At 39.2% G+C, this 54,538-nt stretch carries 60 protein-coding genes, 3 tRNA genes and 1 riboswitch; of the genes, 6 read left to right on the top strand and 57 right to left on the bottom strand.

All coding sequences use genetic code 11. From position 1 onward, the window contains the following. From rpsK to rpsL, 30 genes are all read right to left on the bottom strand, one after another. Positions 1-205 (bottom strand): 30S ribosomal protein S11 (rpsK, locus tag BN52_RS02865; protein ID WP_040473331.1); only part of this gene is annotated, 205 nt, incomplete at its 3' end. A gap of 21 nt (positions 206-226) precedes the next feature. Then, on the bottom strand, positions 227-577 hold the full coding sequence (gene rpsM / locus BN52_RS02860) for a 30S ribosomal protein S13 (RefSeq protein WP_008472667.1): 351 nt from the start codon (positions 575-577) through the stop codon (positions 227-229). Positions 578-600: 23 nt separating this feature from the next. Beyond that, on the bottom strand, positions 601-717 hold the full coding sequence (gene rpmJ, locus BN52_RS02855) for a 50S ribosomal protein L36 (RefSeq protein ID WP_002878160.1): 117 nt from the start codon (positions 715-717) through the stop codon (positions 601-603). Between the two features lie 14 nt (positions 718-731). Then, entirely contained in the window at positions 732-953 is a 222-nt protein-coding gene (infA, locus tag BN52_RS02850) for a translation initiation factor IF-1 (protein WP_002878178.1), read from the bottom strand. A gap of 72 nt (positions 954-1,025) precedes the next feature. After that, positions 1,026-1,682 carry an adenylate kinase gene (locus BN52_RS02845; protein WP_008472666.1) on the bottom strand — a complete coding sequence of 219 codons (657 nt, stop codon included), beginning with the start codon at positions 1,680-1,682 and terminating at the stop codon, positions 1,026-1,028. Positions 1,683-1,691: 9 nt separating this feature from the next. Beyond that, positions 1,692-2,987: a preprotein translocase subunit SecY gene (gene secY, locus BN52_RS02840; RefSeq protein ID WP_008472665.1), complete on the bottom strand. Its 1,296-nt coding sequence runs from the start codon at positions 2,985-2,987 to the stop codon at positions 1,692-1,694. Next, entirely contained in the window at positions 2,987-3,427 is a 441-nt protein-coding gene (rplO, locus tag BN52_RS02835; RefSeq protein WP_008472664.1) for a 50S ribosomal protein L15, read from the bottom strand. Before rplO ends, secY begins: the two co-directional genes overlap by 1 nt. 22 nt (positions 3,428-3,449) lie before the next feature. Next, positions 3,450-3,635: a 50S ribosomal protein L30 gene (gene rpmD, locus BN52_RS02830; protein WP_008472663.1), complete on the bottom strand. Its 186-nt coding sequence runs from the start codon at positions 3,633-3,635 to the stop codon at positions 3,450-3,452. 11 nt (positions 3,636-3,646) lie between these two features. Then, the gene (rpsE, locus tag BN52_RS02825) at positions 3,647-4,156 is read right to left on the bottom strand and encodes a 30S ribosomal protein S5 (protein ID WP_008472662.1); all 510 of its coding nucleotides are present in this window, start codon (positions 4,154-4,156) and stop codon (positions 3,647-3,649) included. 17 nt (positions 4,157-4,173) lie between these two features. Next, on the bottom strand, positions 4,174-4,533 hold the full coding sequence (gene rplR, locus BN52_RS02820) for a 50S ribosomal protein L18 (RefSeq protein ID WP_008472660.1): 360 nt from the start codon (positions 4,531-4,533) through the stop codon (positions 4,174-4,176). 25 nt (positions 4,534-4,558) lie between these two features. After that, positions 4,559-5,089 carry a 50S ribosomal protein L6 gene (gene rplF / locus BN52_RS02815; RefSeq protein ID WP_008472659.1) on the bottom strand — a complete coding sequence of 177 codons (531 nt, stop codon included), beginning with the start codon at positions 5,087-5,089 and terminating at the stop codon, positions 4,559-4,561. Between the two features lie 24 nt (positions 5,090-5,113). Beyond that, entirely contained in the window at positions 5,114-5,512 is a 399-nt protein-coding gene (rpsH, locus tag BN52_RS02810; protein WP_008472658.1) for a 30S ribosomal protein S8, read from the bottom strand. Between the two features lie 23 nt (positions 5,513-5,535). Next, positions 5,536-5,721: a type Z 30S ribosomal protein S14 gene (locus BN52_RS02805; RefSeq protein ID WP_008472657.1), complete on the bottom strand. Its 186-nt coding sequence runs from the start codon at positions 5,719-5,721 to the stop codon at positions 5,536-5,538. Between the two features lie 12 nt (positions 5,722-5,733). Beyond that, the gene (gene rplE, locus BN52_RS02800) at positions 5,734-6,276 is read right to left on the bottom strand and encodes a 50S ribosomal protein L5 (protein WP_008472656.1); all 543 of its coding nucleotides are present in this window, start codon (positions 6,274-6,276) and stop codon (positions 5,734-5,736) included. A 14-nt stretch (positions 6,277-6,290) separates the two neighbouring features. Further along, on the bottom strand, positions 6,291-6,524 hold the full coding sequence (rplX, locus tag BN52_RS02795) for a 50S ribosomal protein L24 (protein ID WP_008472655.1): 234 nt from the start codon (positions 6,522-6,524) through the stop codon (positions 6,291-6,293). A gap of 19 nt (positions 6,525-6,543) precedes the next feature. Next, the gene (rplN, locus tag BN52_RS02790) at positions 6,544-6,912 is read right to left on the bottom strand and encodes a 50S ribosomal protein L14 (protein ID WP_008472653.1); all 369 of its coding nucleotides are present in this window, start codon (positions 6,910-6,912) and stop codon (positions 6,544-6,546) included. Between the two features lie 33 nt (positions 6,913-6,945). Next, positions 6,946-7,212, bottom strand: a complete 267-nt coding sequence (rpsQ, locus tag BN52_RS02785; protein WP_008472652.1) for a 30S ribosomal protein S17 — start codon at positions 7,210-7,212, stop codon at positions 6,946-6,948. A gap of 18 nt (positions 7,213-7,230) precedes the next feature. Next, positions 7,231-7,428 (bottom strand): 50S ribosomal protein L29, encoded by a 198-nt coding sequence (gene rpmC, locus BN52_RS02780; protein ID WP_008472651.1) that lies wholly within the window; start codon positions 7,426-7,428, stop codon positions 7,231-7,233. Continuing rightward, positions 7,418-7,858 (bottom strand): 50S ribosomal protein L16, encoded by a 441-nt coding sequence (gene rplP, locus BN52_RS02775; protein WP_008472650.1) that lies wholly within the window; start codon positions 7,856-7,858, stop codon positions 7,418-7,420. Before rplP ends, rpmC begins: the two co-directional genes overlap by 11 nt. Continuing rightward, a complete protein-coding gene (rpsC, locus tag BN52_RS02770; RefSeq protein ID WP_008472647.1) occupies positions 7,858-8,529 on the bottom strand; it encodes a 30S ribosomal protein S3 in 672 nt (223 codons plus the stop codon). The genes rplP and rpsC overlap by 1 nt, the downstream gene beginning before the upstream one ends. A gap of 13 nt (positions 8,530-8,542) precedes the next feature. Further along, complete coding sequence (gene rplV, locus BN52_RS02765; protein ID WP_008472646.1) at positions 8,543-8,896, bottom strand: 50S ribosomal protein L22; 354 nt, start codon at positions 8,894-8,896, stop codon at positions 8,543-8,545. A 21-nt stretch (positions 8,897-8,917) separates the two neighbouring features. After that, the gene (gene rpsS / locus BN52_RS02760) at positions 8,918-9,196 is read right to left on the bottom strand and encodes a 30S ribosomal protein S19 (RefSeq protein ID WP_008472645.1); all 279 of its coding nucleotides are present in this window, start codon (positions 9,194-9,196) and stop codon (positions 8,918-8,920) included. 18 nt (positions 9,197-9,214) lie between these two features. Continuing rightward, a complete protein-coding gene (gene rplB, locus BN52_RS02755) occupies positions 9,215-10,051 on the bottom strand; it encodes a 50S ribosomal protein L2 (protein ID WP_008472644.1) in 837 nt (278 codons plus the stop codon). 15 nt (positions 10,052-10,066) lie between these two features. Beyond that, positions 10,067-10,375 carry a 50S ribosomal protein L23 gene (gene rplW / locus BN52_RS02750; RefSeq protein ID WP_008472643.1) on the bottom strand — a complete coding sequence of 103 codons (309 nt, stop codon included), beginning with the start codon at positions 10,373-10,375 and terminating at the stop codon, positions 10,067-10,069. Further along, positions 10,375-10,992 (bottom strand): 50S ribosomal protein L4, encoded by a 618-nt coding sequence (rplD, locus tag BN52_RS02745; RefSeq protein ID WP_008472642.1) that lies wholly within the window; start codon positions 10,990-10,992, stop codon positions 10,375-10,377. Before rplD ends, rplW begins: the two co-directional genes overlap by 1 nt. Before the next feature lie 14 nt (positions 10,993-11,006). Then, positions 11,007-11,645, bottom strand: coding sequence for a 50S ribosomal protein L3 (rplC, locus tag BN52_RS02740; protein WP_008472641.1), 639 nt, complete (start codon positions 11,643-11,645; stop codon positions 11,007-11,009). Between the two features lie 25 nt (positions 11,646-11,670). Continuing rightward, on the bottom strand, positions 11,671-11,979 hold the full coding sequence (gene rpsJ / locus BN52_RS02735; protein ID WP_008472640.1) for a 30S ribosomal protein S10: 309 nt from the start codon (positions 11,977-11,979) through the stop codon (positions 11,671-11,673). Between the two features lie 351 nt (positions 11,980-12,330). Then, positions 12,331-14,424 carry an elongation factor G gene (gene fusA, locus BN52_RS02730; RefSeq protein ID WP_008472638.1) on the bottom strand — a complete coding sequence of 698 codons (2,094 nt, stop codon included), beginning with the start codon at positions 14,422-14,424 and terminating at the stop codon, positions 12,331-12,333. A 38-nt stretch (positions 14,425-14,462) separates the two neighbouring features. Then, positions 14,463-14,933 carry a 30S ribosomal protein S7 gene (rpsG, locus tag BN52_RS02725; protein ID WP_008472636.1) on the bottom strand — a complete coding sequence of 157 codons (471 nt, stop codon included), beginning with the start codon at positions 14,931-14,933 and terminating at the stop codon, positions 14,463-14,465. Positions 14,934-14,947: 14 nt separating this feature from the next. Continuing rightward, positions 14,948-15,355, bottom strand: coding sequence for a 30S ribosomal protein S12 (gene rpsL, locus BN52_RS02720; RefSeq protein WP_008472635.1), 408 nt, complete (start codon positions 15,353-15,355; stop codon positions 14,948-14,950). A 187-nt stretch (positions 15,356-15,542) separates the two neighbouring features. On the opposite strand from rpsL, the gene BN52_RS02715 reads away from it, so the two are divergent. Continuing rightward, a complete protein-coding gene (locus BN52_RS02715) occupies positions 15,543-16,238 on the top strand; it encodes a prepilin peptidase (protein ID WP_008472634.1) in 696 nt (231 codons plus the stop codon). Positions 16,239-16,304: 66 nt separating this feature from the next. Here the strand turns inward: BN52_RS02715 and rpoC are convergent, their stop codons facing one another. The 19 genes from rpoC to pth form a co-directional block, all read right to left on the bottom strand. Then, a complete protein-coding gene (gene rpoC / locus BN52_RS02710) occupies positions 16,305-19,958 on the bottom strand; it encodes a DNA-directed RNA polymerase subunit beta' (RefSeq protein ID WP_008472633.1) in 3,654 nt (1,217 codons plus the stop codon). A 15-nt stretch (positions 19,959-19,973) separates the two neighbouring features. Further along, positions 19,974-23,612 (bottom strand): DNA-directed RNA polymerase subunit beta, encoded by a 3,639-nt coding sequence (gene rpoB, locus BN52_RS02705; RefSeq protein ID WP_198324384.1) that lies wholly within the window; start codon positions 23,610-23,612, stop codon positions 19,974-19,976. A gap of 204 nt (positions 23,613-23,816) precedes the next feature. Beyond that, positions 23,817-26,300 carry an ATP-dependent Clp protease ATP-binding subunit gene (locus BN52_RS02700; RefSeq protein WP_008472631.1) on the bottom strand — a complete coding sequence of 828 codons (2,484 nt, stop codon included), beginning with the start codon at positions 26,298-26,300 and terminating at the stop codon, positions 23,817-23,819. Positions 26,301-26,315: 15 nt separating this feature from the next. Further along, positions 26,316-26,780, bottom strand: coding sequence for a GAF domain-containing protein (locus tag BN52_RS02695; protein WP_008472630.1), 465 nt, complete (start codon positions 26,778-26,780; stop codon positions 26,316-26,318). A gap of 123 nt (positions 26,781-26,903) precedes the next feature. Then, a tRNA-Pro gene (locus BN52_RS02690) sits at positions 26,904-26,977 on the bottom strand. Positions 26,978-27,017: 40 nt separating this feature from the next. After that, positions 27,018-27,089: transfer RNA gene (locus tag BN52_RS02685), tRNA-Gly, on the bottom strand. Between the two features lie 77 nt (positions 27,090-27,166). Continuing rightward, positions 27,167-27,238 (bottom strand) — tRNA-Gly (locus tag BN52_RS02680). A gap of 68 nt (positions 27,239-27,306) precedes the next feature. Continuing rightward, complete coding sequence (locus BN52_RS02675; protein ID WP_008472628.1) at positions 27,307-27,633, bottom strand: bacteriocin immunity family protein; 327 nt, start codon at positions 27,631-27,633, stop codon at positions 27,307-27,309. A gap of 95 nt (positions 27,634-27,728) precedes the next feature. Then, positions 27,729-28,235 (bottom strand): hypothetical protein, encoded by a 507-nt coding sequence (locus tag BN52_RS02670; RefSeq protein ID WP_008472627.1) that lies wholly within the window; start codon positions 28,233-28,235, stop codon positions 27,729-27,731. A gap of 58 nt (positions 28,236-28,293) precedes the next feature. Further along, positions 28,294-29,796: a lysine--tRNA ligase gene (lysS, locus tag BN52_RS02665; protein WP_008472625.1), complete on the bottom strand. Its 1,503-nt coding sequence runs from the start codon at positions 29,794-29,796 to the stop codon at positions 28,294-28,296. A 15-nt stretch (positions 29,797-29,811) separates the two neighbouring features. Next, positions 29,812-30,834, bottom strand: a complete 1,023-nt coding sequence (dusB, locus tag BN52_RS02660) for a tRNA dihydrouridine synthase DusB (RefSeq protein ID WP_008472624.1) — start codon at positions 30,832-30,834, stop codon at positions 29,812-29,814. Between the two features lie 67 nt (positions 30,835-30,901). Continuing rightward, positions 30,902-31,789 carry an Hsp33 family molecular chaperone HslO gene (hslO, locus tag BN52_RS02655; protein ID WP_008472623.1) on the bottom strand — a complete coding sequence of 296 codons (888 nt, stop codon included), beginning with the start codon at positions 31,787-31,789 and terminating at the stop codon, positions 30,902-30,904. A gap of 45 nt (positions 31,790-31,834) precedes the next feature. After that, positions 31,835-33,943, bottom strand: a complete 2,109-nt coding sequence (gene ftsH / locus BN52_RS02650; protein ID WP_008472622.1) for an ATP-dependent zinc metalloprotease FtsH — start codon at positions 33,941-33,943, stop codon at positions 31,835-31,837. Between the two features lie 74 nt (positions 33,944-34,017). Further along, complete coding sequence (gene tilS / locus BN52_RS02645) at positions 34,018-35,277, bottom strand: tRNA lysidine(34) synthetase TilS (protein WP_008472621.1); 1,260 nt, start codon at positions 35,275-35,277, stop codon at positions 34,018-34,020. Positions 35,278-35,335: 58 nt separating this feature from the next. Next, positions 35,336-35,698, bottom strand: a complete 363-nt coding sequence (locus BN52_RS02640) for a S1 RNA-binding domain-containing protein (RefSeq protein ID WP_008472620.1) — start codon at positions 35,696-35,698, stop codon at positions 35,336-35,338. Further along, positions 35,698-36,084, bottom strand: a complete 387-nt coding sequence (locus tag BN52_RS02635; protein ID WP_008472619.1) for an FtsB family cell division protein — start codon at positions 36,082-36,084, stop codon at positions 35,698-35,700. Before BN52_RS02635 ends, BN52_RS02640 begins: the two co-directional genes overlap by 1 nt. A 59-nt stretch (positions 36,085-36,143) precedes the next feature. Then, entirely contained in the window at positions 36,144-36,386 is a 243-nt protein-coding gene (locus BN52_RS02630; RefSeq protein WP_008472617.1) for an RNA-binding S4 domain-containing protein, read from the bottom strand. Between the two features lie 7 nt (positions 36,387-36,393). Then, the gene (gene mfd, locus BN52_RS02625; RefSeq protein ID WP_008472616.1) at positions 36,394-39,885 is read right to left on the bottom strand and encodes a transcription-repair coupling factor; all 3,492 of its coding nucleotides are present in this window, start codon (positions 39,883-39,885) and stop codon (positions 36,394-36,396) included. Between the two features lies 1 nt (position 39,886). After that, a complete protein-coding gene (pth, locus tag BN52_RS02620; RefSeq protein WP_008472615.1) occupies positions 39,887-40,444 on the bottom strand; it encodes an aminoacyl-tRNA hydrolase in 558 nt (185 codons plus the stop codon). A 201-nt stretch (positions 40,445-40,645) separates the two neighbouring features. Between pth and cbpA the strand changes: the two genes are divergently transcribed. Further along, positions 40,646-41,359: a cyclic di-AMP binding protein CbpA gene (gene cbpA / locus BN52_RS02615; protein ID WP_008472614.1), complete on the top strand. Its 714-nt coding sequence runs from the start codon at positions 40,646-40,648 to the stop codon at positions 41,357-41,359. A 51-nt stretch (positions 41,360-41,410) separates the two neighbouring features. On the opposite strand, the gene alr is transcribed toward cbpA, so the two are convergent. From alr to BN52_RS02585, 6 genes are all read right to left on the bottom strand, one after another. Next, positions 41,411-42,541, bottom strand: a complete 1,131-nt coding sequence (alr, locus tag BN52_RS02610; RefSeq protein WP_008472613.1) for an alanine racemase — start codon at positions 42,539-42,541, stop codon at positions 41,411-41,413. After that, positions 42,538-42,897 (bottom strand): holo-ACP synthase, encoded by a 360-nt coding sequence (gene acpS, locus BN52_RS02605; RefSeq protein ID WP_008472612.1) that lies wholly within the window; start codon positions 42,895-42,897, stop codon positions 42,538-42,540. Before acpS ends, alr begins: the two co-directional genes overlap by 4 nt. A gap of 87 nt (positions 42,898-42,984) precedes the next feature. Then, the gene (gene cshA / locus BN52_RS02600) at positions 42,985-44,466 is read right to left on the bottom strand and encodes a degradosome RNA helicase CshA (RefSeq protein WP_008472611.1); all 1,482 of its coding nucleotides are present in this window, start codon (positions 44,464-44,466) and stop codon (positions 42,985-42,987) included. Positions 44,467-44,478: 12 nt separating this feature from the next. Further along, positions 44,479-45,846: a UDP-N-acetylmuramoyl-tripeptide--D-alanyl-D-alanine ligase gene (locus tag BN52_RS02595; protein ID WP_008472610.1), complete on the bottom strand. Its 1,368-nt coding sequence runs from the start codon at positions 45,844-45,846 to the stop codon at positions 44,479-44,481. A 123-nt stretch (positions 45,847-45,969) separates the two neighbouring features. Beyond that, complete coding sequence (locus BN52_RS02590) at positions 45,970-46,215, bottom strand: type B 50S ribosomal protein L31 (RefSeq protein WP_008472608.1); 246 nt, start codon at positions 46,213-46,215, stop codon at positions 45,970-45,972. 101 nt (positions 46,216-46,316) lie between these two features. Next, positions 46,317-47,933 (bottom strand): glycoside hydrolase family 13 protein, encoded by a 1,617-nt coding sequence (locus tag BN52_RS02585; protein ID WP_008472606.1) that lies wholly within the window; start codon positions 47,931-47,933, stop codon positions 46,317-46,319. A 274-nt stretch (positions 47,934-48,207) separates the two neighbouring features. On the opposite strand from BN52_RS02585, the gene BN52_RS02580 reads away from it, so the two are divergent. Then, complete coding sequence (locus BN52_RS02580; RefSeq protein WP_008472605.1) at positions 48,208-49,107, top strand: Rgg/GadR/MutR family transcriptional regulator; 900 nt, start codon at positions 48,208-48,210, stop codon at positions 49,105-49,107. Positions 49,108-49,315: 208 nt separating this feature from the next. Continuing rightward, complete coding sequence (locus BN52_RS02575) at positions 49,316-49,915, top strand: hypothetical protein (protein WP_008472604.1); 600 nt, start codon at positions 49,316-49,318, stop codon at positions 49,913-49,915. 379 nt (positions 49,916-50,294) lie between these two features. Here the strand turns inward: BN52_RS02575 and BN52_RS02570 are convergent, their stop codons facing one another. Then, the gene (locus BN52_RS02570; protein ID WP_008472603.1) at positions 50,295-51,878 is read right to left on the bottom strand and encodes an APC family permease; all 1,584 of its coding nucleotides are present in this window, start codon (positions 51,876-51,878) and stop codon (positions 50,295-50,297) included. Between the two features lie 122 nt (positions 51,879-52,000). On the opposite strand from BN52_RS02570, the gene BN52_RS10065 reads away from it, so the two are divergent. Continuing rightward, the gene (locus BN52_RS10065; RefSeq protein WP_008472602.1) at positions 52,001-52,186 is read left to right on the top strand and encodes a hypothetical protein; all 186 of its coding nucleotides are present in this window, start codon (positions 52,001-52,003) and stop codon (positions 52,184-52,186) included. Between the two features lie 63 nt (positions 52,187-52,249). Here BN52_RS10065 and guaA read toward each other — a convergent pair whose 3' ends face one another. Next, positions 52,250-53,833 (bottom strand): glutamine-hydrolyzing GMP synthase, encoded by a 1,584-nt coding sequence (gene guaA, locus BN52_RS02565; protein WP_236698443.1) that lies wholly within the window; start codon positions 53,831-53,833, stop codon positions 52,250-52,252. A gap of 105 nt (positions 53,834-53,938) precedes the next feature. Beyond that, a riboswitch (purine riboswitch) is annotated at positions 53,939-54,036 on the top strand. Between the two features lie 74 nt (positions 54,037-54,110). Here guaA and BN52_RS02560 point away from each other — a divergent pair. Next, positions 54,111-54,538 (top strand): xanthine phosphoribosyltransferase (locus BN52_RS02560; protein ID WP_040473330.1); only part of this gene is annotated, 428 nt, incomplete at its 3' end.

Here is a 54,538-nt window from a genome sequence, read left to right as displayed (position 1 = left end):
CTGCTGCTTCAGCTGCCATTTGAGCTGCAAATGGAGTAGACTTACGGCTACCTTTAAAACCCAATGCACCAGCTGAAGACCAAGCAATCGCATTACCTTGAACGTCAGTAATCATGACTAAAGTATTATTAAACGTAGAATGAATATGAGCAACGCCGCTTTCGACATGCTTCTTCACACGACGCTTACGTGCTGTTTTAGGCATCAATAAACCTCCTTAAATTAATTAACGACTTCTCTTGCTACCCTTACGAGTACGAGCATTGTTCTTAGTATTTTGACCACGAACAGGAAGTCCACGACGGTGACGGATTCCGCGGTATGAACCAATATCAACCAAACGCTTGATATTCATACTTACTTGACGGCGCAAATCACCTTCAACACGGTACTTGTCTACTTCACTACGAAGCTTTTCTTGGTCTTCAGGAGTCAAATCTCTTGAACGAATATCTTCAGAAACACCTGCATCCGCACAGATCTTCTTAGCAGTAGGTTCTCCAATACCGTAAATGTATGTTAAAGCGACAACAACTCGCTTATCTCTTGGTAAGTCAACACCAGCAATACGTGCCATAAATTGCACCTCCTATTTCTTTACTAACCTTGACGTTGCTTGTGCTTTGGATTTGCAGGGCAAATAACCATAACACGGCCATGTCTCTTAATAACCTTACAATGTTCACACATTGGTTTAACAGATGGTCTAACCTTCATGTTTACCTCCGTTATTATTTAATAAAACGATACGTAATTCTACCTTTTGTCAAATCATATGGAGAAAGTTCCACAGTCACGCGGTCTCCAGGTAAGATTCTAATGTAGTGCATTCTAATCTTACCAGAAACATGAGCTAAAATAGTGGCACCATTTTCCAATTCGACCTTAAACATAGCATTAGGTAAGGTATCAACTACCTTACCTTCTACTTCAATGACATCATCTTTTGCCAAAGTCGTTCCTCCGCAATTAAACAGTCATACTTTGAAATTATAACACGGAATTTTAAATATACAAGTAATCAATTACTTGATCTTGCTTAATACCGCATCAATATCTTTGAATACTTCTTCTGGAGTTTGTTCACCATTAATTACTGTCAACAATCCTCTTTCTTTATAGAAGTCTTTCAATGGAGCATTCATCTTTTCGTTAACTTCAAGACGATTCTTAACTACTTCAGGTTTGTCGTCTTCTCTTTGGTAAAAGTCGTGCCCACCACATCTATCACAAGTACCTTCAACTTTAGGCTTCTTGGATATTCTGTTGTAAGTAGCACCACAATTTTTACACATGTAACGTGCAGAAAGTCGATCAACCAAAGTAGATTCATCTACTTCTAAAGCAATTACGCTTGATAATGGTTTGTTTAAACGCTTAGTAATATCAACCAAAAGTTCTGCTTGATAAGTAGTTCTTGGAAATCCGTCTAAAATGTAACCTTCTTTAATATCAGGTTGAGATAAACGTTCTTCTACTAATTTAGCAGTAACTTCATCTGGAACTAAGTTTCCTTTGTCGATATATGACTTAGCTTCAAGTCCTACTTTTGTTTCATTGTTAATAGCTTCTCTAAACATATCCCCAGTTGAAATATGAGTTAAATGATACTTATCAACAATTTTTTCTGATGCAGTACCTTTGCCTGCGCCTGGCAAACCTAAAAGAATTAAGTTAATCATTTTCTTTCCTTATCTGATGAATCCAACATATTCTCGTTTCATCAATAAACCATTGATTTGACGAGATAACTCTAAGACAACTCCGATAACAATCAATAAACTGGTTCCTCCAAGACCAATGGAACTTGGAAGATCCCAAAAGTTGGTAGCTAATTGTGGTAGTAAAGCAACCAAACCCAAGAATACTGAACCAACAGTCGAAAGTCTAATTAATAATTTTGAAACATAGTCCTGTGTATCTTTACCTGGCCAAACACTAGGTATGTATGCACCCTGTTTTTGTAAGTTTTCTGCTAGCTTTTCAGGATTTACCTGTACAAATGCATAGAAGAAAGTAAATAAAATAATTAAAAGGGTGTAAATTATAACACCAGGAGTAGTTTGCATACTGAAGATATTGGTTAATACTTTAAACCATTCCTTGTCGCCTTGAGTTCTCTGAAAGAGCATTAAAACGGTTGCTGGTGTAATAATAAACGAACTAGCAAAGATAACCGGAATAACTCCAGAAACATTGACTTTTAATGGTAGAAAACTTTCAGATCCACTAATCGTTGCCCTTCTAGTATATTGAATAGGGATATGACGATTAGCTTGTTCAACCCAAGTTACAAGTTGCACAACTATTAAGATTGCAACGATAACCGCAACAAAGAATAAGATTCCTTTCCAACGATCTGCTGCACTATTATTAATAATTTCTTCTTTGTATATCTGCCACATTCCTGCAGGGAATCTTGCGATAATTCCTGCAAAAATTATAACCGACACACCATTACCCAAACCTTTATCAGTGATTTCATCACCTAACCAGTTAAGTAACATCGTACCACCGGTCATGATGATAGCTATTTCTATATAAGTTTGAGGTGTTTGATTCTTAACCAAGCCCATTTGTGTTAAAGCATTGAAACCTAAGGTAATACCAATACTTTGTACAAATGCAACAGCTAATGTGAGCCATCTAGTTACAGTATTCGTCTTTCGACGACCCACTTCACCTTGTTTACCCCACTCGACCAAAGTAGGAACAATATCCATTTGAAGAAGTTGGATAACAATTTGAGCTGTGATGTAAGGTGAAACACCTAATGAAAAAATTGAATAGTTATCAAGCCCACCACCAGTAACGGTATCTAGCATGGGAACAAGTCCAGTTTGTGCAACTTGACTGATCGCCTTTGCATTAACTCCAGGAACCGTAATATTTGATCCAATTCGATAAAGCAAAAGGATAAATAAAGTAAACCAGATTTTATTTCTAATTTCTTTATCCTTAAAGGCGTTCCTCAAGGTTGAAAACATTAGATCACCTCAACAGTTCCGCCAGCAGCCTCTACAGCTTCTTTAGCAGATGCTGAAACTTTGTTAACCTTAACAGTTAACTTAACTTTTAATTCACCCTTACCTAAAAGCTTAACGCCAGATAATTCTTTCTTAATTAAGCCATTTTCTTTAAGAGTAGCAGCAGTAACTTCACTACCATCAGCAAACTTGTTTAAGTCAGCTAAGTTAACAATTGCGTATTCCTTACGGTTAATGTTCTTAAAACCACGCTTAGGCATAGTTCTGAACAGTGGCATTTGTCCACCTTCGAAACCTGGACGAGTGTGTCCACCTTGACGTGCTAATTGACCCTTTTGTCCACGGCCAGAAGTTTTACCGTAACCACTTGAGGTACCACGACCTACACGTTTTCTAGAACGACGTGATCCTTCAGCAGCATGTAATTCATGAAGCTTCATTAAATTAGACACCTCCTCAAAATTATTTATTAATCTCTTCAACAGAGATCAAGTGAGCAATCTTCAACAATGCACCACGAGTAGCAGCATTATCTGGAAGAACAACACTACTATTAATTCTACCTAAACCAAGAGCCTTAACGATCTTCTTTTGGTTAGGTAGACGGTGAGCAACACTTCTAATTAAAGTAACTTTTAAATCAGTCATTTAAAATCTCCCTAATCTAAGCTCTTGATTTGACGTAACTTATTAACTTCTTCACTAGTTCTAAGCTTCTTCAAACCGTCCATAGTTGCACGAACTACGTTAATTGGAGTGTTTGAACCAAGTGATTTTGAAGTAACATCTGCGATACCAGCCATATCCATAACGATACGTACAGCACCACCAGCTGCAACTCCAGAACCAGCTTCAGCAGGCTTCAATAAGATGTTACCTGAACCGTAGTGACCAATTACTTCATGAGGAATAGTAGTTCCAACCTTAGGTACATTGATCATGTTCTTCTTACCGTCTTCAACAGCCTTACGGATTGCTTCTGGGACTTCTTGAGCCTTACCAGTACCGAAACCTACACGGCCTTTCTTGTCACCTACGACAACAAGGGCAGCAAATCTCATCCGACGTCCACCTTTTACAACCTTAGTAATACGGTTGACAGCGACTAATTGATCTTCGATATCGTCCTTGTTTCTACGATTATTACGAGAATCGTTGCGGTTTGCCATCTGTTAATTCTCCTTTCCTAGAATTCTAATCCGTTTTCACGAGCAGCATCTGCTAATGCTGAAACACGGCCGTGGTATAAGTAACCACTTCTATCAAAAACAACAGTTGTAATGTTCTTTGCCTTTGCTGCTTCAGCAATAGCCTTACCAACAGCTTGAGCTTGTTCTACTTTGGTTGCATCTTGAGATACTGCTTTATCCAAAGTTGAGGCACTTGCAAGCGTTACACCCGCTACGTCATCAATTAATTGAGCGTAGATGTTTTTGTTTGAACGGAAAATACTTAAGCGTGGGCGGTCAGCGGTACCAGAAATCTTACCACGAATTCTCTTATGACGCTTTAAACGTAATTTGTTTTTATCTGGTTTCGAAATCACAATTTCACCTCAAAAAAATTAACTATTACTTACCAGTCTTACCTTCCTTGCGACGTACAAATTCGTCAGTGTAACGAATACCCTTACCCTTGTATGGTTCAGGTGCACGTACGGCACGGATTTCAGCTGCAAATTGACCAACGTCTTGCTTTGAAATACCTTCAACTTCTACATCAGTAGCTGAAGTAGCTTTAACTGTTACACCTTCTGGAGCAGTTAAAACAACTGGGTGTGAGTAACCAACATTCAAAGTAAGTTTGTTACCTTGAGCTTGTGCACGGTAACCAACACCGATTAATTTCAAAGTCTTCTTGTAGCCATTAACTACACCTTCGATCATGTTAGCCAAGTTAGCTCTTGAAGTTCCGTGAAGAGCCTTGTCGCTTTCACTTGAACGAGAGAAGTTAATTTGACCATCTTTTTGTTCAAAAGTAATCTTTGGATCAAAATGTCTAGTTAATTCACCCTTAGGACCTTTAACAGTGATGTTGTCGCCTTCTTTAGTAACAGTGACACTGTCAGGTACTTCAATAGTCTTTAAACCAATACGGCTCATTGAGTTATCTCCTTTCTGTCAATATTACCAAACGTAGGCAATAACTTCGCCACCAATACCCTTTTGTCTGGCTTCTTTATCAGTAATAACACCAGCAGAAGTAGAAACGATGGCAACGCCAAGTCCATTAAGAACTTTTGGAAGATCTTCAGCACTTACGTAGTTTCTAAGACCTGGCTTAGAAATTCTCTTTAAGCCTGAGATTACACGTTCTCCATTTGGACCGAATTTCAAGAAAACCTTGATTACGCCTTGCTTGTTGTCTTCAGCAACTTCGTAGTCACGAATAAAGCCTTCGCGTTTAAGGATTTCTGAAATTGACTTCTTAATATTTGATGCAGGAATTTCAACTGAACTATGCTTTGCAATATTTGCATTTCTAATTCTAGTTAAGTAGTCTGCAATTGGATCTGTCATGACCATTATGCTATCCTCCTAACCGTATTTTACCAACTAGCCTTTTTAAGACCAGGAATTTGACCTTTGTGTGCTAAATCTTTTAAGCAAATGCGGCACAAACCGAACTTACGGTAAACGGAGTGTGGACGACCACATCTCTCACAACGTGTGTATTCACGTGAAGAGAACTTAGCAGGACGACGATTCTTGATTTTTAATGATGTTTTAGCCATTAATGTCCTCCATTACTTTGTAAATGGCATACCAAATTGACCTAAAAGTTCACGAGCTTCTTCATCAGTATTGGCAGTAGTTACAATAACGATATCTAAACCTCTTGTACGGTTAACCTTGTCGAAATCAATTTCTGGGAAGATCAATTGTTCCTTGATTCCCAAAGTATAGTTACCGCGTCCATCAAATGAACGGCTTGAAACACCGCGGAAGTCACGAACACGAGGAAGTGAAACGTTAATTAACTTGTATAAGAAGTCGTACATTCTATCACCTCTAAGAGTAACCTTAGCACCGATAGCCATACCTTCACGTAAACGGAAGTTAGCGATTGACTTCTTAGCCTTAGTGATTAAAGGTTTTTGACCTGAAATTAAAGTTAATTCTTCAACAGCTTCATCCAAGTTCTTAGCGTTGGAAACAGCGTCACCAACACCCATATTCAAAACGATCTTTTCAATCTTAGGAACTTGCATTACTGATTCGTAGCCAAACTTTTCTGAAAGAGCAGGCATAACCTTTTCTTTGTATTCTTGAGCTAAATAACTTGCCATGTGTGTCCTCCCTTCTAGTTCTTATCTGCCTTTGAGATTACTTTAACGTTTGATGCGTGGATTGAACCTTCAACTTCAATCACACCACCATTTGCGTTAGTTTGAGAAGGCTTTTGGTGTTTCTTGATCATGTTAAGACCCTTAACAACTACACGGTTCTTCTTAACATTTACTGATAAAACAGTACCTTCTTTACCCTTTTCTTTTCCGGCAATAACTTTTACCTTGTCACCAGTTTTAACAAACATCAGTGCACCTCACTATCAATTATAAGACTTCAGGAGCAAGAGAAACGATCTTCATAAAGTCGTTCTCACGTAACTCACGTGCAACTGGCCCAAAGATACGAGTACCACGTGGGCTCTTATCTGCATTGATTATAACGCCTGCATTTTCATCGAACTTGATGTATGAACCATCTTGACGACGAGCACCTGATTTTGTTCTGACAATAACTGCTTTAACAACGTCGCCTTTTTTGACAACGCCACCTGGTGTTGCTTGTTTAACAGTAGCTACTACAATGTCACCAATGTTACCAGTTTTACGCTTTGAACCGCCTAAAACTCTAATAACCAAAAGTTCTCTTGCGCCAGAGTTATCAGCAACTTTTAAACGAGATTCGTTTTGAATCACTGTATAATCCTCCCCTCGATAAATCCGTTATAACTAAACAGATCTCTTAACAATCTTAACTAAACGGAAACGCTTTGTACGAGATAATGGACGGGTTTCCATGATACGAACAGTATCGCCAACTTTAGCTTCATTATTTTCGTCTTGTGCGTAAAACTTCTTTGAGTACTTAAAACGCTTGTTGTAAACAGGGTGGTTCTTGTAAGTATCAACTACTACAGTAATAGTCTTGTCCATCTTGTCAGAAACAACACGTCCTTGATATACGTGACGACGATTTCTTTCGATTGATTCGCTCAAGTTAATAACTCCCTTCCACTAATTCTCTTCTAATGCTTTTTCGCTAAGGATTGTTTTAATTCTAGCGATGTTCTTACGAACCTTGCTTAAGCGAGCGGTATTTTCTAATTGACCCGTTGCTTGTTGGAAACGCAAGTTAAAGAGTTCTTCTTTGTATTGCTTTTCCTTTTCTAACATTTGATCAGTGGTTAATGCTCTGATATCTTTAGCCTTCATTAGAATTGCCACCTACTTCCGAACTTCTTGATACAAACTTAGTCTTGATTGGCAACTTAGTTGAAGCAAGTCTCAAAGCTTCACGAGCAACTTCTTCTGAAACGCCACCAATTTCAAACATAATCTTTTCTCTTTTTACTACAGCTACCCAACCTGCTGGTGCACCTTTACCTGAACCCATACGTACACCAACACCTTTAGCAGTGTATGACTTTTGTGGGAAAATTCTAATCCAAACCTTACCGCCACGCTTCATGTAACGTGTCATAGCAACACGGGCAGCTTCGATTTGTCTATTAGAAATCCAGTGTGATTCGAGGGCTTGTAATCCAAATTCGCCAAAGGCAATGGTCTTACCACCTTTAGCAGCACCACGCATCTTACCACGGAATTCACGACGGTGTTTTACTCGCTTTGGTACTAAAGGCATTACTTGTTTCCTCCTCTCGCTGGTTTAGCAGGCTTATTCTTACGAGTTGGTAAGATTTCGCCACGGTTAATCCAAACTTGTACACCAATTTCACCGTAAGTAGTGAAGGCGTTAAGCCAAGTGTAATCAATGTCGGCTCTCAAAGTTTGCAATGGAACACGTCCTTCAGTATGCCATTCTCTTCTTGCCATGTCGGCACCGTTCAAACGGCCTGAAACTTGAACTTTAATTCCCTTTGCGCCTGCACGCATTGATCTTTGTGATGCTTGACGCATAGCACGTCTAAATGCTACACGAGCTTCAAGTTGACGAGCAATACTGTCAGCTACCAATTGTGCATCAAGATCTGGCTTCTTAATTTCAACAATATTAATGTGAACTTGCTTGTCAGTTAAAGCAGTTAATTCTTTTCTTAAAGCTTCAACTTCTGCTCCACCCTTACCAATAACCATACCTGGCTTTGAAGTGTGAATAGAAATGTTTACTCTATTTGCAGCACGTTCAATTTCAACAGTAGATACAGAGGCATCCTTCAATTTTTCTGAAATGAACTTTCTTACACGAAGGTCTTCATTTAATGTTTCTTTATATCCTCTGTCAGCATACCATTTTGATTCCCAGCCACGGATAACACCGAGACGAAAACCATTAGGGTTGATCTTTTGACCCATTAATATACCTCCCTTAATCGTTCTTTTCTGAAACAACTACAACTACGTGACTGGTTCTCTTGTTAATTGGAGAAGCAACGCCCTTTGCGCGAGGACGGAATCTCTTCAAAGTTGCACCTTCGTTTACGTAAGCTTCTGAAACGTAAAGATTTGCACTTTCAAGATCGTAGTTGTGTTCTGCGTTAGCAATTGCTGAACGTAAAACTTTTTCAACGATTGGGGAAGCAGCTCTAGGCGTAAATTGTAAGATTGCTAATGCTTCTGCAACACTCTTGCCACGGATTAAGTCAATAACCAAACGTGCTTTTCTTGGAGCGATGCGAACAGTTCTTGCTTCAGCTTTAGCTGAACTAATTTGTTCTGCCATTTAGTTTGTTTCTCCTTCCTCTTACTTACCAGTAGCCTTGTCGTCAGCTTTGTGTCCACGGAAAGTTCTAGTTGGTACAAATTCACCTAACTTGTGACCTACCATGTCTTCAGTAACATAAACTGGAACATGCTTTCTACCATCGTAAACAGCTATTGTCAAACCAACAAAAGAAGGGAAAATAGTTGAACGACGTGACCAAGTCTTAATAACTTGCTTTTTGTCTGCATCTTGTTGTGCATCAACCTTCTTTAGTAATGAAGCATCAGCAAAAGGACCTTTTTTAATACTACGGCTCATTAATTAACCCTCCTTCTATTACTTGCTACCCTTGCGGTGACGAATAATTAACTTCTCGCTAGCCTTCTTGACATTTCTAGTCTTAATACCACGAGCCTTCTTACCCCAAGGAGTCATAGGTTGCTTACGTCCAACAGGTGCCTTACCTTCACCACCACCATGTGGGTGATCGTTAGGGTTCATTACGGAACCACGTGATTGTGGACGCTTGCCTAACCAACGTTTTCTTCCAGCTTTACCTAATTGGATTAATGAGTGTTGTTCATTACCAACAGTACCGATAGTAGCACGGCAAGCTGACAAAATCTTACGAACTTCACCACTTTGCAATCTTACTAATGCGTAATCACCATCAAATCCAAGAACTTGAGCTGATGCACCAGCACTTCTTACAAGTTGGCCACCCTTACCAGGCTTCAATTCAATGTTATGAATTTCAGTACCTGTAGGAATGTTCTTCAATGGTAATGCGTTACCTGGCTTAATATCAACGTTTTCACCAGATTCAACTACAGTACCTACTTCCAAACCCTTAGGAGCAAGGATGTATGCCTTAACACCATCAGTGTAGTGAAGTAATGCGATGTTAGCAGTTCTGTTTGGATCGTATTCGATTGCCTTTACAACTGCCTTTACATCATCTTTATTACGCTTAAAGTCGATGATACGGTACTTTTGTTTGTGACCACCACCGCGATGTCTAATAGTAATATGACCGTATGAATTACGACCTGCAGTATGTGATTGAGATTCAAGCAAAGTGCGTTCTGGCTTGGTCTTAGTAATTTCTGCAAAGTCTGAAGAAGTCATATTACGGCGACCATTTGTGGTTGGCTTGTAAACTTTAATAGCCAATTGACTGACCTCCTATTACTTATTGTCTTCTGAATTTTCTTGGTTATCGAAAATCTTGATGTCATTTGAATCGTTAGTCAAAGTAACGATTGCTTTTCTACGACGAGCAGTCTTACCGAAGTAGCGACCTACTCGCTTGTCCTTGCCGCGAACATTCATAATGTTTACGCTCTTAACCTTAACATCAAAAATTTCTTCAACGGCTTCACGAACTTGAGTCTTGGTTGCGGTCAAAAGCACGTCGAAAGTGTACTTCTTATCGTCCATTAAGTTCGTAGACTTTTCAGTAATGACTGGTCTTAAAACGATATCACGTGCGTCCATTAAGCCAAAACCTCCTCAATCTTCTTAACAGCATCTTGAGTCAAGATTAATTTTTGGTAGTTAACTGCATCTTCAACATTCAAACCGTTAACTGGGACAACCTTAACCTTAGTCAAGTTTCTAGCTGAAAGTTGTACGTTCTTGTCGTCAGAAACAACTAATACCTTACCTTCAACATTTAAACCGTTTAACAAAGCAACAAATTCCTTAGTCTTAGGAGCTGCCATAGTTAATTGATCTAATACAATTAAATCTTCATCAGCCAACTTTTGAGAAAGAACTGACTTGATAGCCAAACGGCGTTGCTTTCTTGGCATTGAGTATGCGTATGAACGAGGAGTTGGTCCGAATACGATACCACCACCACGCCATTGTGGAGCTCTGATTGAACCTTGACGAGCACGACCAGTACCCTTTTGTCTCCAAGGCTTCTTACCACCGCCACGAACAGCAGATCTATTCTTAACTTTTGAAGTACCTTGACGCTTACCAGCTCTTTGTCTGATGATTGCATCAAAGACTACGCTTTCGTTAGGTTCAATACCAAAGACTTTGTCATTTAAAGTAATTTCGCCAGAGCCTTTACCATTTTGATCCATAACCTTTAAATTAGCCATTCTAGTCCTCCTTCCTACTTATCAGCGTTTGCAGCCTTAGCAGCTGACTTAACAACGATTAATGAGTTCTTAGCACCAGGAACGTTACCTTTAATCATCAATACGTTCTTGTCTGCAACAACTTTTTCAATTACTAGGTTTTCAATAGTAACAGTCTTTACACCCATGTGACCTGGCAACTTCTTACCCTTTGGCACACGGTTGATGATTGAGCCCATTGAACCAGGAATTCTGTGGTATCTTGAACCGTGAGTTTCTGGTCCTCTTGATTGACCCCAACGCTTAATGTTACCTTGGTATCCATGACCTCTTGTAGTACCAGTAACGTCTACGACGTCACCTTCCTTAAATGTATCCACAGTAACTTCTGAGCCTACTTCATAGTCCTTAAGCTCAACACCGCGGATTTCCCGAATGAAGCGCTTAGGCGAAGTCTTAGCTTTTTCAGCATGACCTTTTTCTGGTTTGTTGCTCAATACTTCACGCTTGTCTTGGTAACCCAATTGAACTGCTTCGTAACCATCTGATTCAACAGTCTTAACTTGCATAACAACGTTAGGAGTTGCTTCAACAACAGTTACTGGAACAAGGATACCATCTTTAGTGAAGATTTGAGTCATACCAACTTTTCTTCCTAAGATTCCTTTGGTCATGTTTACACCTCTTTCTATCTAAAAATTATAATTTGATTTCGATGTCTACGCCACTTGGTAGATCAAGCTTCATTAATGAATCAACAGTCTTAGGTGTTGGATTCAAAATATCGATCAAGCGCTTGTGAGTACGCATTTCGAATTGTTCACGTGAGTCCTTGTCCTTGTGTGGTGAACGAAGAACAGTAAACAAAGTTCTTTCAGTAGGAAGTGGAACTGGACCTGAAATTTCTGCACCAGTTCTCTTCGCACTAGCTACGATCTTAGCAGCTGATTCATCGAGAATACCATGTTCGTATGACTTAAGTCTGATACGAATTGATTGACTTGCCATTAAATTACCTCCTTAGCGTCTTCTTTAAAAAGATGACTAGCTCAACAAAAATTACCGACGCACCACTGTGGCAATGCAGCCTGGTGTGCCGCAACCTTTTGCGTCAAAGCTTAACAACATTTTACTGTGCGAGAGCATAATACGCCCAAATGCACAAAGACTATTGTACTTGGTCCGAGTAGAAATATCAAGTGTTTCACTCGCTGTTTCTCAATTTTTTTATGGAAATCGTTTTCTGTTTTCTTCTATATTAAATTGCTAAACTCAACAAAAATTTCTTTTATCATTTTTAATTTCTGAAAACAAAAAAATAAGCTTGGATTAACCAAACTTACTTTTTCTTATCAAAGATTAGTTAGCTTCGCCGCCACGTTTCTTGATAATTTCTTCTTGAATTGACTTAGGAGTTGGTGCGTAGTGGTCAAATACCATAGTGAAAGTACCACGACCTTGAGTTGATGAACGCAAAGTAGTTGCGTAACCAAACATTTCAGCAAGTGGAACCATAGCATTTAATACCTTAGCGCCTGAACGATCTTCCATTCCTTCCATGTTACCACGACGAGCAGTAACTGAACCCATTACATCACCTAAGTATTCTTCAGGAGTAATTACTTGAACTTTCATGATAGGTTCAAGAATTACTGCACCAGCCTTAGGAGCAGCGTTTCTCAAAGCAAGAGAAGCAGCAACCTTGAAGGCAGCTTCTGATGAGTCGACTTCGTGGTATGAACCATCGTAAAGCTTAGCCTTAACGTCGATCAATGGGTAACCAGCAAGAACACCGTTTTGCATAGCTTCTTGAAGACCTGCATCAACTGATGGGATAAATTCACGAGGAACTACACCACCGACAATAGCATCTTCAAATTCGTAGCCTTTACCTTCTTCATTTGGAGTAAATTCAATCCAAACGTCACCATATTGACCTTTACCACCGGATTGACGAACAAACTTACCTTGTGCCTTAGCTTCCTTGGTGAAGGTTTCACGATAAGCAACTTGTGGTTGACCAATTTCAGCTTCAACGTTAAATTCACGCTTCATTCTTTCAACCATGATATCGAGGTGAAGTTCACCCATTCCGGCAATCAAAGTTTGACCAGTTTCAGGGTTAGTTTCTGCCTTGAAAGTTGGGTCTTCTTCAGTAAGCTTTTGCAAAGCAACGTCCATCTTATCACGGTCAGCCTTTGATTTAGGTTCAACAGAAACTTGAATAACTGGATCTGGAACTTGAAGACTTTCCAAAATAAGTGGATGATCAGGATCAGTTAATGAGTCACCAGTAGTAGTGTTCTTCAAACCGATCGCACCAGCGATATCACCTGAGAATACTTCAGGGATTTCAGTTCTTGAGTTGGCGTGCATTTGCAACAAACGACCAACACGTTCACGACTATTCTTTGATGCGTTCAATACGTATGAACCTGATTGTAATGAACCGGTGTAGACACGGATGAAAGTCAAACGACCTACAAATGGGTCAGTTGCGATCTTGAATGCCAAAGCTGCAAATGGCTTGTTATCATCGGCAAGCAATTCAACTTCATCACCAGTTTTTGGTTCGTGAGCAACATAAGGCTTAACGTCCAATGGTGATGGCAAGTAATCAACAACACCATCAAGCATCATTTGAACACCCTTGTTCTTGAATGCTGAACCAGCAAATACTGGGAAGAACTTAAGTTGAAGAGTAGCCTTACGGATTGCCTTCTTCAAGTCTTCGTTGCTGATTTCATCACCATTAAGGTATTTTTCCATGATGTCGTCATCAACATCAGCAACTGCTTCAATTAATTCAGCACGACGCTTTTCAGCTTCTTCTTTGTATTCATCAGGAACTGGAACAGTATCCCACTTAGCACCTAACTTATCTTCATCGTAGATGTCAGCAACCATGTTGATTAAGTCGATAACACCTTCAAATTGATCTTCAGCACCGATTGGCATTTGAACTGCATGAGCATTCGCATTCAATCTTTCATGCAAAGTCTTTACTGAGAAGTCAAAGTCAGCACCGATCTTATCCATCTTGTTAACAAAAACAATTCTTGGAACGCCGTAAGTTTCAGCTTGACGCCAAACGTTTTCAGTTTGAGGTTCAACACCTGATTGGGCATCCAAAACAGTAACGGCACCATCAAGAACACGAAGTGAACGTTCTACTTCGATAGTGAAGTCAACGTGTCCTGGGGTATCAATAATGTTGATTCTGTAGTCATTCCATTGTGCAGTAGTAGCTGCAGAAGTAATAGTGATACCACGTTCCTTTTCTTCTTCCATCCAGTCCATTTGTGAATCACCTTCGTGAGTTTCACCAATCTTGTGGATCTTACCAGTGTAGTAAAGGATACGTTCAGTAGTGGTAGTTTTACCCGCATCGATGTGGGCCATGATACCAATGTTACGTGTTTTTTCTAATGGAAATTCACGCTTGTTAGCCATAAATAAATTCTCTCCTTAAAATAAAACGGGTAACTAAATTAGAAGCGGTAGTGTGCAAATGCACGGTTTGCTTCAGCCATACGGTGAACATCTTCACGCTTCTTAACAGCTGAACCAGTGTTGTTTGATGCATCGATAATTTCGTTTGCTAAACGTTCATCCATAGTGTGTTCGTTACGTAAACGTGCATATGATACCAACCATCTTAATCCCAAAGTAGTTCTTCTGTCTGGACGAACTTCAACTGGGATTTGGTAGTTAGAACCACCGATACGACGAGCTCTAACTTCCAAAACTGGCATAACATTGTTCATTGCTTCTTCAAAGACTTCAAGTGGTTCCTTACCAGTCTTGTCCTTAACAATGTTGAAAGCATCGTAAAGAATTGAAGATGCCTTTGCTCTCTTACCATCAATCATCAAGTGGTTGATTAACTTAGTAACAAGTTTTGAGTTGTAAACTGGATCTGCTAAAACGTCTCTCTTAGTTACATGACCTTTTCTAGGCATTATTTAAATCCTCCTTAAGCTTTCTTTGTACCGTACTTAGAACGGCCTTGCTTTCTGCCGTCAACACCAGCAGTATCAAGGGCACCACGAATAATATGGTAACGTACACCAGGAAGGTCTTTTACACGTCCACCACGAATCAAAACAACAGAGTGTTCTTGAAGGTTGTGGCCTTCACCTGGAATGTAGGCAGTAACTTCGATTAAGTTTGAAAGACGCACACGAGCGTACTTACGTAAAGCTGAGTTAGGTTTCCTAGGTGTCATAGTACCTACACGAGTTGCAACTCCACGCATTTGTGGTGCAGGGTTAAGCACTAATTCCTTCTTCATACTGTTATAACCGTAGTTCAAAGCTGGTGACTTTGATTTAGTTGTCTTTGAATGACGGCCTTTTCTTACCAATTGATTTATGGTTGGCATTAAATTTTCCTCCTAAAATTAACTATTTTGTTCACACACCCGGGAGTTTCTTTTTAAACTCACAGATATCTTGTTCAAAACATACAATGGTTATTTTACACGCTTTTTTGATGAAAGCAAATATTTTTTTCGAAATAAAATAGATTTTTACTTTTTTTGCGTATTTATATTAATGGAGGTATTTTTTATGATTTATTATTTTACAAACTTTTTAATCGGTACTTGTTTGGGTTCGCATGCAAATTTAGTATTCGATCGTCTTAGCCATGAGAATTTCAATATTCTTTTTGGTCGTTCATATTGCGATTACTGTTTACATCCCCTAAGCATTATCGATGAAATTCCAATTCTTTCATATGTGTGTCTTAGAGGTAAATGTCGTTTTTGCAAAAAAGCAATCTCTAAAAAAATGATTATAACTGAATTGATAGGCGGGCTTAGTTTCTTCAGTTTTAATTTTAGCGATTTAACTACAATTTTGGTTGTTATTTGGCTTTTCTACTTATATGTGATTGCACTTTTTGATTATTCATTTCAAGAATTCCCTACATATTTACTGTCTATTCCGACTCTATCAGCTAGTTTTTTTCTTTGGTACTCAAAACCAACCCTTTCAGCTCTAGATTGGATTAATCTAATCGTGATTCTACTCGTTTTTATATCTGGCATCTTACGTGCTAAATTAGGCAGTGGAGATTTATTGATATATTTATTGCTTTGCTGTTTTTATAAACCCGAGGCGGCAAATACTATCATCTTAATAGCTTGCTTATTAGCACTAATGCATTTTCTTTTACAAAAATCAATTAAGATTAGTCTTGCTTTTATCCCTTATATATTCGCTGGGACCGTGCTCTACCACCTTTTCTTCAATTTGAACTAACAAAAAGACGATAAATCCGTTTTAATAGTGGATTTATCGTCTTTCTTTCTCTAACAGTTATTAAATTTATTTAGCAGCTTTTTCGCTATTCATACCCTTTTCGATATCAGCGATCGAATATACTGAATTAGCTTTTTCAACATCTGCTTTTGGTTCCATATTACGGTAAACTGGCATACCAGTACCAGCAGGAATAATCTTACCGATAATAACGTTTTCCTTAAGTCCAAGCAATGGATCGTTCTTACCTCTGATTGATGCATCAGTAAGTACACGAGTAGTTTCTTGGAATGAAGCGGCTGACAAGAAACTGTTAGTTTCCAAAGCAGCCTTGGTAATACCTAAGATAACACTTTGTGCAGTTGCTGGGATTCCACCAGAAATAATCACTTGCTTGTTGCGGTCTCTAAATTGACCGATATCCATAACTTCACCTGGTAAGATGTCAGTTTCACCTGGATCAAGTACTCTAACCTTTTGCAACATTTGACGAGTCAATACTTCAACGTGCTTATCTGAAATATCAACACCCTGCATTCTATATGCTTTTTGAACTTCAGCTAGAATGTACTTTTCAGTAGTCAAAGTATCAGTTACTTGGATCAATTCCTTAGGATCAATTGAACCCAAAGTCAACTTATCACCACGACGTACAGTATCGCCTTCAGCTACTGCTACTGAAGCAGTGTAGGCAACGCTATAAGTTCTAGCATCGATCTTACCTTTTACAGTAATTTCTCTAGTGTGATCAGCTGGGTTTTCTTGAATTGAATCAACAACACCATCAACTTCAGAAATTGTCGCACGACCCTTAGGATTACGTGCTTCAAACAATTCTTGAACACGAGGAAGACCCTGAGTAATATCTTCTGCACCGGCAACCCCACCGTTGTGGAAAGTTCTCAAAGTAAGCTGGGTACCTGGTTCACCGATTGATTGAGCAGCAACAGTACCAACTGCTTCACCCACTTCAACTTCTTCACCAGTAGCAAGGTTCATACCATAACACTTGCGGCATACACCGTGAGGAGTATCACAGGTGAGGATTGATCTAATGTTAACGTGAGTTACACCTGCATCAACAATCTTGTGGGCAAGATTTTCGTCCATCATAACGTTCTTGCCTACAATAGCTTTACCAGTTTGTGGATCCTTAACAGTTTCATTAGTGAAACGACCAACTAAACGATCAAATAATGGTTCAATTAATTCGTCGCCTTCCATAATTGCGTGAACTGTGATACCACGATCAGTACCACAATCATCTTCACGGATGATAACGTCTTGAGCAACATCAACCAAACGACGGGTTAAGTATCCTGATTGAGCAGTCTTCAAAGCCGTATCCGTCATACCCTTACGAGCACCGTGAGTGGACATGAACAATTCCAATACTGACAAACCTTCTTTAAAGTTTGAAGTAACTGGGATTTCGAACAAACCACCGTTAGGAGTAGCCATCAAGCCACGCATACCAGCAAGCTGAGTAAAGTTTGAAATGTTACCACGGGCACCAGAGTCGGCCATGATTGTGATTGGGTTTCTTGGGTCATAGATTTGGGCAATTTCATTTTGAACTTCATCTTTACATGCGTTCCAAATGCTAATTACACGATCATGACGTTCTTGCTCAGTAATCAAACCACGTCTAAATTGCTTAGAGACAATATCAACTTGTTTGTGAGCCTTATCTACCTTTTCATCCTTATCGGCAATTTCAGGAACATCAGTCATACCAATAGTAATACCAGAAGTAGTTGAACTAGTGTAGCCCAATTTCTTCAAGTCATCAAGATATTCTGAAGTTCTTTGAACCTTGTAGTACTTGTAAACCGTAGCAATTGAGTCTGATAAGAAACTACCCTTAAATGGTGTAGCAATCAAATCGTCTGCAACTGTATCAATCTTTTCTTGAATGTTTTCGCCATCTTCCAAGAAGTACTTAACGTCCAATGGGTTATTTAAATTTTCTTCAGTTGGTTCATTAATGTAGAAGTAATCAGCTGGGAAAATTTGGTTAAAGACTAACTTACCGTATGTAGTAATGAAAATCTTATGTTCATAACCCTTTGGCCATGGCTTTTCAGGCATAGAATCAGCTGCCATACCAATAATAGTGTGGTAGTGAATATCGCCATTTTCATAAGCAACAGTTGCTTCAGCAGGTGAAGTAAATACCATACCTTCACCTTCTCTGCCCTTTTCAGCTTGAGTCAACCAGTAGTTACCCAAAACGACATCCTGTGATGGAGTAACGATTGGCTTACCATCCTTAGGAGCCAAGATGTGGTGAGCTGCCAACATCAATAATCTAGATTCAGCAACTGCTTCATCTGACAAAGGAACGTGAATGGCCATCTGGTCACCATCGAAGTCAGCGTTGTAAGCTTCACATGTCAATGGGTGCAATCTAATCGACTTACCTGGTACCAATACTGGTTCAAAGGCTTGAATACTCAAACGGTGAAGCGTAGGTGCCCGGTTAAGTAAAACTGGACGTTCCTTAATAACATCTTCCAATACATCCCAGATGTCATCATCTTCACGATCAATCTTACGCTTAGCGTTCTTGATGTTTGAAGCAATACCACGCTTTACTAATTCATGCATTACAAATGGCTTGAACAATTCAAGTGCCATTGGACGAGGGACACCACATTGGTAAAGCTTCAATTTAGGTGAAACATCGATAACTGAACGACCTGAGTAGTCAACACGCTTACCAAGCAAGTTTTGACGGAATCTACCTTGCTTACCTTTAAGCATGTGTGATAGCGATTTAAGTGGACGGTTACCTGGTCCTACAACTGGACGGCCACGACGACCATTATCAATCAATGCATCAACAGCTTCTTGAAGCATTCTCTTTTCGTTTTGAACGATGATGTTAGGAGCATTCAAGTCCAATAAACGCTTCAAACGGTTGTTACGGTTGATAACACGACGATACAAATCGTTCAAATCTGAGGTAGCAAAACGACCTCCTTCCAATTGAACCATTGGACGTAAGTCTGGTGGAATAACTGGAACAGCATCCATAACCATCCATTCAGGCTTATTACCCGAATTCTTGAAGGCATCAAGAATATCTAATCTTCTAATTGCACGAGTACGCTTTTGTCCAGTAGCTGATTGAAGTTCTTGCTTCAAAGCTTTAACTTCTTTATCCAAGTCAACTTGTCTTAACAAGTCGCGAATAGCTTCCGCACCCATTTTAGCAACAAAGCGATTACCGTACTTTTCTTTTTGTTCACGATATTCAGCTTCAGTCAAAAGTTGTTTTGGTTCAAGGTCTGTATCACCTGGATCAATAACAATGTAGGCTGCAAAGTAAATAACTTCTTCCAAAAGTCTTGGTGAAATGTCCAACACCAAACCCATACGAGAAGGAATACCTTTGAAGTACCAAATATGAGTTACAGGGGCAGCTAATTCAATGTGACCCATTCTTTCTCTTCTAACCTTAGCAGAAGTTACTTCGACACCACAACGGTCACAAACGATACCACGGTATCTCACACCCTTGTATTTACCACAGGTACAAGACCAATCTTTGGTTGGTCCGAAAATACGTTCATCGAACAAACCATCTTTTTCTGGTTTTAAAGTACGATAATTGATTGTTTCAGGTTTCTTAACCTCACCGTAAGACCAACTTCTGATCTTATTTGGTGAAGCAATCCCAATTTGCATACTTTCAAACTTATTTACGTCGATCAAGAGTTTAACCTCCTACTACTTAGAAACCTTGTCATCAGATTCATCTACAGGGGCCTCATTGGCTGAAACCGGTGCTTCCTCTGATGTTTCTGCGGTCTCTTTGGCTAACTGCTTCTTTTGTTGTTCTTCTGCTAACTTAGACAAAGTATCGATATTCAAGTGTTCATTTGAATCATCATCCATATCACGCAATTCAATTTCATGGTGATCCATATCAAGCACACGAATATCCAATCCAAGTGATTGCAATTCCTTAACAAGAACTCTAAATGATTCAGGAACACCTGGCTTAGGAATCTTTTCACCCTTAACAATAGCTTCATAAGCTCTTACACGACCAACAATATCATCTGACTTGTAAGTCAAGATTTCTTGCAAAGTATAAGCAGCACCATAAGCTTCAAGGGCCCAAACTTCCATTTCACCAAAACGCTGTCCACCAAACTGTGCTTTACCACCCAGAGGTTGTTGAGTAACCAATGAGTAAGGCCCAATTGAACGAGCGTGGATCTTATCATCAACCATGTGAGTAAGCTTCAAGTAGTGCATGACACCAACTGAAACACGATTATGGAATGGTTCACCTGTACGACCATCGTAAATAACAGTCTTACCATCTTTGTCAACACCAGCTTGACGAATAGTGTCCCAAACTTCATCTTCATCGGCACCATCAAATACTGGAGTAGCAACGTGAATACCCAATTGACGAGCTGCAGCACCTAAGTGCAATTCAAGCAACTGCCCAATGTTCATACGTGAAGGCACGCCCATTGGGTTTAAGCAGATATCTACTGGAGTCCCATCTGGCAAGTATGGCATATCTTCTTCTGGCATTACGGCAGCAACAGTACCCTTGTTTCCGTGACGACCAGACATCTTGTCACCAACTTGAATCTTTCTCTTTTGTGCAATGTAAACACGAACCATGGTGTTTACACCAGGAGCTAATTCATCGCCAGCTTCACGAGTATAAACCTTAACATCTTGGACGATTCCGCCACCACCATGTGGTACATGGAGTGAAGTATCACGTACTTCACGTGCCTTTTCACCAAAGATAGCATGCAATAAGCGTTCTTCAGCTGATAATTCAGTCACACCCTTAGGTGTTACCTTACCAACCAAAATATCACCATCGTGAACTTCAGCACCGATTCTTACAATACCATCAGCATCAAGGTCTTTAAGGGCATCTTCACCAACATTAGGCAATTCACGAGTAATTTCTTCAGGTCCTAACTTAGTATCACGAGCCTCAGATTCATAATCTTCAATACTGATTGAAGTGTAAACATCGTCCTTAACCAAACGCTCAGAAAGCATGATGGCATCTTCATAGTTGTACATGTTCCAAGTCATGAAAGCAATAAGTGGGTTTTGACCAAGAGCCAATTCACCACGGTCCATAGTTGGTCCGTTAGCAATAACATCCCCAACTTCAACCTTATCACCTTGCTTAACGTTTGGAGTTTGATTATATGACTTAGAGTTGTTGGAACGACGATACTTTTCAAGAACATACTTGTCTAAAGTAGCATCTTCACGACGAATTCTAATTTCGTTACCGTCAACATATTCAACAACACCGGCAGCCTTAGCTAACAAAGCATCACCAGAATCATGGGCAGCACGGTATTCCATACCAGTACCAACCAATGAACCATGTGGATTAATCAATGGCGCTGCCTGACGTTGCTGGTTGGCACCCATCAAAGCACGGTTTGAGTCATCGTTTTCAAGGAATGGGATACATGCTGAAGCAACAGAAACAACTTGCTTAGGAATAACGTCCATGTAGTCGATCTTGTCTGGTGTTACTTCGACGTTGTCTTCCTTGAATCTTGCTAAAATCAAGTCATCCTTGAAAGAACCATCTGGATTCAAACGAGTGTTGGCACCAGCGATAATGTAGTTATCTTCAACATCAGCAGTCAAATAGTCGATCTTGTCGGTAACCTTGTGAGTCTTCCAAGATACTCTACGATATGGAGTTTCAATGAAACCGTACTTGTTAATAACTGCGTATGACGCAAGCGAGTTGATCAAACCAATGTTTGGTCCTTCAGGAGTTTCAATTGGGCACAAACGGCCATAGTGAGTATAGTGAACGTCACGAACTTCATATCCTGCACGGTCACGAGTCAAACCACCAGGTCCTAAGGCTGACATACGACGTTTATGGGTCAATTCACCCAATGGGTTGTGTTGATCCATGAACTGTGAAAGCTGTGATGAACCGAAGAATTCTTTAATACTTGCGACAATTGGACGAATGTTAATCAATTGTTGTGGAGTAACCGTATTTGGATCTTGAATTGACATTCTTTCACGAACAACACGTTCCATTCTTGCCAAACCGATTCTAAATTGGTTTTGCAACAATTCACCAACACGACGAATACGACGGTTACCTAAGTGATCGATATCATCAGTAGTACCTAATTGATCTTGCAAAGCAAAGAAGTAGTTGATAGAAGCTAAAACATCAGCTGGAGTCAAGTGCTTAACGTCCATGTCAATGTGACCGTTTGAGATCAACTTAACTTCTCTTTCAGGATCTACTTTTGAGTAAACTTTGATTTCTTGAACAGTAATTGGGTCAGGTAAAACACCTTCGTTAGATGATTCATAAGTTACCATCTTGAAATCATCACGATCAAGGTAAGTTTCCAAAGTATCCATTACTTCATGAGTAACAACTGTACCCTTCTTAGCAATGATTTCACCAGTATCAGGATCTGCCAAAGTTTCAGCTAAAGTTTGACCGTATAAACGGTTCTTAAGTGAAAGCTTCTTGTTAATCTTGTAACGTCCAACAGGTGCTAAATCATAGCGACGTGGATCAAAGAAACGTGCATATAGCAATGAGCGTGAAGAATCAGTCGTCTTTGGTTCACCTGGACGTAAACGTTCGTAGATATCCTTCAAAGCTTCGGCTACACGTGAATCAGCTGGGTTCTTGTGAACATCTTTTTCAAGCGTAAATTGAAGACTATCGTTCTTACCGAACATATCTAAGATTTCAGCATCTGAGCCAAGACCCATCGCTCTAACTAAAACTGTCAAAGGCAACTTACGAGTACGGTCAACGCGAACGTAAGCTACATTCTTAGCATCAGTTTCATATTCAAGCCAAGCACCACGGTTTGGAATTACAGTCGTACCAAAGATTTGACGACCATTCTTGTCATAATCACCTGAGTAGTAGACACCAGGAGATCTAACTAATTGAGAAACAATGACTCTTTCTGCACCGTTGATAATAAATGATCCAGATTCAGTCATCAATGGCAAATCGCCAAAGAAAACATCTTGAGTCTTAATTTCGTTAGTTTCTTGATTGGTCAACTTCAAAGTAACGTGCATTGGTGCAGCATAAGTTGCATCATGATCACGAGCTTCGTCAACAGTATATTTCGCCTTTTGCAACTTGTAACCCAAGTATTCTAATGAAAGTTTACCTGAGAAGTCATTAATTGGCATAATATCGTCAAAAACTTCTTTGATACCTTTATCAAGGAACCATTGGTATGATTGTGTTTGTACATCGGTCAAGTTTGGTAGATTCAAAACTTCCTTGATTTTTGAAAAACTACGTCTTGTACGATGTTTACCATAATTAACTACGTGTCCGTTTAACAAGGAAAACATCCTTTCTGTTAGAGAAAGCAAATATTACATTTATTTTACAAATTTTAAAAACTGAATTTTTGAGCATAAAAAAGACAAAAATGGCAATTGCCACTTTTGTCTTTATTATTCTGTTGGACAATAGATCAACAGAATTCTGAAATTCAGCCTTTTAAATCACTCGATATTTTACAATAATTTTGCTTGTCCGTCAAATGTCAAGCATTAATTTGCAATTAATTCCGCTGCCACTCGATCAAATTTCAATTGACCATGACTCGCACCAATTTTCAGTTCATCACCTGATTGCAATTCGCCATTGATTAACATCGAAGCAATCTTATCTTCAACATCATTTTGAATTGCTCTTCTCAAAGGTCGTGCCCCATTTTCTGGATCATAGCCATCTTGAGCGATCTTATCTAACGCAGCCCGTGAGATCTTCAAGGCAATATTTTTTTCTGCCAATCTACTTACTAATCGTTTAGTCAACAAAGCAACAATTGCACGCAATTCATCTTTACTCAATTGATCGAAAATAATCGTCTCATCAATTCGATTAATAAATTCAGGTCTAAAGAATTGCTTGAGTGCAGTCTTAACTCGATCTTCACGCAATTGCGCTTGACTAGTTTCGCCGGCTGTAAAACCGACAGCTTTAGTTTCAAATAAACTGCGTGAACCTAAATTTGAAGTCATGATGATAATTGTATTGCGGAAATCAACCTTGCGACCTTTAGAATCTGTTAAAAATCCTTCATCTAAAACTTGTAACAAGAGATTGAAAACATCCGGATGGGCTTTTTCTACTTCATCAAGTAAAACAACTGAATATGGGTGACGACGAACTTGTTCGGACAGTTGTCCACCTTCTTCGTAGCCAACATAACCAGGAGCTGATCCGATTAATTTACTATTCGCAATTGAATCCATGTATTCGGACATATCAATTCTGATCATGTTGTCTTCTGAACCAAAAATTGCAGCAGCTACGGCTTTAGCCAACTCAGTTTTACCGACACCTGTTGGGCCAAGGAATAAAAATGAGCCAATCGGTCTACGCTCATCCTTAATGCCACTGCGACTACGTCTAATTGCCTTAGCAACAGCTTCTACTGCTTTGGCTTGACCAATTACTCGTTCATGTAAAATTGTTTCTAATTTTGCTAGACGTTTAGTTTCGCTAGTTTTCATTTGCGTAACCGGAACGCCAGACCAAGAAGATACCACTTGGGCAATATCTTCCGGAGTTACAACGACTTTACTACTGCTTTGATTAGCAAGCTGCGTAACTAGCGTATCTCTTTGCGCCTTTAAACTATTTTGACGATCTTGCAACCTAGCTGCTTCAACAAAGTTTTGGTTAGCAGCAGCTTCATTCTTTTGCTCAATCACTTTTTTCAATTGTTCATCAAATTGACTCAATCTTGGATTATTGCCAGCATGATGAGCAATTTTAACAGCTGCACTTGCTTCATCAATCAAATCTATAGCCTTATCAGGTAAAAAGCGGTTAGCAATATATCTAGTCGATAAATCGATGGCTGCCTTTAAACTATCATCAGCAATAGTTACGTGATGATAATTTTCATATTTGCGCCGTAAACCTTGCAAAATAGCTAAAGTTGCTTCTGGGGAAGGTTCATTCAAGCGTACCTGTTGGAAACGACGAGATAGAGCTTGATCTTTTTCAACATACTTTTGATATTCATCAAAAGTTGTTGCCCCAATCATTTGCAAATCGCCACGAGCAAGCGCTGGCTTCAAGATATTAGAGGCATCAATTGCACCTTCTGCTCCACCAGCTCCGATTAAAGTATGTAATTCATCAACAAATAAGATTACATTGCCATCTTTTGCGATTTCCTTCAGCATTTTGCGCATCCGGTCTTCAAATTCACCACGATACTTGGTTCCTGCCACCAAATTTGCAATATTTAAGGCCATGACGCGCTTTTTACGTAAATCTTCAGGAACCTGTTTATTCATAATAGCCGTAGCAATTGCTTCCGCCACGGCAGTTTTTCCAACCCCCGGTTCACCAATAAGCATCGGATTATTCTTGGTACGACGAGATAAAATCTGAATAACTCGTTTTATTTCTGCATCCCTACCAATAACCGGATCAATTTCACCATTGATAACTCGTTGATTTAAGTTGGTAGCTGCACGATCAAGAACCGGCGTTGCTGAGCTACTCTTTTGTTCTCGATTATTACCCATATTGTAGCTCTCTGGATTGCTATCGTAATCCCAACCTTGATTGCTACTACCAAAATTGGTGATAGTATCTTCTAAATCGGCCCGCAGTTGATCTAAGTCAACACCAAAATTGTTTAATATCTTGGCAGACAAAATTTGTGGACTAGCTATTAATCCCAGCAATAAATGTTCTGTCTTAATTTCATCACTACCGTATTGTCCTGCCATTCTACGAGCAAAATCTAATACCATGTTCAAACGTGGCGAAATTTCAATATAACTGCTCTTAGCTGATGAACCATAACCAGTGTAACGTTCAATCTCTTCTTTGACAGCTACAGGAGTCAAGCCCCATGAGCGCAAGATTTTACCAGCCACACCATCTGATTCGATTATCATGGCTAATAGTACGTGTTCAGTTCCAATCAAACGATGCTGAAAATACTCCGCTTGTTCACGAGCAATTTCAAGAACCTGATTTGCGCTATTGCTGTATGAAATTTCCATGCTAATTTCCCACCCCTAATTTTGTTTAGCAAATAATACTTCAGTCAAAGCTTCTAAATATTTTTGATCTAATGGTTCAAAGTTATTCAACTTAGGCGAATCAATATCCAATACACCCCATAGTTTATTTTTATTAAAAATAGGTACCACAATCTCTGAATTTGAGTCACTGTCACAAGCAATATGGCCTGCAAATTGATGAACATCCGGTACCAATTGCGTCTCTTGGGTTTGCGCTGCGGTACCACATACGCCCTTACCTAGAGCAATATGAACACAAGCCGGTTTGCCTTGAAAAGGACCTAAAATCAATTCGTTGTTTTCAAATCGATATACCCCTGCAAAATTGACATCGTTCATTTCATTAAAAAGAAGTGCTGATATATTAGCCATATTAGCAATCCAATCATCTTCTCCATCAATCAATGCAGCTGCTTGTTCAAGCAATAATCGATATTCTTCTTCAGTTTTTGCTGCCATCTTCATCAGTCCTTTCCGTAGTTTGATCTATTATATCAGACCACCAGTTCATACGCTAATAAGGTGTTTCAAAACAAAATAAGTCTCCGGTATCTTAATACACCACAGACTTATCTTAGTTGATCGGGAAAACGGGATTTGAACCCACGACCCCTACGTCCCGAACGTAGTGCTCTACCAAACTGAGCTATTTCCCGCTAACAAAAAAACTCACCATTAGGCGAGTTTCAATCATTAAGCGGAAGACGGGATTCGAACCCGCGACCCCAACCATGGCAAGGTTGTGTTCTACCACTGAACTACTTCCGCAACACGAATATTATTATAGCAAATCACTTATAGATTGCAAGCTTTTTTAAAAGCTTAGGATCAAAAACTCAATCCTAAGCGGAAGACGGGATTCGAACCCGCGACCCCAACCATGGCAAGGTTGTGTTCTACCACTGAACTACTTCCGCAACACAAAAAATATTATAGCAAACATTCCCGATATTGCAAATACTTTTTGTAATTTTTTGCGATTAAATTAATGACCCCCAACAAGCATTGTGCCAAAGACCATCCCAATACCTGAACCAGTGGTTGAAGATTGGTTGGCTGCCTTAGTAATATTGTTAAAAATCAACTTAGTTGTAGGTGATAATTGACCTTTAATTGCATATGGTTCAAGTCCTATTCGAATATCGCGCATAACCTTTCCAAGATACGCACCTGATTCAATGTCTCTCTTTGCATCTAGCACAACTTGTCTTTCATCATCTGGCATATCTTCGTAAATTGCGTCGATTAGTTGCGTAAGTAGAAGAGTTCTACCATCATCATCTTGATTTTCATTTTTATGTTCAAAAAACATTTCGTTAACCTCCATAAGCCTCTAGCTTATCCCTTTCGACTTGTTGAGGATATTATAGTTCTTATTACAAAAATATTTCAATTGTTTTACATTCATCATTGCCTTTTCTTAACAAAACAAGATACCTCACAAAGAGACATCTTGTTATCTTGACTATCTAATTTCATTGAATAAGAAACTAAAGCACTAATTGTTCCAATAATCACTAACATCCCCTGACACGCAAAAATCATACTGCTAATAACGAGCGTGCTATTTATAGCTACGTACTTTGACAGTAGCAATGTCGCAATCCATACTACAATTGAGGCAACAATGAAAATATTTATCACTCTATAAGAAGCCATTGTTTGAGCAAATTTTTCAGAAGAGATTTTCTTATTCTGATAGCTAACTTTTGTAAAACTGTGTTTCGATGCAATTGCTACTAGAAGCTGCAATATGCTTATCGCTAATATTTCTATCAATTCGGCCATAATAACTCTATGATCAGGCAAAAATAAGGTAATCAAGATCGAAATAATGACTACTAGCCAGAATAATATATCTATCCTTTTGGATGCTAGACACTTAATGTATTCTTCTCTACTTAAAATCTTCATTTTTAAGTCTCACTCTCACCCAATAAAAAATCCCCTGCAAGCGCAAGGGATCTTTAAACTATTCGTTATCGAAGTTCTCAGGACGCATTGTTGGGAACAACAAAACATCTCTAATTGCTGGAGCATCGGTCAATAACATTACCAAACGGTCAATTCCGATACCCAAACCACCTGTAGGAGGCATACCGTATTCCATTGCACGAAGGTAATCTTCATCAATCATGTCAGCTTCATCATTGCCAGCTTCACGTTCTGCCATTTGTGCTTCAAAACGTTCACGTTGATCATCAGGATCATTCAATTCTGAGAAGGCATTACCGTATTCTGAACCCATAATGAAGATTTCAAAACGGTCAGTAAAACGAGGATCATCTGCATTCTTCTTAGCAAGTGGTGAAACTTCTACTGGGTGACCGTAAACAAAAGTAGGGTCAACAATCGTGTGTTCACAGAATTCTTCGAAAAAGGCATTAATTACGTGTCCTACCTTCCAGAATGATTCACAGTGAATGCCGTGTTCTTCTGCAATCTTCTTAGCTTCATCATCAGTCATTGGCTTCCAGAAGTCAACTCCGGTCTTTTCCTTAATCAAGTCAACCATATGTACACGACGGTATGGCTTACCTAAATCGATTTCGGTACCTTGGTAAACAACCTTGGCATCATCAGAAACTACCTTAGCAGCAGCTTTAATAATACCTTCTGCTTCATCCATTACATCGTGGAAGTCCCAGTATGCTGCATAAGTTTCAAGCTCAGTAAATTCTGGGTTGTGACGAGTGTCTAAGCCTTCGTTTCTGAAAACTCGACCAATTTCGTAAACACGTTCCATGTCACCAACAATCAAACGCTTCAAAGGCAATTCCAAAGCGATTCTCATGTACAAATTAATGTCCAAAGCATTGTGGTGGGTAATAAATGGACGAGCTTCAGCACCACCAGGGATGTTATGAAGCACTGGGGTTTCAACTTCTAAGAAGTCACGCTTGTTCAAGTAATCGCGAATAGCTTGAATAATTTGCGTACGGTGAACGAAACGCATGTAGCTTTCACGGTTAGTAATCAAGTCAAGGTAACGTTGACGATAAATCTGTTCAACATTCTTCAAACCGTGGTACTTATCTGGCAATGGACGAAGTGCCTTTGATAAGAAAGTAACGTGTTGGGCACGAATCGTCAATTCACCAGTATCAGTCTTCATAACTTCGCCTTCGATTCCCAAGAAGTCACCAATATCAGATTTCTTGAAAATCTTGTAGTTGTCTTCACCGACGATATCCTTACGTACATAGATTTGAATCTTTCCCGTACGGTCATAGATATCAGCGAAACCAACCTTACCCTTACCACGCTTAGCAAGCATTCTACCTGCTATTCTAGTTTTAGGCATATCTTCATTTAATTCGTCTTTGTCTTCGCCCAAGTACTTTTCGTCTAAAGTACTTGCAAGATCTAAGCGATCATACTTTCTAACACCAAATGGTTCAATGCCATCTTCACGTAACTCGTCCATCTTTTGACGACGAGCAATTAATTGGTCATTTAATTCATTCTTTGCCAATTTATTTTTCCTCCATTATTCGTTCACTGTACGTCTTTGTGCGCGTTTTGCCTGATGCTTTTCGTATTCGTCGACAAAATCATCAAGTAAATCAAATACTTCTTGACGTGTCCAGACTTCATTTATTTTAGCACGAGTCCGCGCTGAGCGGGGAATTCCCTTCAAATAATACGCAGCTTGTTGTCTAAATTCAGGAACAGCAATCTTTTCGCCTTTCAATTCAACTAAGCCATCAAGTTGATGCTTAGCAGTTTCCACGCGCTCTCTTACTGTTTGTGGTGGCAGCTTTTCACCAGTTTCAAGATAATGTACCATATCTTTTAATTCCCAAGGGTTACCTAAGGCTGCTCTACCAACCATCACTGCAGTAGCTCCAATTTCATCTAAAGCCTTTTTGGCTAATTCAGGAGTAGTAATGTCCCCGTTAGCAACAAATGGAATATCCAAAGCTTGAGCAACGTCATGCAAGGTTTCCCAATCTGCTTGACCTTGATACATCTGTTTACGAGTTCGACCATGCATTGCCAACATCGAAGCACCCGCTTCTTGAGCTGCTAAGGCATTTTCAACTGCAAAAATATGTTTGGTATCCCAACCTAGACGCATCTTAACAGTAACTGGCTTAGAAACATTTTGGACTACTTTATGTACCATCTGATAAATCTTATTAGCATCAAGCAACCACTTTGAACCAGCATCAGTCTTGGTAACTTTAGGAACCGGACATCCCATATTGATATCAATAATATCGGCATCAGTATGTTGATCGATGTATTGAGCAGCTTGCAACAAAGTATCTTCCGTACCACCAAAAATTTGAATACTCATTGGGTGTTCACTTGGATCCACTTGCATCATACTCATGGTCTTTTTATTGCGGTAAATAATACCATGGTCTGAAATCATCTCGCAAACTACCAAACCAGCACCAAATTCCTTGCAGACTACTCTAAAAGCTGAGTTTGATACCCCAGCCATCGGCGCCACAACAACTCGATTAGGAATGGTGATTTCGCGAATTTTCCAACTATTATCCACTAAATCATCCTTTCAAATACCTAAACATTGTAACAAAAAAGCTTTGTTTGACCAAATAATAGCCCAACTAATTGCTTTCTTCATCTTTCTTGCTCAAAATTTGTGTCAATTCTGCTTCTGAATATTTGTATTTATTGCCACAAAAACTACACTTCAATTCAGCTCCATGATCTTCTTCAATCATGTCATGCAATTGCTTACGATCTAAAGTTTGCAAAATATCCGCATACTTCTCTTTGGAGCAGTCACACTTAAAGGCTACCGGATCTTGCTCAAGAATCTTGCAGTCATCGCCTAAAATTTGCTTAGCTAAATCTTCAGGCATCATTCCATCCAACAAGGCACTAGATAAAACCGGCAATTTATTAATGCGCTCAATTGTCTTATCAATTAATTGGTCACTTGCTCCTGGTAAAGCTTGAAGCATAAAACCGCCAGCTGCTCCAATTGTATTATTGGGGTTAACAAAAACTGATAAGCCAACTGCTGATGGAATCTGTTCTGACTTAGTCAAATAGTAGGCAAAATCCTCAGCGATCTCACCAGACACAATTGGTACTTCTCCTGTATAAGGTTCCTTTAAGCCTAAGTCTTTGGTAACTTCTAACCAGCCTTGACCAACTGCCTTTTTCACATCGATATGACCATTAGCTTTAGGTGGAAGCGCAATATGTGGATTTTTCAAATAACCCTTAACGGTATAATCAGCCTTAGCAGTTACAATCGTAGCTCCTACTGGGCCATTACCTAACAATCTAACCGTTAATTCTTCGCCTTCAGTTAAACCAGCAGCTGCTAACAAAAGCCCACCAATCAAGGTTCTACCAAGTACTGCTGATGATGCCGACCAAGTATCATGACGTTTTTGCGCCTCACCTACAAGATCTTTAGCTGTCACTGTCAATAACCGTAAGTTTTTGCTTTTATCAATTGCTTTTACTAAATAATCGTTCATTGTTCTCATCCCATAAAAATAGAGCCTTAACGGCCCTATTTTGTTCTATTTCTCTGAATCTTGATCCTGATCGGAAGTTTTTTCAGTAGTTGATTCTGAAGGAGTATTCAAAGCTTCATCAGTTTCACCATTAGATTGGCTTGCTTCTTCATCTTTCTTTTCTGCCTTCAAAATTTCCTTCTTTTCAGCAGCGGCTTTAGCTTCTTCATAAGTCGAAGCCTTTGACTCGCTAGGATATTCATCCTCATCCTTTTCAGGCATCTTACCAGTTTGGTATAAGGCTAAAATTTGCTTTTCGTTCAAAGTTTCGTACTTGAGCAAAGCTTCAGCAATAATTTGGTGCTTTTCCTTGTTTTCTTTAACAATTTCAAGCGCCTTAGCATGAGCTTCGTCCAAAATTTTCTTAACTTCTTCATCGATCTTTGCGGCAGTTGCTTCACTATATGGCTTCATTCCGTAAGGGTTAACTTCACCCTCTTTTTCTAATTCAACCATTCCTAAAGCATCACTCATACCATAGTTTACTACCATACTATGAGCAATTTGTGTAGCTTGTTCAAAGTCGTTTGAAGCACCAGTTGAACGATCACCAATGGTAGCTTCTTCACCAGCACGTCCACCCATCAAACCAACGATTTGTTCGAATAATTGGTTCTTAGTCAAAATAAATTGGTCATCACGAGGCAACATGATGTTGTATCCACCGGCACGTCCGCGAGGAACAATCGTAACTTTTCTAACTGTTCTTGAATCGCTTAAGACCAAACCACAGATTGAGTGTCCCGCTTCATGGAAAGCAACCCGACGACGTTCTTTTTCAGAAATTAACCGATCAGTCTTAGCTGGTCCAGCAATTACCCGATCTTGAGCTTCATCAATATCTGAAGCAGTAATTTCATTGCCATTACGACGAGCAGCAACCAAAGCAGCTTCGTTTAACACGTTAGCCAAGTCTGCACCAACGAAACCAGGAGTTTGACGAGCTACTTCCTTCAAATCAACATCGCTTGCAAGTGGCTTGTTACGAGCATGAACCTTCAAAATAGCTTCACGACCACGAACGTCAGGACGACCAACCAATACTTTACGGTCGAATCTTCCTGGACGAAGCAAAGCTGGATCCAAAACATCTGAACGGTTAGTTGCAGCAATCACAATAACGCCTTCATCGCCTTGGAATCCATCCATTTCAACCAATAATTGGTTCAAGGTTTGCTCACGTTCATCGTTACCACCGCCCATGCCATTACCACGGCGACGTCCGATCGCATCAATTTCATCGATAAAGATGATACTTGGTGCATTCTTCTTAGCATTGTTAAACAAGTCACGTACACGACTAGCACCAACACCGACGAACATTTCAACAAAGTCAGAACCTGAGATTGAGTAAAACGGTACGTTGGCTTCACCTGCAACGGCACGTGCAAGCAAAGTCTTACCAGTTCCCGGAGGACCCTCAAGTAATACACCAGATGGGATTCTCGCACCTAACTTAGTATATTTCGATGGATTCTTTAAAAATTCAACTACTTCGACTAATTCTTGTTTTTCTTCTTCTTCACCGGCAACATCTGAGAACCGTGTCTTGTTCTTAGCTGGATCTTCTGGCTTAACGTGTGAACGACCAAAGTTCATAATTCCGCCGTTGCCACGACCGCCAGCACCACCTTGGTTCATCATCATCCATAGCATCACAATGAACAAAATAGTTGGCACGATCATTACAATCGTAGAAATCCAATTGCCTGATTGCGATTCACCTTGTGTCGTCATTCGGGCATTAGTCTTTTGGGCTAAATCTTGCACCGTGGAGACACTAGAATCATTTTGCAACATGGTAGTTGAAAACCGCTTTACTTCGCGACTTGAGCTACCATTGAAGAAATCAAAGCTGTTACTTCCTTGGCTCTTAGTCTTTTGGGCTTCTTTATAACTACCAGAAACAATGTACACACCATTTGCAGGCTGAACACTAAAGTTGCTAACTTTGCCTTGGCGCAAGTCCTTGACAAATTCTGAATAACTAATATTCTCGCTGCCACCAGAACTACTATTGCCACCGAGTGCCCAGTTGATGCCCCATAAAAGCAGAAGGAACACAACTATATAGAAAAGGCCATTTGATAATAGCCGATTCCGGTTATTTTTCATATAAAACCTCCGCAAAGTCCTTATAAGATATACGCTTAAAAGTTTAACACAAATACGCGTTTAGCTCTAACATTTTATAAGGATTTTGAATAAATATAATACTTTCTTGCATTTTCAGCAATTTGCTGATTTTGATAAACCTGCTCTACAAATACTACAGTACCATCTAAAGTCATAATCGTTAAGCATAAATGGCGTAATTCTAAAGGAATTGCATTTTGCGCAAACATCTTTTTAGCCTTCGCATGATGGCCATCTTTCAAAAGCAATTTCGTTCCCCTAGGCAAACTGCCAAACTTGAATTTAGCTTCAGTACTACAAAATTCTCCTACCTTCATCAATGACAACCGCTTTTCAGAAACAATAAAATCTTGACCACGGAATCGAATTGCTTGCTCCAACTCTAGTAACTTGGGCGTTGACGCTGGAGGAAGCTTTCCAGGAAGCAAATATTCATAGCCTTGATAATCTTTTAGCAGGTACCCTTTTAACGCTGTTCCTAACCTAAGATGTTGCTGACGCCACAGCTGCTGTTGCCAATAATAATTACGCTCCAAAGATGTCATCTTATCAAGCGCTGATACAGGAGCACGGTAAGCTGTTTGTAAAAATCGTTCTGCAGGAGCTATTTGTGCCATCTGCCTTTGTGCTAAAGACGTTAATAGCTCCATTTGCTGGTTAAAACGCAAGGTATTTTCAGTTAAATCAGCTTGTTCTTGTTTCAAGATAGGAACTACATGATGACGCAAACGATTACGTAAAGTATCATCTTCTGCATTAGTTTGATCTTCAATATATGATAGACCAGCTTGATGATCATAGGCCAAAAGATGATCTTTCGTATAGCTCAGCAATGGTCGTAAAATCTTAACTCCTTGCATTTCACCAACCATTTGTAAACTGTTCATTTCCTCAGGATTACCTGAACGCAAGAGTTTCAATAAGATATTCTCTAACAAATCATCATTGTGATGTGCTGTTAGCAAGTAGCTAGCCCCAACTTTCTTGGCCACTTTAGTCAAAAAATCATAACGCGCTTGCCTTGCAGCCGCTTCAATTCCTACTTTGGGATGTAATGACACCGGCCACTTACCATTGATCAATGGCAAATTATATTGCTGACAATATGCTTCTAATAATCGCACCTCATCACCTGAATCAGGTCGCAATTGATGATCAAAATGCGCTACTACCAATTCAAAATCATGGTGTTTTCGATAATTACGCAACAAATCCAATAAAGCAATAGAATCCGGTCCACCACTAGTGGCAACGACTAGTGTCTTCCCCGCTACTGCTATCTTTTGTTGTTCAAAAAATGTCTCAATCTGCATGATCAGTCTTTCTTGTCTAGCTAATAAAAAAATCGATCAAAAGATCGATTCTATCTCATTACGAAAATCTATCTAAGGCTTGAGTTAATTTGGCAATTTCTTGATGACTATCACTCAAAGTAGTCGTCATTACCTTAGCAAAATCCGTCTTGGAAACATTAGAAACTTGGTTAGTTGGATCTAACAAATCAGGATCATTTAAACGTGCAAGCGATAAAGCGATCCGTCCTTTTGCTACTTTAGTTACGACTACTCGCAATTCATCCCCAACACGATAGCGATTGCGTTCTCTTGACCAGTTTCCACTCCAATCACTGTGGTGAATTAATCCTGACCGATGTCCAGGTAAAGTTAAAAAGAGTCCAATGTCTCCAACATTGTTAATGATTCCTGTAACGCGTTGTCCAACTTGATACTTCATTACTTACCTTTTTCCTCGGGTACATTATAAATTTTTTCATTTGGCCTAGAATAATAAAATTTGTATCGAATCAATTTAGCAACATAATCTGGATCCTTTAGATCAGCATATTTGGTATTCAGCTTTTGCTTTTCTTCTTTCAATTTATTTAAGGTCTTCTTTGAAGCCACAACCTGTTCATTGATCTGATTGTTTTGAACTACTTTGATCGAAATCTGAATTCCTAAAATTAAGAAGACAATGGCAAAGAAAGCCATGATTCGAATGCGACGATTATGATGTTTCCGCTTCTCGATTTTCTTCTGTCTCAAGCGAAGCTGTTGTTCTTCATCGAATCTTCTAGGCGCGCCATATTCATTTTGTCTAACAACTTTCAACTTGCTCATCGTTCTATTCCTTACATTATCTACTATGCTGTTAAGTTTATTATATCAGCGGGAATAGTTTAATCAATTAATTCATACAAATCACTGGCTTCGGCTTTTTTAGTTGTTTCGCGCAAGTCTAAAACTTTAGCCTTAACTTGGCGACTACCATAACCAACTTCAATAATATCATCAATCTTAACGTCATAACTTGACTTTACTACTCGACCATTAACTTGAATTCGGCCTTGATCAGCCATTTCTTTAGCAACGGTTCTTCTTTTAACTAGTCGTGAAATCTTTAAAAATTTATCGATTCTCATCTTCAACCTACCTTTGAATAATTTCGCTGACCCCTTGCAAAAAAGTGGTCAATTCTTTAAATAATAATCTCTGCTTCATTTCTGTGGGCACGTCCAACATCACTACCAACTTATGTTGGGGATTTACATTGATTCGTGCTTTAAGACCAACATGTTCTAACGCTTTAAAAATATTAGGTCCTTCTAATTCACGACTCGCAGTCGTGGTGAAAACTACTTTCAGCTTATTCTGCAGTCGTGCCACTTGCTCTGCTTGCGCATAATCAGCTTCTAGTTTCAGTCCAGCTACTGCAATCAGATTTTCGATAGCTGCCGGATAATCACCGAAGCGATCGATCAATTCGTCCTCAATCTTACGCAGTTCTGCTTCACCTGTAACAGCTTTGATTCGTTTATAAAACTCAATCTTTTCTTCTTGATCAGCAATATATTCGTCAGGAATATAGGTCTCTAAGCCCAATTCCATTTCAGCATTAACTTGGCGCGTCATTTTCTTACCCTTGCGAGCTTTAATGGCATCACTAAGCATCTGTGAATATAAATCATAGCCAACGCTATCAATAAAGCCATGTTGCTGAGCACCTAACATATTACCAGCACCCCGAATTGAAAGATCGCGCATGGCAATCTTAAAACCCGATCCCAATTCAGTAAAATCACGAATAGCTGCTAGCCGCTTTTCGCCTACTTCAGTTAAGACTTTGTTTGGTCGATACAAGAAGTAAGCATAGGCCAAACGAGCACTACGTCCAATACGCCCACGCAATTGATACAGCTGACTTAAGCCATAATGATCGGCATCCTCAATAATCATTGTATTGACATTAGGCATATCGATTCCCGTTTCAATAATTGTCGTTGTCACCAAAATATCGAATTCGCGATTTAAAAAGCGATAAAGGATATCCTCAAGCTGATTCTGAGACATCTGTCCATGAGCACTAGCGATTTTAGCAGTTGGCAACAATTTATGCAAACGCTCAACAACTTCATCAATATCGCCAACTCGATTATGCAGGTAAAAAATCTGTCCATCACGTTGCATCTCGCGCAAACATGCATCCCTTATAACGCTCGGCGTCTCTTCCATAACATAGGTTTGAATCGGATACCGATTCTTCGGTGGCGTTTCCATCACCGATAAATCTCTTACCCCAACCATCGACATGTGCAAAGTTCTTGGAATTGGCGTTGCAGTTAAAGTCAAAACATCGATATTAGCTTTCAATTGCTTTAGCCGCTCTTTATGCTTAACGCCAAACCGTTGTTCCTCATCAATAATCAACAAGCCTAAATCCTTGAACTCGACATCCTGTGACAAAATGCGGTGGGTACCAACTACCATATCAATTTTGCCAGCCTTTAAGCCCGCAACGATTTTTTTAGCCTCACTGGTTGTCTGAAAACGGGATAACATCGCAATGTTAACAGGAAAATCATGGAAGCGATCTTGCATAGTTTCATAGTGTTGTTGAGCTAAAATCGTCGTTGGCACAAGAAAAGCTACTTGCTTACCAGCTTCGACTGCTTTAAATGCTGCTCGTAAAGCGACTTCCGTTTTACCAAAGCCAACATCACCAACCACTAATCGGTCCATTGGCTTAGCCTTTTCCATATCGGCTTTGATTTCTTTAACTGACCGCAATTGATCAGCAGTTTCAACGTAAGGAAAAGCTTCCTCAAACTGATGCTGCAATTCATCATCTGGACCAAAGGCAAAGCCTTGTTCAGCTTCGCGCTTAGCATAAAGTTCAATCAAATCGTCGGCAATGTCCTCGACTTTAGACTGTACCCGCCGTTTAACCTTAGTCCATTCGCTACCGCCTAATTTATTAATATGTGGAGTTTTACCTTCAGAACCAACATATTTCTGTACCATTCGCAAGTGATCGGCAGGAACGAATAGTTGGTCGCCATGTTGGTAAGTAATCGTAATATAGTCACGTTTAACACCATTATTCTCTAAAGTCTGGATCCCCTCAAAACGACCAATACCATGGTTAACGTGAACTACATAATCCCCAGGCTTTAATTCAGTGTAATTGCGCAAACGCTGAGCATTTTCGAGCGTTTTTACTCGTTGCCGGCGTTGTGGACGCTGATTGAACAATTCTCGTTCTGTTAAATAGACCAGCTTAACATTGGGCAGGACAAAGCCTTGATCAAAATTGCCTACTAATAGCTGAACCCGTTTTTCTAATAATTCCGTCTCAGTTACACGAATAGCATCAATATCGAATTCAGTCAAAGTATGACTAATTTGCTCAGCTCTTTTTGGACTATCAGCCTGCAAAATTACAGTCTGGCCTTGATTAAGATATGATTCAAGTTCAGCCTTTACCAATGGCATTTGGCTAAAAAATTGTTCTGGTTCGCGGGTATTCCAATTGTACATTTGACCTAGGCGAACCCGTCCCAAACTTCGCTGAAAAGCTGAATAGTAGATACAATGATGGGTATCCTTGCTCAGAGCAGTAGTAAAATCTTGACGTAAAGTCTGTCCTGGCAACATTGCACTAATTTTTTGCTCATCAAGAATAAAGGCTTGGTTTTGCTTATCAACATTTTCCACAGCTTGTCTGATCAATGGCAAATCATCAATCATTAACAGACCAGATGAAGCCAAATATGCTAATAAATCACTACTTTCAGGCAAAAGATAATCTACCAAAAAAGCATGATTATCAGGAATGGCTCCTGTAGTCAACAAGTCGATCGTAGCTGTAAAGTGCTGTTTAGCCTCTTTGACATTTTCAACCTTGGTGATTGCTTCCGTTAGCTGCTTAGCAGCTAGCTGCAATTGGTCTCGCTGATATACTCGATCAAGTGCTGGACCAATCGTAGCTTCATCAAGTACTGTTTGACTCAACTGACTTGCCAAATCGAATTCTTTGACTATATCGATTTTATCGCCAAAAAATTCAATTCGCAATGGATTTTCTCGATCGAGAGGATAAACATCTAAAATATCCCCGCGAATGGCAAACTCGCCTGGTCTAGCTACTAGAGCCTCCTTGCGATAGCCTAAACCTACTAGCCACTGATTTAATTCTTGGAGATCGTATTCCTTCTCACTTGTAAACTGCCGTCTAGTCTGAGCAAAAACTTCTGGCTTGGTCAGTTTATATTGCAACCCCTGAGGGGTAGTAATCACGATCCCTGCTTTACCACTAAGCAAGAAGTTCAAGCTTTGAATACGCGAACTCAATTCATCAGGAGAAGCAACGGCAGTTTGCGTTGCCAAAGTTGCATCAACGGGAAAAATGTGCACCATTGACTCACCCAATAAATTGCTCAAAGAGTTATACAGATTTTGCGCTTTATGTTCGTTTTCCTCTACTAAAATCAGCGGACACTGCTTTTGCTCAATTATCTCTTTTAACAGCAGACTAAAAGCACCGGCATTAGCGCCAGTGATTAGCGAGTTTTTATATTGAGTAGTTTGAGTAATAAAATTTGTTAGTTCTTGATCCTGTTGCAAAAAATCTGTTAGCTGCATTTTAGTTATACTTATTCATTAAATATTGACTATCGTGACCAGCAACGAAATCATCGATAATTTCGCAGCTAGTCGCAAACGCTTCATCCATCAAAGCCTGTTGTTCAGTCGTAAACGGGCTCAAAACCCATGAAACAACGCTGGTTTTTTCTGGATGACGAATTCCAATTTTTAAGCGATTAAACTTTTCCGTTCCAAGGTCACGGATAATACTCTTAATGCCATTATGACCACCAGACTTACCATTAGCTCTAATTCTGATCTTGCCGATCGGCATATCCATGTCATCATGAATTACCAATACATCTTGAGGTTCAACTTTGAAAAAATTGGCAACCTGTGCAATCGAGCGTCCTGATTCGTTCATAAAGGTTTGCGGTTCTAACAAAATAATATCTTCGCCAGCAACTTTAACTTTAGTCCATAGGCCCTCGAACTTATCCTTATCTAAGCTGAGTCCCTTCTTAGCTAAATAAGTATCGATGGCCATAAAGCCAGTATTATGTTTAGTTCGATCATACTTTTTTCCTGGATTACCTAACCCTGCAATTATTTTCATAAAAAATCTCCTCGTAATTAGCTCAATTTATCATAACACAAACTTCTAAAGATCATCGAAATCTAATTTGTGTTATACTTTTTTTAAATTTCAGATCTTGTTACAATATAGATGATTACTAGATCAATTTAATTTATATTTAATTTGTAAGTACATTATGCTATAATTACTTGAAATATTTTCTGCGATGGAGGTAAGCTTATGCTCATCAAATCATTAGTCCGCAAAAAGGACTATCTAACTACTGTTAATGAAAAAGCTACGCTTGAAGAAGCTCTGCAAATTCTTGAAGATTCCGGCTACCGTTGTGTGCCTATTCTCGATGATACTGGCACAATTTTCCGTGGCAACATTTACAAGATGCACATCTACCGTCATAAGTCACAAGGTGGCGACATGAGTCTTCCTGTAACTTACTTGCTTAAGAATGCTACCAAGACGATCAAGGTTAATTCACCATTTTTCAAAGTCTTCTTCAACATTAAGGACTTGCCTTACATTTCGGTTCTTGACGAAGACAACAAGTTCTACGGGATTTTAACGCACTCACGTTTGTTAGACATGCTTTCAGATGCTTGGAACATTAGAAACGGTTCTTACGTTTTGACAGTTTTATCAGATAACTCACGTGGTAACTTGGTAAAAATGTCCAAGACTATTTCCAAGTACACTAATATGGCAAGCGTAATGACTTTGGATGCAGCTGCCGGTGAATTGACTGGTGACTTTGTTCGTAGAACTCTCTTCACGCTTCCTGCAGGCGTTACTGAAGAAACTTTACGGACTGTTGTCGATCGCTTGCAAAAGAAAGGCTATGTGGTAGCCGAAATTGAAGACTTGCAAGCAGGTATTAACATTATGAGCGACGAAAATCCTGGCGTCTTCACTAACCGTGCTTCAGAAGAAGCTGAATAAAATAAAAACTCAAGCTGGTGATACCAAGTATATCATTCAGCTTGAGTTTTTTTATTTACGATAATATTCTCTTGGCAGACGATCACTTAACAAACATGCCACTTCATAGTGGATCGTGTCGACGTAATCGGCTGCTTTTTTTATACTGTTAGGTGCTGTCGGATCAGCAGAAATTAGTTCTACCTTAGTGCCAATTGGCATTTTTTCAGGCAATTCGACCATAAATTGATCCATACAAATTCGGCCTACGATTGGACAATAAACGTCCCCAACTTTAACCTTAAAGCCTTGGAATTTTCTAATCCAGCCATCAGCATAGCCAACAGGAACAGTACCAATGACAGTGTCTTGTTCAGCTACAAAAGTTGAACCATAGCCTACACCATCGCCCTGATGTATTGTCTTCACATGCGTCAACTCGCTTTCAAGCGATAGCGCTGGCTTAAGCGCAAAAGCAGGTTCTAAATCTGCACTTGCAGGATTAGATGAAGGATTAAGGCCATAGATGCCAATACCAAAGCGTACTAAATCGCTGTGGACCGCCTTATTGAAAATGCTTGCTGCAGTATTATCTACATGAATCCATTTTGGCTTTACCAGTAGCAATTGCTTCATATGTTCAAACTTAGCAACTTGACGTTGGAAGTAGCTGTCATCAGCACTATCAGCTGAAGCAAAATGAGCAAACATCCCTTCTATTTCAAAACTATGACTAGTTTGCAAGAATTTATTAGCTGCTACGAATTCCTCATCTTCACTAAAACCAATTCTTCCCATTCCAGAATCGATTCCTAAATGGATCTTTAATTTCAAATTGGTTTTTTTAAGTGCTTTTTCTGCCTCTTGAAACCATTCCAAATTAGGTACGGTTAAAGAGATATTGTTAGCTGCAGCAACTGGGGCATATTCTGGTGAAACCACACCTAGAACTAAAATTGGTTCAACTATATCAGCTCTGCGAAGTTCTAAACCTTCATCTAAAATTGCAACACAAAAGCCACTGGCCCCGGCTGCCAAAGCTGTTTTTGCTACAGGTACCGCCCCATGACCATAAGCATTAGCCTTAACTACGGCAAAAAGCTTTTGACCTGCTTGCAAATGAGCCACTTCATGTTCAATATTTTCTTGTATCGCTGCCAAGTTAACCTTAACCACAGCAGGACGATGTATTCCTGAAATCATTCAGTTTCCTCCAATACTACCAAGGTAATAATTTCATGGTTATCGTGAGTAATGCTAGGAAAAATCTTACCCGCAAATTTCGTCGACGTCATTACTGGATGACCCAAATCATCCCAAAGCGTCTCTACATCCTGAAAACCAATTTCTTTGCCAAGACCGGTTCCCATAGCTTTTGAGAAAGACTCTTTTAGCGAAAACCTGCCACCCAAATATTCGACTTTACGCTTGCCAGTCATCTTTTCGTACTGTGCGAATTCTGCTGGCGTTAAAACTCTTTTTGCAAATCTATCCCCACGGGCAACAATCTTCTCAACGCGCTCTACTTCGATTGCGTCGATGCCTACGCCTTTAATCATCTTTTTCACCTCACTGTATGCATTATAGTACAAAAAAAGGACTGTAAAACTTACAATCCTTCAACTTAACTAAAATTTTGCTCACTTTTACTTTTTCTTAATTACAAAGTCATGACCATTGGCTCTGCCACGGCGTGCACGACGATGATCTGAATGGCGATCATTGCGATCTCTACGATCATGGTGGCCTCCACGATAGCGACGATTACCGTTATTATTACCACGGTGTCCACCTCTACCGTTACCCTTATATGGCAATGGCTTTTCAGGTGTGATCTTAACCTTAACATCGCTGGCATCTTTAGATAAATTCTTCAAAAATGCAGCTACAAGATCAACTGCTGAGTAGCTTTCAAGCATCGCATTAGCTTCATCTTCGTACTTCGTTAAATCATCATTCAACAAGTCCTCGATTTGGGCTTTAGCAACCTTCAATTGACCATGCAATGCTTGATCATCTGTTGGCGGACGAAGTGGCGACATCTTCTTTTTAGTCAACTGCTCAATGGTCCGCATGTAGCCAATTTCGTTTGGCGTAACAAAAGTAACTGAGATACCATTTTGACCGGCACGACCGGTACGACCAATCCGGTGAACATAAGAGTCTGGATCTTGTGGAATGTCATAGTTATATACATGAGTAACGCCAGAAATATCCAAACCACGAGCCGCAACGTCAGTAGCTACTAAAATATCCAATTTGCCATCTCTGAAACGCTTCAAGACCGACATTCTTCTTGCTTGTGACAAGTCACCATGAATACCAGCCGCATTGTAGCCACGAGCTTGCAAGCCGTGAGTCAATTCATCAACTCGGCGCTTAGTTCTACCAAAAACTACTGCCAAATCTGGACCTTGAACATCGATCAACCGACACATAATATCAAATTTTTCAGCTTCCTTAGCACGAACAAAGTATTGATCGATTAAATCAGCCGTCAATTCTTTAGCCTTGATGCGCACCACTTCAGGGTGATCCATAAATTTTTCACCAATACGTAAAATTGGCTTAGGCATAGTTGCACTAAAAAGCAAAGTGTGTTGACGATTTTTAGCATATTCAAAGATGCTTTCAATGTCTTGAATAAAACCCATATCAAGCATTTCGTCAGCTTCATCTAAAACCACAGTTCTAACTTGACTAAGATCGATCGTCTTGCGCTTCAAGTGATCCAATAAGCGTCCTGGAGTCCCAACCAAAATTGCTGGCGTAGTGTGCTTTAAAGATTTAATTTGACGACCAATATCGGCTCCACCGTAAACCACTTGAACATGTGCATGTTCATCTCGTCCCAACCGGAAAAGTTCTTCTTGCGTTTGAATTGCCAATTCACGAGTTGGTTCAACCACGATTGCTTGAATTGCCTTAGCGTGCTTTTCAAGTTGTTGTAAAATCGGCAAACCAAAAGCTGCAGTTTTACCAGTACCAGTTTGTGCTTGTCCAATTACATCTTTACCTGCCAAAGCTAAAGGAATCGTTTCTGCTTGAATGGGCGTAGCTTCTTCAAAACCAGACCGCTTGATTGCCTTTAATAGTGCTTCGTTTAAACCTAATTCAGAAAATTTCACTAAATTTTTCCCCTATCTAAGCCGTTCAACAACTTTTTCTAAGTGCATTCCATGGGAACCCTTGAGCACTACAATGTCATTCGGCTTAATCTCATTCTTCAAATCGTTAATCATTAATTCCATATGATCTTGGTCATAATAGTGAAGATGTTGGCTGTCATACTTCTTTTGCAATGCATCAGCCAAATATTTCATCTCGTTACCATAGAGGTAAACCTCATTGATCACTTGTGGATCTAGGCTATCTGCTAACCCTGCATGTAAGCTGGCAGAAGCTTCACCAAGTTCGAGCATATCACCCAAAACTGCAATTCTCTTGCCATCTTCAGGCATTTCAATTTGACCAAAACTAGTCAAAACAGCTCTAACCGCAGTTGGATTGGAATTGTACACATCACTCATGATGTCTTCACCAACATCGCCTTTTTCCCATTCCATACGGTTGGCAGTTGGCGTAAAGTTAGCAAGTGAGGCTGCAATTTCTTCATCGCTTTCGCCAAAATGTCGGCCAACACTTAAAGCAGCCATTGCATTAGAAACATTGTGTTTACCGATCATTGGAATGGTGAATTTTTGATCGGAATTGTTAACCGTAAAGGTTGCATGATGCTTATAACTTCTAAAGTCAGTTGCATACACTGTATCATTGTTTCTAAAGCCAAAAGTAGCCTTGCTTTGCGTTAAATTCTTTGCTCTTTCAGCAAGTAATGGTTCATCGCCATTGTAAATAAATTCCCCATCTTCACGTAAGAAATCAGTAATTTCCATTTTGGCGTCAGCAATCTTATCACGGGTTCCAAAGAATTCGATATGAGCTTCGCCAATCATCGTTATGACAGTTACATCTGGGTGAGTCATTTCACTTAAGTGGTGCAATTGACCTGGACGATCCATACCCATTTCCAAAACTAAGATTTCAGTTGTTGGCTTCATCTCCAAGATTGTCATTGGTACGCCAATTTCATTGTTAAAGTTTGCTTGCGTCTTATGAACATTAAACCGCTTAGCCAACACAGCAGCTACCATATCCTTAGTGGTAGTCTTACCATTAGACCCGGTAATTCCAACAATACTTGGATTGACCTTACGCAAATAATGACGAGCTAAATCTTGCATTGCAGTCAAAGGATCATCGACTTCTAATACCGCAATATTAGTTGGCTTGTTAGGATGACCTTTTTTCCATAAAGTAGCGATGCAGCCATTGTTAATCGCGCTAGCAACAAAATCATGACCATCACGTTCACCTTCAAGCGGAACGAATAAACCACCATCAGTAATCTTTCTAGAGTCGAAAGCTACTGAAGTAACAATAAGTTGATCATTGCCTTCACATTCAATCCCTAAAGCTTTGGCAATTTCTGCCAGTTGCATTTTCATTACTATAAACTCCCATAATCAAAAATCATACAGCACTCATTATACGTTCTTTCAGCTCGTCTGCCAAATAAAGCTGACAGAAAAAAAGCAGTCCCCAATGGGACTGCTTCCACCAGATTGGTATTACTTTTTCAAACCATACTTCTTGTTGAACTTTTCGATTCGACCATCTGCAGCAGCAAACTTTTGCTTACCAGTGTAGAATGGGTGTGAATCTGAAGAAATTTCAACACGAATCAATGGGTAAGTGTTACCTTCGTAATCTACAGTTTCCTTTGAACTTAAAGTTGAACCAGCTAAAAACTTAGCGCCAGTTGCTGAGTCCATGAAAACAACTTTGTGAAAATCTGGATGAATACCTTGTTTCATAATTTTTTCTCCTTTTGCCATAGTCATCTTTCAGACCATAGATTAATCGATTAACGTGTAATAGGATACCATCTTCAAGGAGAAAATTCAATAGTAAAATCTTATTTTACAACGACCGCAAAAGCTTCATATGGTTTAAGCGTTAAAGCTGATAGCTTGGTTGGAGCTTCATAATTGTAAACTAGAGTTTTGGCAATTTTATCGGTCAAGGATAGCTTTTGTTCTTGTTCGGAGAAATTGGCAACTACTAGCCATTTTTCATCACCAAGTACACGGTAATATGCCAAAATTTCATCTTGCGTTGGGATTAATTCAAAATCGCCATCAACTACAATAACATGTTCATGACGCAATTTAACTAACGTTTGATAAGTGTAGAAAATTGAATTTGGATCAGCCAATGCTTGATCAACATTAATTTCTACATGGTTAGGATTGACGTGAAGCCAAGGCGTACCAGTCGTAAACCCTGCTTCTTTGCCGGCGGTCCATTGCATTGGCGTTCTGGCATTGTCGCGTCCTTTAGTGTTGATCGCCTTGATCAATTCCTTAGGATCATAGCCTTCTGCCACACGTTCATGATACATATTTACGCTTTCGATATCAGATACCTCGCTGATATCTTTAACCGGATAATTAGTCATGCCGATTTCTTCGCCATTGTAGATGTATGGCGTCCCATGCATCAAATGTAAGGCAATCGCAAACATTTTAGCTGATTGTACGCGATATTCCTTGTCATTTCCCCAGCGCGAAATTACCCGTGGAATATCATGGTTTTCCCAGAAAATACTATTCCATGCATGGTTAAAATCAAGCTCCGTTTGCCATTTAACTAAAACCTGCTTTAATTCTCCTAAATCTAGCTTGCGCAGATCCCATTTTGCTTTTCCAGGCTGTTGATCTAAGCCTTGATTTTCAAATTGGAATACCATTGATAATTCATCCCGATCAGGATCTGAATATTCCTTTGCGATTGGAATGGTCGCACCCCAAGTTTCGCCGACAGTCATCAAATCCTTGCCACCAAAGGTTGCATGATTCATTTCTTGCAAGTAAGGGTGAAGCATTGGTCCATTGGCAGTAATTCCTTTGTCCGGTTCTTTACCGATTAATTCAATGACGTCCATTCTGAAACCACCAATTCCTTTGTCGATCCAGAAATTCATCATGTCATAAACTTTTTGACGCAATTCTGGATTTTCCCAGTTAAGGTCTGGTTGAGCATCAGCGAACAAGTGCAAGTAGTATTGACCTGTTGTTTCGTCATATTTCCAAGCTGAACCAGAAAAAGCTGATTTCAAGTCATTTGGTTCATGGCCATCAACGGGATTACGCCAAACATAGTAATCGCGATAAGGATTGTCTTTGCTCTTTTTAGCCTCAATAAACCATTGATGTTGATCTGAAGTATGGTTGACTACGAGATCCATCACAATTCTAATATGGTGCTTTTTAGCTTCTGCAATTAATTCTTCCATATCAGCCATCGTTCCGTATTGCGGATCAATGGCCTCATAATCAGAAATATCGTAACCGTTGTCTACACCGGGCGATTGATAGACTGGTGAGAGCCAAATAGCATCAATGCCCAATTTTTCTAAATAATCGAGTCTTGAAGTAATTCCCTTTAAATCCCCGATTCCATCACCATTACTGTCTTGGAATGATCTAGGATAAACTTGATAAACAACCGCTTTCTTCCACCAAGGAGTCATAAGTAAAAAACCTCCGTATCATCAAATAACATTATCTATATTATTGAGCTTATGGAAACGCTTTACAAGAATAAATAAAATGTTATCGCTAACAAAAAGCAAGGCTAGCTATAGGCCAGTCTTGCCTTGGTAAACCTGGCACGGTGGTATAATAGAGAGAAAAGTTATAATAAGTATTTTGCTATTGCATCTACTACAATGATGCCACCGCTAATTAATAATTCCTGTCAAAATTTTTACTATCTTATGTTTCATGTTAGGAGGCCTCCCTTTTATGACATACTATGATTACGGACTCAGATTCAAATATCTACGTAAACAACGCAATATCAGTCTTAAAACAGCAGCTCAAGTAATTAACACCTCTAGACAAGGACTAGGAAATTGGGAAAATGGCAAGGGGAATTTAGGCTTTGAAGAAGTAATTCAATTACTCAAATATCTGGAAATTAATCCAACTGAATTTATCGATTCTTCCCTTAAATTCTATGATTTAACATCCGACATAAAGTTTGCTTACATCGATAATGACACGGAATACTTAAAAGCTTATGCAACTAATACTTTAATCCGCGCACATAATCATCTGACCGATAAAGATCTTTTTCTTAAAGGAATAATTGCTTGTAATTTCTATTATGAACTAACTCAAAAAGATATTTCGTCTAAGCAAGATAAAGATCGACTTCGGTCTTTTTTCAGCAATATTGATTCTGGCGATCGCAATTGGACTATGAAAGACGTTTATGTTTTCGGCAATACTCAACATATGATGTCTTCAAGTGAAATTTATAGTCTTTCCTACTCTTTAATTTTTGATGGTCTTAAACATGAATACGAATCTAAAGAGTGGAAGGTAGCTATTATAAGCTCACTTTTGAATGCAAATTTTATATTAATCAACACAGATCTTAAAAAAGCAGAATCCCTTTATAAATTGTTTGATAGGAATAAAGACAAGTTTAGCGATCTATATGCAAACGAAAAAATCCGTCTTGCTTTCATTAGAGGGTTTATTACCTATTCCAAAGATCCCAATAAGCAAAATAGACGAAAAATCGAAGAATTGCTTGAAAGTCTTAAACTCTTTAACTTATTCGACTTAGAAGAGGGATTAAGATTTACACTAGGACAAATAGACAATCATCTGGGATTATATGATTATCATAGTTAAATCTTGTCCTGCTTTCGAATTATGCCAATATATTAGCATAATTATTTTCACATATGTAAGCGATTGTAAAATGTAGGTAGATAAAGCAAGTAGCTTTATTAAGTGATGATAGTTTAAAACCTAATCATGTTAAAATTCGTTTGGTCGGTAGGAGACTTTGCTTGATTTGCTTTTGTCATTGTTAGAATTCATGACAGGAGGCAAAATCATGAAATTCAGTAAATCTATAGCATATTCCGTTACTTTTATGACTCTTTTAAGTTGTTCTGGATCTATTATATCTGGTAAAGTTATGGCTGATGAAATACATTCATCTGAGGTTACTCAAATAACTAAAACAAATCAAGGATGGTCAGAACATAAAATCGAGTTACTAGTTGATCAGCTTCAAGAAAATTATTCAGATTTAGGACGTTCCTATCTAAAGAAAATGGTCGTAGCTCAATTGAATGGTGATTATAAAATTCCACTGCAAGAGAATGCTACTAGCACCTCTCCATTTGTAAGTTTCGCTGTTCAAGGAGGCTGGAAAGGGATTACTGTGTCGCAAATGGGAGCAGCAATCGATACAGCGATTTCAATTGCTTTGGGTGGAATTGCCACTGCTGGTATTAAAGCTGCATTAAGTTCAATGTCTAAATCAGCAGCTAAAAACGTAATAAAAACGGCTGTAATAAAGGTTTTAGGAAGTAGTGTTCCCGCAGCTACAATAGAATACGCACTGAATTATGCTAGTCCAGGCTATCAAATTGCAAAATATTGGGATGAACACGATGCATATCCTAATAACGGTAGAATAAACTTTTAGGAAGTGACTGAATATGAAAAAAAGTAATTTCATATTTAAAGATTTGATCTTTTTCGATCTTACTAATTGGAACACTCATTCTCACATGGATAAATAGCAAATCCTTATCCTTTTGGCTCAAAGGTTTTCCTATCTACATCGGTAGTTTTATTGGTTATTTGCTCTCAGAGCATTTGCCAAAAGGCGCTTTAAAAATTTTTCTAGTAATTTGCGTTATTATCCTTGCCATCGCTTTTAGTATCTTGCTTTACTTGCACTAAGGTAAATGAATCTTATCTACAATTTTTATCAGATATACTAAACAAAAATAATATTTTGTGATTTTTATCAGTTATATCGAATAAAAATTTTGAAACAAAAAACAGCAGATGAATCGAATCTATCTGCTGTTTTCGCTATCCTGTTTAAGTTGATCTACCGAGGCACTTCTTACACCCCAATAATAAAAAACTAAACTAACTACAATTATTAAAACAAAGTCCCATGGGTATTGAATCCAATCTTGACCCCCAAAACCAGTGCTACCAACATAGGAAATCGCCGACAAGAAAATCAAATAAACCAAAAGCCACATTGCTTGATATATATGCTTCTTCATCTGTCCCTCTTGAAGCTTGAATTCATAATACAAGTAAACTGGCAAGCCCAATACAATAACCAAAATGACTTCAATTGTCGTTGGCCACATTGACCAATAAATTGCCAAACTTGTTAATACGAAGGCTAATGGTGCTAACCAATTCATATAGTTTGGTGCAAATGGACGCTTAAGTTCAGGTGCAAGCCTTCTCAAAGCAGCAACAGTCACTGGTCCTGTCAAATAAGCAATCAAAGTTGCTGTCGCAATAACGGTTGCCAAAAGGTTCCAATTTCTAAATACACTAATCAAAATCATAGCCAAAGCCAAATCAAAAATCATCGCATATCTTGGCGTTAAATATGTTCGGTTGAGCTTACCTAGCCATTTAGGCAAATGTTTAGTATAAGTCATAGCAGCTAAAGCTCTAGAAGCTGTAGCTACAAAGGCTACTCCAGTGCCAAATGGCGAAACAAAAGCATCGAGATATAGTAAAACTACTAGCCAATTTAAGCCTAATAAAAGTGCCAAATCCGCAAATGGCGAGGTGAAATCTACTCCATGCCAACCAGTTTTAGCTAAAATCTGTGGCTCAACTGCTCCAATAAAAGTAACTTGTAAGAGAATATAGATTACAGCCGTAATTAACATTGAAATTAACACGCCACGAACGATGTTTTTGCGGGGATTTTCTAATTCTCCACCCATATTGATAACAGTCTGAAAAGCATCATAAGACATAATAATACCGGAAATTGAAGTTGCCTCAAAAATTGCTCTTGAACCATAAGGCATAAATTCATGTAAGTTATGGCCAAAATTGCTTGGATGAAAACCGCTCATTAACAAAGTAATAATCGTTAATGTGGGCAATAGAATCTTAAATACTGAGATCAAGTTAGTAAATCTTGTCATGATCCTAATTGACCAAAAATTAATCAAAGTAAAGATAATCATAAAGAACAGAACAATTCCAAGGCCAGCTGTGGTGATGTCGCCTTTAGCCATAAAATGTTTTGTCCAATTAGCCCAGCTCCATGGCCAAGTCGACATATATTGAACTGCTGCTACAGCCTCCATTGGTACTAGCGTTACCAAAGAAATCCAGTTAGCCCAAGCAGCAATAAAACCAAGCAAAGGTCCGTGACTATATTGAGCATAACGACTCATCCCGCCACTTTCAGGAAACATGGTGCCCAATTCAATATAGTTGATTGCAATTGCAATAATTATTACGGCACCAAGTATCCAAGAAATAATGGCAGCAGGTCCTGCAATCTTAGCAGCAGAGCCAGAGCCAAAGAGCCATCCTGAACCAATTAATGAATTTAAAGCCAGCATTATGGCTGAAAACAAGCTAATTTTATGTGTTATAGTTCTATCCATTGTTACTCATTTCTATCTAGGTTTATTAACTTATTAATTCTAGACAAGTTTGTCGACTTTGTCATCTTATAATTATATAATTATCTTAGAAATGTACCGTTTTAGAAAGTCGGTGAGCTTACATGGAAATCGATAAAAAGGGAATCCTGCTTGTTTTATTGATCTATCTAATTGTGGGAATAATTGCCTTTCTGTTAATTTATTTTGGCTATTCAAGAATTGGGCTATTGTGCCCGGTCATTGCTCCAGTTATTTCCTACTTTGCTTATCAACATCGGCAACATAAAAGAATAGAAAATTCACGCTAACACAAAAAAGCCCTTAGTTTTCAACATACTAAGAGCTTTTTAGTTAGGATAATAACTAATAAATTATTCCCATTCAATGGTTGCAGGTGGCTTACTGGTTACGTCGTAAACCACTCTATTAACGTGATCACATTCATCGATAATTCTAGTTGAGATCTTACTCAACACATCCCATGGAATATGAGCAAAATCAGCAGTCATCCCATCAATCGAAGTTACGGCACGAATACCAATTGTGTAGTCGTAAGTCCGGCCGTCTCCCATAACTCCAACTGATCTGATACCTGGTAAAACCGTAAAGTATTGCCAAATATCTTCTTGTAAGCCAGCCTTCTTGATTTCATCACGCAAAATTGCATCTGATTCGCGAACGATCTTCAACTTATCTTCAGTTACTTCGCCAATTACCCGAATTCCCAAACCAGGACCAGGGAATGGTTGACGCCAAACTAAATCGTGAGGGATACCAAGCTTTTCACCCAAGACACGAACTTCATCCTTAAACAACTTACGCAACGGTTCGATCAACTTGAAGTGCATGTCTTCTGGCAAACCACCAACGTTATGGTGTGACTTGATTGTTTGGGCAGTATTAGTACCACTTTCGATGACATCAGTATAAAGGGTACCTTGAGCTAAAAAGTCAACATCTTGTAGCTTTTGTGCTTCTTCGTTAAAGACTTCAATAAATTCACGGCCAATAATCTTCCGCTTCTTTTCTGGTTCAGTAACGCCCTTAAGCTTATTTAAGAAGCGTTTTTGCGCATTAACGCGAATAATATTAACGCCCAAATCCTTGTTCAAAGCTTGCATTACTTGATCGCCTTCGTCTTTACGAAGCATTCCGTGGTCAACAAAAATCGCAGTCAATTGATCGCCAATTGCCTTGTGCAACAAAGTAGCAGTAACACTAGAATCTACTCCACCAGAAAGTCCTAAAATAACTTTCTTGTCGCCAACTTCAGCTTTAATTTCCGCTACCTGCATTTCAATGAAGTCGTCCATGGTCCAATTGGCCTTGGCACCACAAATATTAAAGGCAAAATTCTTCAAAATATCCAAACCGTATTGGCTGTTGCGGACTTCTGTATGGAATTGAACTCCATACAATCTCTTAGCATCATTAGCAATGGCAGAAATTGGGCAGTTTGCACTTGAAGCACTTACGGTAAAGCCTTCAGGAGCCTTAGTTACCAAATCGCCGTGGCTCATCCATACATATTGTTCTTTTGGCAAACCTGCAAACAGCTTAGCTTCAGGATCAGTTACTTCGATATCAGCCCGACCATATTCTGAATTATCGGCGCTTTCAACCTTACCATTCAAGTCGTAAGCCATTAATTGCATCCCATAACAAATTCCCAAGATAGGAATACCCAATTCGAAAATCTTAGGATCAACCCGCAAAGCGCCTTCTTCATATACGCTGTTAGGACCACCCGAGAAAATAATTCCCTTTGGCTGCATTGCTTTGATCTTGTCTAAGCTTAAGTCATGAGGCAATAGTTCTGAATAAATTCCGAAATCACGCAAACGACGAGTAATCAATTGATTGTATTGACTACCGAAGTCCAGCACGATAATCTTATCAAAGTCGTCTAGCTTCTTATTCACGATTTTTCTCCTTCTCGCACACTCGTTTCTCATTTACTTTACTAAGAAAAAATCTTTAGGTCAACTAGAAACTTTTTGATTTCGCGAACGTTTTCATAAAAATCGCCTCTTGAGTTCGGCTATTATTTTTGCTATGATACAATCAATCAAATAAATATCTATATATCGTTGTAATATGGTCAACAGTCTCTACCCAGAACCGTTAATTCTGGACTATAGGTAATTTTGTCAATATGTGGTTAAACATAGGGCACTTTTACGCTATTTTCCGTGGGGTAGAAGGGCTCTATTTTTGTTTTGGAGGATTTTTGTGAAATTACTAGAAGATCGGATCAGACGCGATGGGGAAGTCTTGGACGGAGATGTCTTAAAGATCAATTCTTTCTTGAACCATCAAGTGGATCCCGAATTGATGATGGCAATCGGCGAAGAATTTGCTCGCCACTTCGCTGATAGTGGCGTTACCAAAGTCTTAACCTGTGAAGCTTCAGGTATTGCTCCTGGAGTCATGGTTGCTTACCAACTGCACGTGCCTATGGTTTTCGCTCGCAAGAAAAAGCCATCAACTTTAAACGATGCTGTCTACTGGGCAGATGTCTTTTCTTACACGAAGAAGGTTAACAACAAGATTTGTGTTGAAGAAAAGTTTCTCGATCCTAAAGACAAGATCTTAATCATTGATGACTTCATTGCTCATGGCGAAGCCGTTAAAGGAATGGTACACATTGCTGAGGAAGC

Origin of the sequence: Lactobacillus gigeriorum DSM 23908 = CRBIP 24.85 (assembly GCF_000296855.1) — a bacterium.
In the GTDB taxonomy this organism is placed as follows: Bacteria; Bacillota; Bacilli; order Lactobacillales; family Lactobacillaceae; genus Lactobacillus; species Lactobacillus gigeriorum.
This window is presented reverse-complemented; position numbering and strand designations above follow the sequence as displayed.

Bases quoted from the DNA above. Each gene is read 5' to 3' on its own strand.
- rpmC (WP_008472651.1), bottom strand. From the start codon at position 7,428: ATGAAGGCTAAAGATATCAGAGCATTAACCACTGATCAAATGTTAGAA.
- BN52_RS02695 (WP_008472630.1), bottom strand. From the start codon at position 26,780: ATGGCAGCAAAAACTGAAGAAGAATATCGATTATTGCTTGAACAAGCA.
- BN52_RS02640 (WP_008472620.1), bottom strand. From the start codon at position 35,698: ATGAAGTATCAAGTTGGACAACGCGTTACAGGAATCATTAACAATGTT.
- rplO (WP_008472664.1), bottom strand. From the start codon at position 3,427: ATGAAGCTTCATGAATTACATGCTGCTGAAGGATCACGTCGTTCTAGA.
- BN52_RS02570 (WP_008472603.1), bottom strand. From the start codon at position 51,878: ATGGATAGAACTATAACACATAAAATTAGCTTGTTTTCAGCCATAATG.
- ftsH (WP_008472622.1), bottom strand. From the start codon at position 33,943: ATGAAAAATAACCGGAATCGGCTATTATCAAATGGCCTTTTCTATATA.
- tilS (WP_008472621.1), bottom strand. From the start codon at position 35,277: ATGCAGATTGAGACATTTTTTGAACAACAAAAGATAGCAGTAGCGGGG.
- BN52_RS02580 (WP_008472605.1), top strand. From the start codon at position 48,208: ATGACATACTATGATTACGGACTCAGATTCAAATATCTACGTAAACAA.
- rpmD (WP_008472663.1), bottom strand. From the start codon at position 3,635: ATGACTGATTTAAAAGTTACTTTAATTAGAAGTGTTGCTCACCGTCTA.
- rplF (WP_008472659.1), bottom strand. From the start codon at position 5,089: ATGAGCCGTATTGGTTTAAAGACTATTGAAGTACCTGACAGTGTCACT.
- rpsM (WP_008472667.1), bottom strand. From the start codon at position 577: ATGGCACGTATTGCTGGTGTTGACTTACCAAGAGATAAGCGAGTTGTT.
- alr (WP_008472613.1), bottom strand. From the start codon at position 42,541: ATGATTTCAGGAATACATCGTCCTGCTGTGGTTAAGGTTAACTTGGCA.
- BN52_RS02575 (WP_008472604.1), top strand. From the start codon at position 49,316: ATGAAATTCAGTAAATCTATAGCATATTCCGTTACTTTTATGACTCTT.
- BN52_RS02675 (WP_008472628.1), bottom strand. From the start codon at position 27,633: ATGTTTTTTGAACATAAAAATGAAAATCAAGATGATGATGGTAGAACT.
- hslO (WP_008472623.1), bottom strand. From the start codon at position 31,789: ATGAACGATTATTTAGTAAAAGCAATTGATAAAAGCAAAAACTTACGG.
- rplV (WP_008472646.1), bottom strand. From the start codon at position 8,896: ATGGCAGAACAAATTAGTTCAGCTAAAGCTGAAGCAAGAACTGTTCGC.
- BN52_RS02845 (WP_008472666.1), bottom strand. From the start codon at position 1,682: ATGATTAACTTAATTCTTTTAGGTTTGCCAGGCGCAGGCAAAGGTACT.
- rplD (WP_008472642.1), bottom strand. From the start codon at position 10,992: ATGGCTAATTTAAAGGTTATGGATCAAAATGGTAAAGGCTCTGGCGAA.
- rpsG (WP_008472636.1), bottom strand. From the start codon at position 14,933: ATGCCTAGAAAAGGTCATGTAACTAAGAGAGACGTTTTAGCAGATCCA.
- rpsJ (WP_008472640.1), bottom strand. From the start codon at position 11,979: ATGGCAAGTCAATCAATTCGTATCAGACTTAAGTCATACGAACATGGT.
- BN52_RS02715 (WP_008472634.1), top strand. From the start codon at position 15,543: ATGATTTATTATTTTACAAACTTTTTAATCGGTACTTGTTTGGGTTCG.
- guaA (WP_236698443.1), bottom strand. From the start codon at position 53,833: ATGAGAAACGAGTGTGCGAGAAGGAGAAAAATCGTGAATAAGAAGCTA.
- rpoB (WP_198324384.1), bottom strand. From the start codon at position 23,612: ATGTTTTCCTTGTTAAACGGACACGTAGTTAATTATGGTAAACATCGT.
- rplW (WP_008472643.1), bottom strand. From the start codon at position 10,375: ATGGACGCACGTGATATCGTTTTAAGACCAGTCATTACTGAAAAGTCT.
- pth (WP_008472615.1), bottom strand. From the start codon at position 40,444: ATGAAAATAATTGCAGGGTTAGGTAATCCAGGAAAAAAGTATGATCGA.
- rplC (WP_008472641.1), bottom strand. From the start codon at position 11,645: ATGACCAAAGGAATCTTAGGAAGAAAAGTTGGTATGACTCAAATCTTC.
- fusA (WP_008472638.1), bottom strand. From the start codon at position 14,424: ATGGCTAACAAGCGTGAATTTCCATTAGAAAAAACACGTAACATTGGT.
- BN52_RS02670 (WP_008472627.1), bottom strand. From the start codon at position 28,235: ATGAAGATTTTAAGTAGAGAAGAATACATTAAGTGTCTAGCATCCAAA.
- rplE (WP_008472656.1), bottom strand. From the start codon at position 6,276: ATGGCAAGTTATTTAGCTCAAGAATACAAAGAAAAGGTTATGCCTGCT.
- mfd (WP_008472616.1), bottom strand. From the start codon at position 39,885: ATGCAGCTAACAGATTTTTTGCAACAGGATCAAGAACTAACAAATTTT.
- rpsH (WP_008472658.1), bottom strand. From the start codon at position 5,512: ATGGTCATGACAGATCCAATTGCAGACTACTTAACTAGAATTAGAAAT.
- BN52_RS02805 (WP_008472657.1), bottom strand. From the start codon at position 5,721: ATGGCTAAAACATCATTAAAAATCAAGAATCGTCGTCCTGCTAAGTTC.
- BN52_RS02590 (WP_008472608.1), bottom strand. From the start codon at position 46,215: ATGAAACAAGGTATTCATCCAGATTTTCACAAAGTTGTTTTCATGGAC.
- BN52_RS02635 (WP_008472619.1), bottom strand. From the start codon at position 36,084: ATGAGCAAGTTGAAAGTTGTTAGACAAAATGAATATGGCGCGCCTAGA.
- BN52_RS02585 (WP_008472606.1), bottom strand. From the start codon at position 47,933: ATGACTCCTTGGTGGAAGAAAGCGGTTGTTTATCAAGTTTATCCTAGA.
- rpsE (WP_008472662.1), bottom strand. From the start codon at position 4,156: ATGGCAAACCGCAACGATTCTCGTAATAATCGTAGAAACAAGGACGAT.
- rpmJ (WP_002878160.1), bottom strand. From the start codon at position 717: ATGAAGGTTAGACCATCTGTTAAACCAATGTGTGAACATTGTAAGGTT.
- acpS (WP_008472612.1), bottom strand. From the start codon at position 42,897: ATGATTAAAGGCGTAGGCATCGACGCAATCGAAGTAGAGCGCGTTGAG.
- rplP (WP_008472650.1), bottom strand. From the start codon at position 7,858: ATGCCTTTAGTACCAAAGCGAGTAAAACACCGTCGTGAATTCCGTGGT.
- BN52_RS10065 (WP_008472602.1), top strand. From the start codon at position 52,001: ATGGAAATCGATAAAAAGGGAATCCTGCTTGTTTTATTGATCTATCTA.
- cbpA (WP_008472614.1), top strand. From the start codon at position 40,646: ATGCTCATCAAATCATTAGTCCGCAAAAAGGACTATCTAACTACTGTT.
- secY (WP_008472665.1), bottom strand. From the start codon at position 2,987: ATGTTTTCAACCTTGAGGAACGCCTTTAAGGATAAAGAAATTAGAAAT.
- BN52_RS02700 (WP_008472631.1), bottom strand. From the start codon at position 26,300: ATGGAAATTTCATACAGCAATAGCGCAAATCAGGTTCTTGAAATTGCT.
- rplX (WP_008472655.1), bottom strand. From the start codon at position 6,524: ATGTTTGTTAAAACTGGTGACAAGGTAAAAGTTATTGCCGGAAAAGAA.
- BN52_RS02630 (WP_008472617.1), bottom strand. From the start codon at position 36,386: ATGAGAATCGATAAATTTTTAAAGATTTCACGACTAGTTAAAAGAAGA.
- rpsS (WP_008472645.1), bottom strand. From the start codon at position 9,196: ATGAGCCGTAGTATTAAAAAAGGTCCTTTTGCTGATGCTTCATTACTA.
- BN52_RS02595 (WP_008472610.1), bottom strand. From the start codon at position 45,846: ATGAAAATGCAACTGGCAGAAATTGCCAAAGCTTTAGGGATTGAATGT.
- rpsL (WP_008472635.1), bottom strand. From the start codon at position 15,355: ATGCCAACCATAAATCAATTGGTAAGAAAAGGCCGTCATTCAAAGACA.
- rpsC (WP_008472647.1), bottom strand. From the start codon at position 8,529: ATGGGTCAAAAGATCAACCCTAATGGTTTTCGTCTCGGTGTTATCCGT.